This window comes from Brevundimonas lutea (genome assembly GCF_003704105.1).
Taxonomy (GTDB): Bacteria; Pseudomonadota; Alphaproteobacteria; order Caulobacterales; family Caulobacteraceae; genus Brevundimonas; species Brevundimonas lutea.
In genome coordinates this window covers 390,007-447,115 of the sequence record NZ_QUOQ01000004.1, presented here as the reverse complement: position 1 = coordinate 447,115, position 57,109 = coordinate 390,007, and the positions used below count along the sequence as shown (strand labels likewise).

51 protein-coding genes and 1 tRNA gene (2 of these 52 running past the window's edge) are annotated in these 57,109 nt (G+C 68.3%); 34 read left to right on the top strand and 18 right to left on the bottom strand.

What is annotated here, in order from left to right:
- The 4 genes from carA to EES48_RS09430 form a co-directional block, all read left to right on the top strand.
- Positions 1 to 676 carry the 3' portion of a glutamine-hydrolyzing carbamoyl-phosphate synthase small subunit gene (gene carA / locus EES48_RS09440; protein ID WP_122466121.1) on the top strand. It extends 491 nt beyond the left edge of the window, so 676 of the gene's 1,167 nt are visible here — the last part of the coding sequence; its start codon lies off the left edge, out of view; its stop codon occupies positions 674 to 676.
- A 90-nt stretch (positions 677 to 766) separates the two neighbouring features.
- Positions 767 to 1,015, top strand: a complete 249-nt coding sequence (locus EES48_RS09435; protein WP_122466120.1) for a helix-turn-helix domain-containing protein — start codon at positions 767 to 769, stop codon at positions 1,013 to 1,015.
- The gene (locus EES48_RS14855; protein ID WP_162998101.1) at positions 1,015 to 1,152 is read left to right on the top strand and encodes a hypothetical protein; all 138 of its coding nucleotides are present in this window, start codon (positions 1,015 to 1,017) and stop codon (positions 1,150 to 1,152) included. Before EES48_RS09435 ends, EES48_RS14855 begins: the two co-directional genes overlap by 1 nt.
- Complete coding sequence (locus EES48_RS09430; protein ID WP_162998100.1) at positions 1,131 to 1,814, top strand: Pr6Pr family membrane protein; 684 nt, start codon at positions 1,131 to 1,133, stop codon at positions 1,812 to 1,814. Before EES48_RS14855 ends, EES48_RS09430 begins: the two co-directional genes overlap by 22 nt.
- Here the strand turns inward: EES48_RS09430 and lexA are convergent.
- From lexA to EES48_RS09410, 4 genes are all read right to left on the bottom strand, one after another.
- Entirely contained in the window at positions 1,795 to 2,496 is a 702-nt protein-coding gene (lexA, locus tag EES48_RS09425) for a transcriptional repressor LexA (RefSeq protein ID WP_122466118.1), read from the bottom strand. The genes EES48_RS09430 and lexA overlap by 20 nt on opposite strands.
- Positions 2,497 to 2,608: 112 nt before the next feature.
- Positions 2,609 to 3,397: an indole-3-glycerol phosphate synthase TrpC gene (gene trpC / locus EES48_RS09420; protein WP_122466117.1), complete on the bottom strand. Its 789-nt coding sequence runs from the start codon at positions 3,395 to 3,397 to the stop codon at positions 2,609 to 2,611.
- Positions 3,394 to 4,428 (bottom strand): anthranilate phosphoribosyltransferase, encoded by a 1,035-nt coding sequence (trpD, locus tag EES48_RS09415; RefSeq protein ID WP_122466116.1) that lies wholly within the window; start codon positions 4,426 to 4,428, stop codon positions 3,394 to 3,396. Before trpD ends, trpC begins: the two co-directional genes overlap by 4 nt.
- Entirely contained in the window at positions 4,428 to 5,018 is a 591-nt protein-coding gene (locus EES48_RS09410; protein WP_122466115.1) for an anthranilate synthase component II, read from the bottom strand. The genes trpD and EES48_RS09410 overlap by 1 nt, the downstream gene beginning before the upstream one ends.
- A 145-nt stretch (positions 5,019 to 5,163) precedes the next feature.
- Between EES48_RS09410 and EES48_RS09405 the strand changes: the two genes are divergently transcribed.
- From EES48_RS09405 to EES48_RS09390, 4 genes are all read left to right on the top strand, one after another.
- Positions 5,164 to 5,364, top strand: a complete 201-nt coding sequence (locus EES48_RS09405; protein ID WP_122466114.1) for a hypothetical protein — start codon at positions 5,164 to 5,166, stop codon at positions 5,362 to 5,364.
- Positions 5,365 to 5,444: 80 nt separating this feature from the next.
- Positions 5,445 to 6,377: an ABC transporter ATP-binding protein gene (locus tag EES48_RS09400; protein WP_122466233.1), complete on the top strand. Its 933-nt coding sequence runs from the start codon at positions 5,445 to 5,447 to the stop codon at positions 6,375 to 6,377.
- Positions 6,374 to 7,141, top strand: a complete 768-nt coding sequence (locus EES48_RS09395) for an ABC transporter permease (protein ID WP_122466113.1) — start codon at positions 6,374 to 6,376, stop codon at positions 7,139 to 7,141. Before EES48_RS09400 ends, EES48_RS09395 begins: the two co-directional genes overlap by 4 nt.
- 79 nt (positions 7,142 to 7,220) lie before the next feature.
- Positions 7,221 to 8,318 (top strand): hypothetical protein, encoded by a 1,098-nt coding sequence (locus EES48_RS09390; RefSeq protein ID WP_122466112.1) that lies wholly within the window; start codon positions 7,221 to 7,223, stop codon positions 8,316 to 8,318.
- 4 nt (positions 8,319 to 8,322) lie between these two features.
- Here the strand turns inward: EES48_RS09390 and EES48_RS09385 are convergent, their stop codons facing one another.
- Positions 8,323 to 9,105, bottom strand: coding sequence for an SDR family oxidoreductase (locus EES48_RS09385; protein ID WP_122466111.1), 783 nt, complete (start codon positions 9,103 to 9,105; stop codon positions 8,323 to 8,325).
- Between the two features lie 53 nt (positions 9,106 to 9,158).
- On the opposite strand from EES48_RS09385, the gene EES48_RS09380 reads away from it, so the two are divergent.
- Together EES48_RS09380 and EES48_RS09375 are read left to right on the top strand one after the other, a co-directional pair.
- A complete protein-coding gene (locus EES48_RS09380; RefSeq protein ID WP_122466110.1) occupies positions 9,159 to 9,560 on the top strand; it encodes a YkvA family protein in 402 nt (133 codons plus the stop codon).
- Positions 9,561 to 9,659: 99 nt separating this feature from the next.
- A complete protein-coding gene (locus EES48_RS09375; RefSeq protein WP_122466109.1) occupies positions 9,660 to 10,454 on the top strand; it encodes a SapC family protein in 795 nt (264 codons plus the stop codon).
- 14 nt (positions 10,455 to 10,468) lie between these two features.
- On the opposite strand, the gene EES48_RS09370 is transcribed toward EES48_RS09375, so the two are convergent.
- On the bottom strand, positions 10,469 to 10,873 hold the full coding sequence (locus EES48_RS09370) for an acyl dehydratase (protein WP_122466108.1): 405 nt from the start codon (positions 10,871 to 10,873) through the stop codon (positions 10,469 to 10,471).
- Complete coding sequence (locus EES48_RS09365) at positions 10,870 to 11,892, bottom strand: NADP-dependent oxidoreductase (protein WP_122466107.1); 1,023 nt, start codon at positions 11,890 to 11,892, stop codon at positions 10,870 to 10,872. The genes EES48_RS09370 and EES48_RS09365 overlap by 4 nt, the downstream gene beginning before the upstream one ends.
- Positions 11,893 to 12,223: 331 nt before the next feature.
- Here EES48_RS09365 and EES48_RS09360 point away from each other — a divergent pair, with 331 nt between their 5' ends.
- The 4 genes from EES48_RS09360 (at position 12,224) to EES48_RS09345 (ending at position 19,299) form a co-directional block, all read left to right on the top strand.
- Entirely contained in the window at positions 12,224 to 12,580 is a 357-nt protein-coding gene (locus tag EES48_RS09360; RefSeq protein WP_122466106.1) for a hypothetical protein, read from the top strand.
- A 217-nt stretch (positions 12,581 to 12,797) separates the two neighbouring features.
- The gene (locus tag EES48_RS09355; RefSeq protein WP_240623296.1) at positions 12,798 to 15,725 is read left to right on the top strand and encodes a TonB-dependent receptor; all 2,928 of its coding nucleotides are present in this window, start codon (positions 12,798 to 12,800) and stop codon (positions 15,723 to 15,725) included.
- Between the two features lie 92 nt (positions 15,726 to 15,817).
- Positions 15,818 to 17,779, top strand: coding sequence for a glycoside hydrolase family 3 protein (locus tag EES48_RS09350; RefSeq protein ID WP_122466105.1), 1,962 nt, complete (start codon positions 15,818 to 15,820; stop codon positions 17,777 to 17,779).
- 23 nt (positions 17,780 to 17,802) lie between these two features.
- Entirely contained in the window at positions 17,803 to 19,299 is a 1,497-nt protein-coding gene (locus tag EES48_RS09345; protein ID WP_122466104.1) for a tryptophan halogenase family protein, read from the top strand.
- On the opposite strand, the gene EES48_RS09340 is transcribed toward EES48_RS09345, so the two are convergent.
- Positions 19,296 to 20,291, bottom strand: coding sequence for a cupin-like domain-containing protein (locus EES48_RS09340; RefSeq protein ID WP_122466103.1), 996 nt, complete (start codon positions 20,289 to 20,291; stop codon positions 19,296 to 19,298). The two genes, EES48_RS09345 and EES48_RS09340, sit on opposite strands and share 4 nt — an antisense overlap.
- A gap of 182 nt (positions 20,292 to 20,473) precedes the next feature.
- Here EES48_RS09340 and zwf point away from each other — a divergent pair, with 182 nt between their 5' ends.
- The 4 genes from zwf (at position 20,474) to glk (ending at position 25,699) form a co-directional block, all read left to right on the top strand.
- Positions 20,474 to 21,934, top strand: a complete 1,461-nt coding sequence (zwf, locus tag EES48_RS09335; RefSeq protein ID WP_122466102.1) for a glucose-6-phosphate dehydrogenase — start codon at positions 20,474 to 20,476, stop codon at positions 21,932 to 21,934.
- 122 nt (positions 21,935 to 22,056) lie between these two features.
- A complete protein-coding gene (gene pgl / locus EES48_RS09330; RefSeq protein ID WP_240623295.1) occupies positions 22,057 to 22,782 on the top strand; it encodes a 6-phosphogluconolactonase in 726 nt (241 codons plus the stop codon).
- Positions 22,779 to 24,671, top strand: a complete 1,893-nt coding sequence (edd, locus tag EES48_RS09325) for a phosphogluconate dehydratase (protein WP_122466100.1) — start codon at positions 22,779 to 22,781, stop codon at positions 24,669 to 24,671. The genes pgl and edd overlap by 4 nt, the downstream gene beginning before the upstream one ends.
- A 50-nt stretch (positions 24,672 to 24,721) precedes the next feature.
- The gene (glk, locus tag EES48_RS09320; protein ID WP_122466099.1) at positions 24,722 to 25,699 is read left to right on the top strand and encodes a glucokinase; all 978 of its coding nucleotides are present in this window, start codon (positions 24,722 to 24,724) and stop codon (positions 25,697 to 25,699) included.
- Here glk and rimM read toward each other — a convergent pair.
- From rimM to EES48_RS09295, 5 genes are all read right to left on the bottom strand, one after another.
- Positions 25,696 to 26,214, bottom strand: a complete 519-nt coding sequence (rimM, locus tag EES48_RS09315; RefSeq protein ID WP_122466098.1) for a ribosome maturation factor RimM — start codon at positions 26,212 to 26,214, stop codon at positions 25,696 to 25,698. The genes glk and rimM overlap by 4 nt on opposite strands.
- Positions 26,211 to 27,608, bottom strand: a complete 1,398-nt coding sequence (locus tag EES48_RS09310) for a hypothetical protein (RefSeq protein WP_162998099.1) — start codon at positions 27,606 to 27,608, stop codon at positions 26,211 to 26,213. Before EES48_RS09310 ends, rimM begins: the two co-directional genes overlap by 4 nt.
- Before the next feature lie 41 nt (positions 27,609 to 27,649).
- Positions 27,650 to 28,696, bottom strand: coding sequence for a threonine aldolase family protein (locus EES48_RS09305; RefSeq protein WP_122466096.1), 1,047 nt, complete (start codon positions 28,694 to 28,696; stop codon positions 27,650 to 27,652).
- A 4-nt stretch (positions 28,697 to 28,700) separates the two neighbouring features.
- On the bottom strand, positions 28,701 to 29,690 hold the full coding sequence (locus tag EES48_RS09300) for a mechanosensitive ion channel family protein (protein WP_122466095.1): 990 nt from the start codon (positions 29,688 to 29,690) through the stop codon (positions 28,701 to 28,703).
- Between the two features lie 141 nt (positions 29,691 to 29,831).
- Positions 29,832 to 30,338, bottom strand: a complete 507-nt coding sequence (locus tag EES48_RS09295) for an RcnB family protein (RefSeq protein WP_240623294.1) — start codon at positions 30,336 to 30,338, stop codon at positions 29,832 to 29,834.
- Positions 30,339 to 30,620: 282 nt separating this feature from the next.
- Between EES48_RS09295 and EES48_RS09290 the strand changes: the two genes are divergently transcribed.
- The 3 genes from EES48_RS09290 to EES48_RS09280 all read left to right on the top strand — a co-directional run bounded on the left by EES48_RS09290 (position 30,621) and on the right by EES48_RS09280 (position 34,396).
- Positions 30,621 to 33,158, top strand: coding sequence for a glycoside hydrolase family 3 protein (locus EES48_RS09290; RefSeq protein ID WP_122466094.1), 2,538 nt, complete (start codon positions 30,621 to 30,623; stop codon positions 33,156 to 33,158).
- A gap of 72 nt (positions 33,159 to 33,230) precedes the next feature.
- Positions 33,231 to 33,710, top strand: coding sequence for a transcription elongation factor GreA (gene greA, locus EES48_RS09285; RefSeq protein ID WP_122466093.1), 480 nt, complete (start codon positions 33,231 to 33,233; stop codon positions 33,708 to 33,710).
- Between the two features lie 80 nt (positions 33,711 to 33,790).
- Positions 33,791 to 34,396, top strand: coding sequence for a retropepsin-like aspartic protease family protein (locus EES48_RS09280; protein ID WP_205679416.1), 606 nt, complete (start codon positions 33,791 to 33,793; stop codon positions 34,394 to 34,396).
- A 50-nt stretch (positions 34,397 to 34,446) separates the two neighbouring features.
- Here the strand turns inward: EES48_RS09280 and EES48_RS09275 are convergent, their stop codons facing one another.
- Complete coding sequence (locus EES48_RS09275) at positions 34,447 to 35,211, bottom strand: SIMPL domain-containing protein (protein WP_122466092.1); 765 nt, start codon at positions 35,209 to 35,211, stop codon at positions 34,447 to 34,449.
- Between the two features lie 197 nt (positions 35,212 to 35,408).
- On the opposite strand from EES48_RS09275, the gene EES48_RS09270 reads away from it, so the two are divergent.
- Together EES48_RS09270 and EES48_RS09265 are read left to right on the top strand one after the other, a co-directional pair.
- Positions 35,409 to 35,481 (top strand) — tRNA-Ile (locus EES48_RS09270).
- 74 nt (positions 35,482 to 35,555) lie between these two features.
- A complete protein-coding gene (locus EES48_RS09265; protein ID WP_205679415.1) occupies positions 35,556 to 36,287 on the top strand; it encodes a hypothetical protein in 732 nt (243 codons plus the stop codon).
- Between the two features lie 13 nt (positions 36,288 to 36,300).
- Here EES48_RS09265 and EES48_RS09260 read toward each other — a convergent pair whose 3' ends face one another.
- A complete protein-coding gene (locus tag EES48_RS09260) occupies positions 36,301 to 36,969 on the bottom strand; it encodes a J domain-containing protein (protein ID WP_122466090.1) in 669 nt (222 codons plus the stop codon).
- A gap of 44 nt (positions 36,970 to 37,013) precedes the next feature.
- Between EES48_RS09260 and EES48_RS09255 the strand changes: the two genes are divergently transcribed.
- Positions 37,014 to 37,316 carry a BolA family protein gene (locus EES48_RS09255; RefSeq protein ID WP_122466089.1) on the top strand — a complete coding sequence of 101 codons (303 nt, stop codon included), beginning with the start codon at positions 37,014 to 37,016 and terminating at the stop codon, positions 37,314 to 37,316.
- 79 nt (positions 37,317 to 37,395) lie between these two features.
- Complete coding sequence (locus EES48_RS09250) at positions 37,396 to 39,231, top strand: ATP-binding protein (protein ID WP_122466088.1); 1,836 nt, start codon at positions 37,396 to 37,398, stop codon at positions 39,229 to 39,231.
- A 27-nt stretch (positions 39,232 to 39,258) separates the two neighbouring features.
- On the opposite strand, the gene EES48_RS09245 is transcribed toward EES48_RS09250, so the two are convergent.
- Both EES48_RS09245 and EES48_RS09240 read right to left on the bottom strand, forming a co-directional pair.
- Complete coding sequence (locus EES48_RS09245) at positions 39,259 to 41,232, bottom strand: M1 family metallopeptidase (RefSeq protein WP_122466087.1); 1,974 nt, start codon at positions 41,230 to 41,232, stop codon at positions 39,259 to 39,261.
- Positions 41,233 to 41,260: 28 nt separating this feature from the next.
- A complete protein-coding gene (locus tag EES48_RS09240; RefSeq protein ID WP_122466086.1) occupies positions 41,261 to 44,188 on the bottom strand; it encodes a glycosyltransferase in 2,928 nt (975 codons plus the stop codon).
- Positions 44,189 to 44,558: 370 nt separating this feature from the next.
- Between EES48_RS09240 and EES48_RS09235 the strand changes: the two genes are divergently transcribed.
- The 9 genes from EES48_RS09235 to EES48_RS09195 all read left to right on the top strand — a co-directional run bounded on the left by EES48_RS09235 (position 44,559) and on the right by EES48_RS09195 (position 55,980).
- Entirely contained in the window at positions 44,559 to 45,716 is a 1,158-nt protein-coding gene (locus EES48_RS09235; protein ID WP_162998098.1) for a sulfotransferase family protein, read from the top strand.
- A complete protein-coding gene (locus EES48_RS09230; RefSeq protein WP_122466084.1) occupies positions 45,713 to 48,259 on the top strand; it encodes a rhamnan synthesis F family protein in 2,547 nt (848 codons plus the stop codon). The genes EES48_RS09235 and EES48_RS09230 overlap by 4 nt, the downstream gene beginning before the upstream one ends.
- A 356-nt stretch (positions 48,260 to 48,615) precedes the next feature.
- Entirely contained in the window at positions 48,616 to 50,112 is a 1,497-nt protein-coding gene (locus tag EES48_RS09225; RefSeq protein WP_122466083.1) for a hypothetical protein, read from the top strand.
- Positions 50,113 to 50,253: 141 nt separating this feature from the next.
- Positions 50,254 to 52,065 carry a GspE/PulE family protein gene (locus tag EES48_RS09220; RefSeq protein ID WP_122466082.1) on the top strand — a complete coding sequence of 604 codons (1,812 nt, stop codon included), beginning with the start codon at positions 50,254 to 50,256 and terminating at the stop codon, positions 52,063 to 52,065.
- Positions 52,062 to 52,751, top strand: a complete 690-nt coding sequence (locus EES48_RS09215; protein WP_122466081.1) for a class I SAM-dependent methyltransferase — start codon at positions 52,062 to 52,064, stop codon at positions 52,749 to 52,751. The genes EES48_RS09220 and EES48_RS09215 overlap by 4 nt, the downstream gene beginning before the upstream one ends.
- Positions 52,744 to 53,433 carry a sulfotransferase gene (locus tag EES48_RS09210; RefSeq protein WP_122466080.1) on the top strand — a complete coding sequence of 230 codons (690 nt, stop codon included), beginning with the start codon at positions 52,744 to 52,746 and terminating at the stop codon, positions 53,431 to 53,433. Before EES48_RS09215 ends, EES48_RS09210 begins: the two co-directional genes overlap by 8 nt.
- Positions 53,430 to 54,344, top strand: a complete 915-nt coding sequence (locus EES48_RS09205; RefSeq protein WP_122466079.1) for a glycosyltransferase family 2 protein — start codon at positions 53,430 to 53,432, stop codon at positions 54,342 to 54,344. Before EES48_RS09210 ends, EES48_RS09205 begins: the two co-directional genes overlap by 4 nt.
- Positions 54,341 to 55,549: a type II secretion system F family protein gene (locus tag EES48_RS09200; protein WP_122466078.1), complete on the top strand. Its 1,209-nt coding sequence runs from the start codon at positions 54,341 to 54,343 to the stop codon at positions 55,547 to 55,549. The genes EES48_RS09205 and EES48_RS09200 overlap by 4 nt, the downstream gene beginning before the upstream one ends.
- A gap of 11 nt (positions 55,550 to 55,560) precedes the next feature.
- Entirely contained in the window at positions 55,561 to 55,980 is a 420-nt protein-coding gene (locus EES48_RS09195; protein ID WP_162998097.1) for a prepilin-type N-terminal cleavage/methylation domain-containing protein, read from the top strand.
- A 3-nt stretch (positions 55,981 to 55,983) separates the two neighbouring features.
- On the opposite strand, the gene EES48_RS09190 is transcribed toward EES48_RS09195, so the two are convergent.
- Positions 55,984 to 57,109, bottom strand: the final stretch of a protein-coding gene (locus EES48_RS09190; RefSeq protein WP_122466076.1) for a type II secretion system protein D. Its footprint extends 1,145 nt past the window's final position; 1,126 of the gene's 2,271 nt are visible here — the last part of the coding sequence; the start codon falls outside the window, past its right edge — the gene reads right to left on this strand; the stop codon is at positions 55,984 to 55,986.

Below are 57,109 nucleotides of genomic sequence, written 5' to 3'. Positions count from 1 at the left end.
CTGGACCGGCCTGGTCGGGCTCGACCTCGCCCGCGACGCCTCGACGCTCCAGGCCTTCGACTGGGACGAGGGCGTCTGGGACTGGCCCGAGGGCTATCCGCGCGTGGATGCCGCCGGCAAGTCGGTGGTGGTCATCGACTACGGGGTGAAGCGCAACATCCTGCGCGCCCTGGCCTCGACCGGCGCGAAGATCACCGTGGTGCCCGCCTCGACCACGGCGGAGGAGGTCCTGGCCCGCAATCCCGACGGCGTGGTGCTGTCCAACGGGCCGGGCGATCCGGCGGCGACCGGGGAGTACGCCGTGCCGGAAATCAAAAAGCTGGTCGACAGCGGCAAGCCCCTGATGGGCATCTGTTTGGGCCACCAGATGCTGGCCCTGGCGCTGGGGGCGAAGACCGTGAAGATGGATCAGGGCCACCACGGCGCCAATCACCCGGTCAAGGACCTGACCACCGGCAAGGTCGAGATCGTGTCCATGAACCACGGCTTCACCGTCGATCGCGACAGCCTGCCCGACGCCGTTCAGGAGACCCACGTCAGCCTGTTTGACGGCACCAACTGCGGCATCGCGCTGAAAGACCGCCCGGTGTTCAGCGTCCAGCACCACCCCGAGGCCTCGCCCGGCCCGACCGACAGCCTGTATCTGTTTGACCGCTTCCGTCAGTTGATGGGCTGATCCGCCGCGCTTGCCGAGCGCGACGGTTCCTGCCTTCATGCGGACGCGACACGGCGCAACGCCGGCGCGGTCCTTTGAGGGAGGACGGGCATGGGTTCGGTTCTGGGCTTTCCGGGGATTGATCCGGCGGACGCGGCCGTTGGCGCGCGGCTGAAACGCTGGCGCGAAGACCGCGGCATGACCGTCGACAGTCTCGCGCGCATTCTCGACATCAGCCCCGAGGACGTGCGGCGCGCCGAGGCGGGTCGGACTCACCTCGACAGCTGCCAGATCGCCGCCGCCACCGCCGAACTGCATCTGCCGGTGTGGGCGCTGGTGTCCGATAGGAGGGCCTACTGATGTGGCGACGCGACCAGATGGCGCGGGGGTTCCGGGCCGGGTTTCGCGACGGGCGGCATGACGCGACGTCGCTCAAGGCGGGGGCTGCCGCGGGCATCATTGGCGGCCTGATCGCATGCCTGATCCTGGCGCTCTGAGCCCCCCGGGCCCTCGACTCGCACGGCTGTGGCGGCTGGGCTTCGGCCTCCTCGGTCTGGCGGCACTGACGCTGCAGTTCGGGCTGATGCTGTCGAACGCCGACGGCGCGCCGCTGAGCCGCAGCCTGATCAACTTCTTCAGCTATTTCACCATCCTGACCAATCTGCTGGTCGCCTTCGCCCTGCTGGCGCCGGCCATCGATGCACGCGCCGTGCTGGGCCGGTGGATGGCGGGCGAGGGGGTGCGGGCGGCGGTGACGATGTACGCGGTGGTGGTCGGGCTGACCTATCACCTGCTGCTGGCCCGCGTCTGGTCGCCCGAGGGGTGGTGGTGGCTCGCCGACACCCTGCTGCACACCGCCATGCCGCTGGCCATGCTGGTCGACTGGCTGCTGTTTACGCCCAAGGGCCGCTTGCGTTGGTTTGATGCGGTGAAGTGGCTGCTGTTTCCGGCGGTGTTCGGGGCCTGGACCCTGGCGCACGGAGCGCTCAGCGGCTGGTACCCCTACTGGTTCATCGACGTCGGCGAACTGGGGCTGGAGCGGGCGGCGATCAACTTCGCCGGCCTGCTCGCCGTCTTCCTGGTGCTGGGCCTGGCGGTGGTGGCGATCGATCGGGTGATCGGCCGCAAGCGCACACCCGTCAGTGGTAGCGCCGCATGAGGCCGACCAGCTTGCCCTGAACCTCGACCTGGTCGGGTCCGAAGATGCGGGTTTCGTAGTGGCGGTTGGCGGGCTCCAGCGCGATCGAGCCGCCCTTCTTGCGCAGGCGCTTCAGGGTCGCTTCCTCGCCCTCGACCAGGGCCACCACGATCTCGCCCGAGGTCGCCGTGTCGCCCCGGCGGATGATCACCAAGTCGCCGTTCAGGATGCCGGCCTCGATCATCGAGTCGCCCTCGATCTCCAGCACATAGTGCTCGCCCCCGCCCAGCATGGAGGCGGGCACCATCAGCCGGTCCTGCTCGTGCTGGATGGCGGCGATCGGCGTGCCGGCGGCGATCTTGCCCAGCAGCGGCAGTTCGCGGGTGTCGTTGGCGGCCTCGGGATTGACCATGCCGCCGACCGGCCGCCCGCCCTCGATCACACCGGGGGTGAACCCGGCTCGGCCGCGCGGCGCGCCCGCCGTCGCCTGATCCGGCAGTTTCAACACCTCCAGCGCCCGCGCCCGGTGCGCCAGCCGCCGGATGAAGCCCCGCTCCTCCAAAGCCGTGATCAGCCGGTGGATGCCCGACTTGGACGCCAGGTCCAGCGCCTCCTTCATCTCGTCGAAGGACGGAGACACGCCGGTCTCCTTGATCCGCTCGTGGATGAACATCAGCAGCTCGTGCTGCTTCCGGGTGAGCATGGTGCGCCTCCGCTGGCCCGAAGCGGGAATCATCCGCGAACAAGCCGTGAACCGATAGGCGATGTTCTGTAAGTGTTCTTCGCTAATGTCAACTTAACGGCGGAGCTGGGCCTTAGCCCAAAAGCGTCCGCGTCGCCGCCTCGACGTCGTCCTGCCGCATGAGGCTCTCGCCGACGAGGATAGCCTGGGCGTGGGCGGCGGAGACGCGCGCCACGTCATCGGGGGTGAAGATGCCGCTCTCGGCGACCAGCACGGCGCGGACCGGGCTGAGGATGGCCAGGCGCTCGGTGGTCTCCAGATCGACCGCGAACGTCCGCAGCGACCGGTTGTTGATCCCCACCAGGTCGGCGCCCAGCGCGCAGGCGCGGACCATCTCGGCCTCGTCGTGGGTCTCGACCAGGGCGTCCATGCCCCAGCGTTCGGCCTCGGCCATGAGGTCGGCCGCCAAGGCGTCGTCGACCATGGCCAGGATCACCAGGATGCAGTCGGCGCCCAGCGCTCGGCTTTCGGCCACCTGCCAGGGATCGACCAGGAAGTCCTTCCTCAGGCAGGGCAGGGCGGTCGCCGCGCGGGCCTGGCCAAGATAGGCGTCATCGCCCTGGAAACTGGGGCCATCGGTCAGCACCGACAGGCAGGTCGCGCCGCCGCGCTCATAGGCCTTGGCCAGCGCCGGCGGGTCGAAGTCGGGTCGGATCAGGCCCTTGGACGGGCTGGCCTTCTTGATCTCGGCGATCAGGGCCGGGCTGCCGGCGTCCGACGCGTCCAGCAGAGCCTTGCGGAAACCGCGCGGGGCAGAGGCCGCCGTGGCCCGCGTTTCGATTTCTGCCCGAGACGTCGCGGCCTTGCGGGCGGCGACCTCCTCGCGTTTGTAAGCGGCGATGCGCTCGAGGATATCGGTCATTCCGGGGCCGGGTCGGTCGGGGTGTTGGTGGTTTCGACCAGTCGCGCCAGGGCCTGGGCGGCGCGGCCGTCGTCGATGACCGCAGCGGCCAGTTCGGCGCCCTCCTTCAGCGTCTCGACCCGGTCGCCGACGACCAGGGCGGCGGCGGCGTTCAGCAGCACGATGTCGCGATAGGCGCCCGAAGCGCCCGCCAGCAGCGCGGTCAGGGCGGCGGCGTTCTCCTCGACGTCCCCACCCCGCAGGTCCGCGATATCGGCGCGCGGCAGGCCCGCTTCCTCCGGCGTGACCTGGAATCGCCGAACCGCCCCGTCGCGCCATTCGGCCACTTCGGTGTCGCCGGTGGTGGTCAGCTCATCGAGACCTTGGCCATGCACGGTCCAGGCCCGAACGGCGCCCAGTCGTCCCAAAACTTCAGCCAGGGGCTCCAGCAGGCGGGGGTCATAGACGCCCATCACCTGACGCCGCGCCCCCGCCGGATTGGACAGCGGACCCAGCAGGTTGAACACCGTCCGGAACCCGATTTCGGCCCGAACCGGCCCGACATGGCGCATGGCCCCGTGATAGGCGGGGGCGAACAGGAAGGCGATGCCGGCCTCGTCGAGCGCGCGCCGCTGCTGGGTCGGGCTGGCCTGCAGATTGACCCCCAAGGCCGACAGCACGTCCGACGATCCGGACTTGGAGCTCAGCGCCCGGTTGCCGTGCTTGGCGACCTTCAGCCCGGCGCCGGCCAGCACCAGGGCGGCGGCCGTCGAGATGTTGAACGTATGCGCCCCATCGCCGCCCGTGCCGCAGGTGTCGATGGCGTCATAGGGATGGTCCAGAGTCAGGGCCGCCTGACGCATGGCTGTCGCGAATGCGGCGATCTCCTCGACCGTCTCGCCGCGAATACGCAAGGCCGTCACCGCCGCCGCCACCTGGGCGGGGGTCGGCTCGCCCCTCAGACAGGCGGCGAAGAAATCGCGCGCCTCGTCGCCCGACAGCACCCGGCCGTCGACCAGCTTGGCCAGCAGAGGCTTGAACCCGTCGGCCATCAGACCATCGCCGTTCGGCGCACATTGGCCAGATCGAGGAAGTTGCCGATCAGATCGTGGCCGTGCTCGGTGGCGATGGATTCGGGATGGAACTGCACCCCGTGGATCGGCCGCGTTTTGTGGGCCAGCCCCATGATCTCGCCGTCCTCGGTCCAGGCGGTGACCTCGAGCACGTCGGGCAGGGTGTCGCGCCGGACCGCCAGCGAATGATAGCGCGTCGCCGTGAACGGGTTGGGCAGCCCTCGGAACACGCTCTCGCCCGCATGCAGGATCGGCGAGGTCTTGCCGTGCATCAGGGTCTTGGCCCGGATCACCTCGCCGCCGAAGGCCTGGCCCATGGCCTGATGGCCCAGGCAGACGCCGAAGACCGGCATGTCCTCTGGCGCCGTCTCGAGGATCGGCAGGCAGATGCCCGCCTCATTCGGCGAGCACGGCCCGGGCGACAGCAGGACGGCGTCCGGCCGGCTTGCCCAGACCTCGTCCACCGTCAGCTGGTCGTTCCTGACCACGCGCGTCTCGGCCCCCAGCTCGGCCAGATAGTGGACGAGGTTGTAGGTAAAGCTGTCGTAGTTATCGACGACCAGGATCATGGGCGGCTTCTAGGGCGGCCGTCGGCCCTTGTCATCTCGCTCGGTCGAGCAGCGTGCGCCGACGACGCCGCGATGCCGCTGCGCTGAACGTCGTGAACGCGACGTTAACCGTCACGGGTGTTTGCTGGGGACGAGGGAGAGGACCATGACCCACGCGATCGACGGCATTCACAAGGCGCGCAAGCTGCTGGAGACGCCGCATCGATCGGCCAACTGGTGGGCCGGCCTGGGCGCCTCGGCCCTGTGCGCGCTAGGCGCGGTCCTTCTCGCCGGCGCGATCATCATGGGACCGGGCGTCGATGCCACGGTCTCGAACGCCGCCTTCGAGGTCATCGGCGCGGACTGAGCGTCCGCTTTCCGACGCCCGCCTCTGGACACCCGCGACAACCCGCCCCACCTGTGCGGCGAACTGAACCGGGGATGCGCATGACATCGGTGATCGTCGCCGAGGGTCTGGGAAAGACCTACGCCTCGGGCCTCGAGGCCCTGAAGCCCACCGATCTGACCATCAACAAGGGTGAGATTTTCGCTCTCCTGGGGCCCAATGGGGCCGGCAAGACCACTTTCATCTCCCTGGTCTGCGGCATCGTCAGCCCGACGGCGGGCAAGGTCTCGGTCGAGGGCTTCGACATCGTCGCCGACTATCGTCAGGCCCGCAACCGCATCGGCCTGGTGCCCCAGGAGCTGACCACCGACGCCTTCGAGACGGTCTGGGCCACCACCCGCTTCAGCCGCGGTCTGTTCGGCAAGGCCAAGGACGACGCCTACCTTGAGCAGCTGCTCAAGGACCTCAGCCTCTGGGACAAGAAGACCACCAAGATCATGCATCTGTCGGGCGGGATGAAGCGCCGGGTGCTGATCGCCAAGGCCCTGAGCCACGAGCCCGACATCCTGTTCCTCGACGAGCCCACGGCCGGGGTCGATGTCGAACTGCGCCGCGACATGTGGGCGATGGTCAGGAAGCTGCGCGAGCGCGGCGTCACCATCATCCTGACCACCCACTATATCGAGGAGGCCGAGGAGATGGCCGACCGGGTGGGCGTCATCGCCAAGGGTCGGTTGATCCTGGTCGAGGACAAGACCACGCTGATGAAGAAGCTGGGGCGCAAGACCCTGACCCTGAACCTGCAGGAGCCGCTGAGCGCGGTGCCGGCGGACCTGTCCGACTATGACCTGACGCTCAAGGCCGAGGGTCAGGAGCTGGAATATTCCTTCGACGCTAACCGCGAGGAGACGGGCGTGCCCGACCTGCTTCGCCGCCTGTCGGACGCCGGCATCGGCTTCAAGGATCTGAACACCCGCCAGAGCTCGCTCGAGGACATCTTCGTCGGCCTGGTTCACGAGGAGCGCGCGGCGTGATCGGCAACCCCTACGGCATCTGGGCCATCTACCGCTTCGAGATGGCGCGGGCGCTCCGCACTCTGTGGCAGAGCCTGGTCACGCCGGTGATCACCACCTCACTCTATTTCGTGGTGTTCGGCGCCGCTATCGGCTCGGGCATGCAGGAGATCGACGGGGTCGAGTACGGCGCCTTCATCGTGCCCGGCCTGATCATGCTCAGCCTGTTTACCCAGTCGATCTTCAACGCCTCCTTCGGCATCTATTTTCCGAAGTTCACGGGCACCATCTACGAAATCCTTTCCGCCCCGGTCAGCGCCATGGAGATCGTCATCGCCTATGTCGGGGCGGCGGCGACCAAGTCGATCGCCTTGGGGCTGATCATTTTGGCCACGGCGGCCCTGTTCGTGCCGATCCGGATCGAGCATCCCCTGATGATGGCGCTGTTTCTGGTGCTGACGGCGGTGACCTTTTCGCTGTTCGGCTTCATCATCGGCGTCTGGGCCCAGGGGTTCGAACAGCTGCAGTTCATCCCCATGCTGATCGTCACGCCCCTCACCTTCCTGGGCGGCAGTTTCTATTCGATTTCCATGCTGCCCGAGCCGTGGCGGACCATCACCCTGTTCAATCCAGTGGTCTATCTGATCTCCGGATTTCGCTGGAGCTTCTACGGGACCGGGGACGTGGGGGTGGTGTGGAGCCTTTTGGCCACCTTCGGCTTCATGATCACCTGCCTGGTCGCCATCGCCTGGATCTTCCGTACGGGCTACCGGTTGAAGGCCTGATCGGCTAACCCGTCACGCTTTCGCCGACATCGCCGACCACATCGGCGAGACCCCTTTGCTCACGAGTTCGCCGCCCGTCATGTCGACCGAGTCCCAGCGTCCCCAAGGTCCCGATGCGCGCGCCGGCGGCGGCTGGATCCGGCCCACGCCCTGGGGCCGCCAGCCGGTGACCTTCTTCACCGTCGACAACTCCTATCCCGCGCCGGGATCGCAGCGGCCGAAGTCGGTGAGGACGACGCAGCGGCCGGCCGATATGCCGCCTCGCCGACCGGCGCCCGCGCCGCTCGGCTCCGTGCTGACGGGCTCGGTTCTGCCGACGCGCCCGGAGCCGCGCCTGGACCTCGGCGCGCCGGTGACCCGGGCCAGCACGCCGGCGCCCGCCACGAACGCGGGTCGGCCGCGCGATCCGCGGCCGACCGGGGCGATGGACGTGCCGCCCGCGCCCGCGCCGCGCCCCGAACCCGTTGCGCCCCCTTCCGCGCCGACGCCGGAGCCTGAAACGACGGCTCGGGCGCCACAGCCGCAGACGCCGTTCGAGGTTAGCCTGCCCGAAGGCGTCGCCGCCGCGACCCGCGCCCCAACCACGCCCCCGCGCCCGGCCATCGCGCCCAAGCCGCTGCCCGGCGCCGATCCCTCGATGCTGGATCGTGCCTCTGAAGCTCTGGCTCCGGCCGCCTCGGTGCTGACGCGCGCGACGGCTCGCAAGTCCACGCGCCGTCGCCGCACCCTGCTGATCGCCGGCGGAGTGGTCGCGGGCGTGGCCCTGCTGCTGGCCGTGCTGCTGATGACCCGGCCGGGCGGCGAGCCCGAACCGACGGGCATCCTGCCCACGACCCAAGCGCCCCCGCCGGTCGCCGCTCAACCGCTCGACGACGCCGCGACCGCCGACGCGCCGGAAGCGAGTGCGCCTCCTCCCGCTGCACAGACGCCGGTCGCAACGACGCCGTCACGGCCGCAGCCGGCGCCAGCCCGTGTCGAGCCGACGGAGCGTCCGGAACCGTCGCCAGCGCTACCCCCCGCGACCCGACCGTCACAAGGGACGCCGGCCGAGAATCAGCCCGCTCCGGTCGACGCCGCGCCCGAGCCGATCATCATCCCGATCGAGCCTCTGGCCCCGCCGCCTTCGGCGCCGCCGGCCCAGACCGATCCCGACGCTCCGATCGTGACCCGGCCCTGACCCGTTAGCGCGGCGCCAACCGGATGGCGCCGTCCAGGCGGATGCATTCGCCGTTGATGTAGACGTTTTCGGCCAGGTGGACCGCCAGGGCGGCGTAGTCCGCCGGCGTGCCGAGCCGCTTGGGGAAGGGGATCATGGCGGCCAGGGCGTCCTGAACCTTCTGATCCATCCCGGCCATCATCGGCGTCCACATGATCCCGGGCAGGATGGTGTTGACCCGGATGCCCTCACTCATCAGGTCGCGCGCCATCGGCAGGGTCATGGCGTAGACGCCGCCCTTGGAGGCCGAATAGGCCGCCTGGCCGATCTGGCCGTCCTGGGCGGCCACCGAGGCGGTGTTGACGATCAGCCCGCGCTCGCCGTCGCCCATCGGATCCAGGGTCACCATGCCCGCCGCCGACTGGGAGGCGACGCGGAAGCTGCCGAACAGATTGATCGACACGGTGCGCTCGAACTGCGCCATGTCGTGGGCGCGGATCTCGCCGGTGTCCTTCTTGCGACTGACGGTCTTCTGGCCGGTGGCGATGCCGGCGCAGTTGATGGTCAGCCGTTCCTGGCCGTGGGCGGCGCGGGCCTTGGCGAAGGCGGCGGCGACCTCTGCGTCGGATGTCACATTGACCTTGCAGAACACGCCGCCGATCTCGGCCGCGATGGCCTCGCCGGCCTCCTCATTGAGGTCGAACAGGGCCACCTTGACGCCCTTAGCGGCCAGGGCGCGCGCCGTGCCTTCGCCGAGCCCCGAGGCTCCGCCCGTCACCACCGCCGAGATCGAACCGTCGAGTTTCATGCTGCGCGTCCTATATTGAGCGAACCGAAGAGTGTGACGGGGGTTTAGCGACCATGACCGCAAAGGCCAATGCGGCGTCCCCGACGGACGCCATCGATCCCGACAAGGCGCTGGTCCCCGCCGTCCAGCGCGTCAACGAGATGCGGGTACGCAAGGGCTTCTGGCCCAAGCTGGCGCGCACGGCCGCCCGGATTCCGTTCGCCGACCGCCTGCTCAGCGTCTATTTCGCCGCGCGCGATCCCCAGACGCCGACGGCGGCCAAGGGCGTGATGCTGGGCGCCTTGGCCTATTGGGTGCTGCCGGTGGACGCCATTCCCGACGTGTTGATGGGCATCGGCTTCACTGACGATGCGGCGGTGATCGCGGCGGTGGTCGCCACTTTGTCGGCCCACATCAGGCCGCGCCACCGCGACGCGGCGCGCGAGACGCTCAAGGGACTGTCGGAGCGGAACTGAGACGGCGTCGACCGCGCCACAGCGACGTTTGCCCCGGGCCGCGTCTGCCGCTAGAAGGCGCGCCTTCCTTTCCTCGACCTATCCGAGCTCCGCCGCATCATGCAGACCACCCAGCTTCCGACCGACGCCGCCCTGAGCGGCAATGTGCTGTTCTATTCCAAGCCCGAGCCGCTCAGCGTCGAAGCCCACGGCAAGCTGGGCGTCAACGCGCTGGACAACCCCTATGCCTTCGTCGGCCAGACCAACATGGTGCCGCTGACCGTGACGGAGTTCGCGCCGGCCGCGCTGAACTATCCGGTGGTGTTCCTGGGCGATGCGCGTGCGCCGGTGGCCATCATGGGGCTGAACCAGAACACCAACCTGTTTGTGGAGGCCAACGGAGCCTACCGGGCCGACGCCTATCTGCCGGCCTTCGTGCGCCGCTATCCGTTCGTCTTCGCCACCCAGGAAGATCAGGGACGCATGGTGCTGTGCATCGACCGGGAGGCGCCGATGGTGTCCGAGGGCGGCGAAACCGCCCTGTTCGCCGACGGCAAGCCGACGCCCTTCACCGAGAACGCCATGAAGTTCTGCACGGACTTCGAGCAGGAGCGTCGCCGCACCGAGAGCTTCGTCAAGCTGCTGCAGGAGCACAACCTGCTGACGGTGCGCGAGTTCAACTACACGCCGCGGAACGCCGACGGATCGGCCGGCCAGCCCCAGAAGGTGGCCGAGTTCTACGGCGTTTCGGAAGAGAAGCTGAACGCGCTGTCGGCCGACACCTTCAAGACGCTGCGGGACAACGGCGCCTTGGGTCAGATCTATGCGCATCTGATGTCGCTGCAGAACTGGGATCGGCTGATCGTCGCGGCCATGGACCGCGCCCAGCGTGAGCTGCCCGCTGCCAACGCCTGAGGTTCGCGCGGCGGCTAGCGCCGCGCGAACAGCGCTCGGGTCAGGCACGAAAAGACCAACCGCCCGTCCTCGTCCAGCAGATCGTGCTGGGCGATGACGATGCCCTTCTGATCGCCGACCGGGTCCTTGCCCATCACCGTCATCCGCCCGCGGAGCAGCTCGCCCGCGGGCGGATTGCGGTTGAACCTGAGCGCGTCGACGGCGAGCGATTTCGTCTGGGCCAGACCGCCGGCCCTATCCGCCGCCAACCGTTGCCACAGGGCGAAGATCAGCGCGTCGGGCGCGCCGTTCTCGACATCCCAGGCCGGGGCGAACTTCTCGCAAAACAGGGCCAGGGCCGCCGCATCCACGGCGCAGGCGCCCAAAGGCACCACCTGGCCGATGGCCAAATCCTCGAAGTGCAGCCGATCGTCGCTCACGCCGCCGGCTCCTCGGACACCCGGACCAGCAGCTTTCCGTCGTGGTCGCCGGTGAACAGCCGGTTCAGGCTTCCGACGGCGCCCTCCAGGCCCTCGTCGACGTGGACCTTCCACTTGACCCGGCCGTCGGCCAGCCACGGCCCCATCTCGGCCACCATCTCGCGGGCCCGCGCGGCGTAGTCCAGCACCAGAAAGCCCTGAATATTTAGCCGGTGGGTGATGATCCGGCCGAAGTTCGGGGCCGGCGGCATGCGCGTGGCGTTATAGCTCGAGATCAGGCCACAGACGGCCATGCGGCCATGGGTTTTAAGGCGATTGAACACCGCGATCATGATGTCGCCGCCGACATTCTCGAAATTCATCTCGACGCCGTCGGGGGCCAGACGGTCCAGCGCCGCGCCCACGTCCTCGCCCTTGTAGTCGATGGCCGCATCAAACCCGAGTTCGTCGGTCAGCCAGGCGCATTTCTCCGGTCCGCCGGCGATGCCAAGCACGCGCGCGCCCTTCTGCTTGGCTACTTGCCCGGCGATCGAGCCGACGGCGCCCGCCGCCGCCGAGATCACCAGAGTTTCGCCCGCCTGGGGCTTCAGCACGTCGGTCACGCCGAAATAGGCGGTCAGCCCGGTCATGCCGAGCACGCTCAGATTGGCCGTCAGGGGCAGGCCCGGCGCGCGGTGCACGGGCCGCAGACCCTCGGCGGGAACAACGGCGTAATCCGCCCATCCGCCCGATAGGGGCGTGACCACGTCGCCGACCTTGAACCGGTCGGACCGGCTCTCCTCCACCACGCCCAGGGTCAGGCCGCGCATCACCTCGCCCAGGCCCACCGGCGGGAGATAGCCCTCGGCGTCGTTCATCCACGTCCGGTTGGTGGGGTCCAGCGACAGATAGACGGTGCGGACCAGCACCTCGTTCTCGGCCAGATCCGGGACGGGGCTCTCGACCAGTTCCAGATCGCCGTCCTGTATCATGCCTTTGGGCCGCTGCCGCAGCACCCATTGCCGGTTGGTCCTGGCCATGATCGCCTCCCGTCCGTCCTGATGGTGAACGCACTCACTCTTGGGGGACAGTCACCGCCCTGTCGAGCCCGGGGTCACAGCCGAAAAGAAACGGCGGCGGGCCTGAAGGCTCCGCCGCCGAAGGGGCATCGTCGAGAATGATTGCGAAGGCGAGGGGATCGGGGATACCGATCCGCGAGTCGGGGGGGGCGTCGCCGCCTTCGCTTTCCCACAACGGCGGTTGTCGACACCGGTTCCCGCGCCAGGCGAATTAGTTGGTCGGGGAACGGCCAAGCTCGACCAGCGTTGACGAGGCTCGATCCCATCGCCCAGTTCAGGACCGCTCCCGCGCATGACCCACGACGACCCCCACTCCCGCGCCACCGATCCCGTGCATCAGGGCCAGCCCGTCGAGGCCCAGTACGTTCGCGGCGGGCGCAAGGGCAATCGCATCCTGATCCTGCTCGTTGTCTCGGTGGCCTTGGCGGCCGCCGTCCTGCTCGGCTTCTGGGCGCTGACCCAGGGAGAGATCGCCGAGACAGACAACACCCCGGCCGGTCAGGCCCAAGTGGCGGCCGAGTTTGAAGGCGACGCCATGTCGCCGCCCTCGGCCGATGCGCCGACCACAGCGGAAGGCCAGCCGACAAATCCTCCGACCGGTGAGGCGCCGAATGTGAACGCCCCGATGGAGACGCCGCCCGCCGCCTGAGCCTCTTGAAGTCCGGCCTTTTGCGCCCGGCGTCTGCGACGTCGGGCGTTTTGCTGATCCTGCTGCTCGCGTTTTGTCGATTGCGCGAAGGTCCAAGGTGAGTTAGCCATTGGAAGCGCTTCCAGCCCGGGTCGGGAGAGCGGGATCGGGCGGCGTTCAAAAGTGGACGAGTGGACGATGATCCACTCGCCGGGGAAACATTCGGGGGAGGGACCTCATGCGTCGACCAGTTCTGGATCGCGCCGTGCTTAACGGTCGGGGGGCGCGGACCGCCACCCTGTGCTCGACGGTGTCGGCGATGGCCATCGTGGCGGCTCTGCCGGCCGCAGCCATCGCTCAGGAAGCGGCCGTCCCGCCGCCGGGCGATGAGGAAGAAGCCACCGAACTTGAAGAGATCGTGGTCACCGGCATCCGACGGGGCCTGGCCGATTCGATCAGCCTGAAGCGCAACGAGACCTCGATCGTCGAAGCCGTCTCGGCCGAGGACATCGGCAAGTTGCCCGACGTCTCCATCGCCGAGTCCATCGCGCGGCTGCCGGGCCTGGCGGCTCAGCGGGTCAACGGTCGCGCCCAGGTCATCTCGATCCGCGGCCTGGCCCCCGACTTCACCACCACTCTCCTCAACGGCCGCCAGCAGGCCTCGTCCGGCGACAATCGTGCGGTGGAGTTCGACCAGTATCCGTCCGAACTGCTCAGCGGCGTGGTGATCTACAAGACTCCCGACGCCGAATTGTCGGGGTTCGGCCTGTCGGGCACGGCGGATCTGCGAACCGTGCGCCCCCTGACGTTCAGCGAACGCGTCATCGCCGTGAACGCGCGCACCGAATTCCTCGAAGACGGCGGCCTGAATGACGATGTCCGCAGCTACGGCGGACGCTTCTCGATCAGTTACATCGACCAGTTCCTCGACGGCACGGTCGGGTTGGCGCTCGGTTATGCGCACCTGGACAGCCCGTCGCAGAACCGGCACTTCAAGGCGTACGGATACGAAACCTTCGGCGGCGTCTGTGAGCCGACGCCCGAGAACCCCTGCTCTCCGGAATCGGTGACCCCCGACACCGCCGACAACGCCCTTTTGATGAACGGCCAGGAGATTTTCGCTACCTCTCGGCTGAATACGCGCGACGCCTTTATCGGCATCCTCGAGTGGCGCCCCAATGACCGTCTCAGCACCGTCCTGGATCTGTACTATTCCAAGTTCGACCAGGAAGAGACCATGCGGGGCGTGCAGTGGTTCTCCAACGCCTGGGCGGATTCAGGTAATTTCCGTGGCGTGAATGTCGTTGATCGCGGCGGCTCTCCCTTTGGAGAGAGCGGGACGTTCAACAACGCGGTGCCGATCATCCGCAACGACTACAACACCCGCGAAGACGAGCTGTTCTCGGCCGGCCTAAACACCGAGTACGAACTCGACGATCGGACGCGCCTGATCGCCGACCTGTCCTACTCGTCCAACGAGCGTCGCGAGGCGATCGCGGAAACCTATTCCGGCCACGGCCTGGGGGTGGGCGGCGTCGGCACGACGGGAGCGGACATCGGGCGCGATCGCGACAGTATCGACTTCGATCACTCCAGCGCCGGCGACGACTTCCCCATCTATTCCGAGGGGCTCGACTACGCTGACGCCTCTCAGGTTTCCCTGGGCGACCGCGCGCCATGGGGCGGCTGGGGCCACGACGGCTCGATCCGTTTTCCGGACGTGGAAGAGAGTATCTATTCGGTCGATCTGAAGGGTCAGCGCGACTTTGACGGGGTCCTCAATCGGGTGACCGTAGGCGTCAATCTGGCCAATCGAAACAAGACCAAGCGCGTCGATGATTTCGACCTGTTCCTCCTCAACGGCCGCCAGCAGATTCTGGTCGCGCCGGAATACCTCGTTGATCCGACGTCTCTTGATTTCGCAGGGTTCGGCGACGTTCTCAGCTATGACCTGTCGCGCGCTCTTGATGTCTATTGGCGACAGGCGCCGATACTGGACGCCAACTTCTTCGACAAGAATTGGGATATCGAAGAAGAGGTTGTGACCTACTTCGGCAAGGCCGAATTCGAATGGGGGCGCTGGAGAGGCAACGTCGGCCTGCAGATCGTCGATCAGTCGCAGGAGTCCAGCGGCGTCGTTATCAACGCGCTTGAACCGGGCACACCGGTCGTTCCCACAGCGATCACCGACGGCGCCGACTACACCGACGTGCTCCCCAGCCTGAACCTGATCTACGATCTAGGAGGAGGGCACCGGGTGCGGTTCGCGGCGTCCAAGACGATGGCGCGCCCACGCATGGATGAGATGCGCGCCAATGTGACGCCTGGGTTCAATGGTCTGGTTTGCTCCGACAGCGACGGCTGCTCGCCGGGCGAGGTGGTCAATCCCTGGTCCGCCTCCGGCGGGAACCCTCAACTGGAGCCGTGGCGGGCGGATGCGTTCGATCTGGCGTACGAATGGTACGTGGACGCCACGACCTATCTGTCGATCGCGGGCTTCTACAAGGATCTGGATACCTACATTTACACCCAGACGCGTGAGTTCGATTTCTCGGGCATCCCGCTGCCGGTCATCGGCCAGAACCTGGTCGATGAGCAGGGGGTCGTCATCGATCCGATCGGCTCGATCAGCCTGCCCGCCAACGGCAACGGGGGCACGGTCAAGGGTATCGAACTGTCCGGCGCGATCGACCTGGGAAATCTCTGGGAGCCGCTGACGGGCCTCGGCTTCATCGGCTCGGCGTCCTGGACCGAGAGCGATCTGAACGCCAGCGCCGACGAGCAGGCGCCGGTTCGCATCCCGGGTCTGTCAGGCTTCGTCTACAACGCCACGGCCTACTACGAGCGAAACGGCTTCCAGGCCCGCATCTCCAAGCGCTTCCGCGAGGCGTTCAAGGGAGAGGTGGTTCAGCTGTTCACCAATCGCGGGTTCACTGAAATCCTCGACGATGAACAGGTCGACGCCCAGATCGGCTATACCTTCCAGGACGGGCCGGCGGAGGGATTGGGGATTCTGTTCCAAATCAACAATCTGACCAACTCGCCTTATCGGACCCGGCTGGGGCTCGATGCCGGGGGCACCACGACGGCCGACGGCGCGGTTCTGCCCGAGACCTACGAAGAATACGGTCGCCAGTTCCTGATCGGCGTCAATTACCGCTTCTGACGCGGCGCGAGCTGTGACGACCCTCCGACGCCGGTGTTCGCGCCTGTCCCTGACGCCTGTCTGTTCGACCAGAGCCTGAGAAAGACCGCCCCATGACCCTGCGCAAGATGAAGCTGTTCATCCCGATGCTGGCCCTGGTGGCGGCCTGCGCGGGCGCGCCGCACGGCGACACCGGCCGCTACGCCGATCTGGACGGCTCGGACTGGCCCGCCCTGACCTCACCGATGCCGCTCGATCCGGCGATGGAAGCGCGGATCGGTCAGATCGTGGCGGGCATGACCCTGGCCCAGAAGGTCGGTCAGATGACCCAGCCGGATGTGCGCAACATCACGCCGGATCAGGTCCGCGAATTCTACATCGGCTCGGTGCTGAACGGCGGGGGCGCCTGGCCGAACATGAAGAAGGACGCCTCGGTCGCCGAATGGGCGGCGCTGTCGGCGCAGTTCCACGACGCCGCCTTGCGCACCGACATGACGGTGAAGATCCCGCTGATCTGGGGCACCGACGCCGTGCACGGCCACAACAATGTGCGCGGCGCCACCATGTTTCCGCACAACATCGGCCTGGGCGCGGCCGACGATGTGGAGATGATGGAGCGTATCGGCCGGGCCACCGCCCAGCAGGTCCGCGCCACCGGCATCAGCTGGGTCTTCGCCCCCACCGTGGCGGTCGGTCAGGACCGTCGCTGGGGCCGGACCTACGAAAGCTATTCCTCCGATCCCCAGCTGGTCGCCCGTTATGGCGCGGCCGTGGTCCGGGGACTTCAGGGCGAGCTGACCGGCGACGGGGACGTGGTCGCCACCGCCAAACACTATCTGGGCGACGGCGGCACCTTCCAGGGCGTGGATCAGGGCGAGAACCGCGCCACCCGCGCCGAAATGATCACCACCCACGGCGCCGGCTATTACACGGCGCTGGACGCGGGCGTTCAGACCGTCATGGCCACCTACAACAGCTGGAACGACGTGGCCGCCGGCGAGAACCACGGCAAACTGCATGGCGACCGCTATGTCCTGACGGACGTGCTCAAGGACCGGCTCGACTTCACCGGCTTCGTGGTCTCGGACTGGAACGGCATCGAGCAGGTCCAGGGCTGCGACAAGACCCGCTGCGCCCAGGCCATCAACGCCGGCATCGACATGATCATGGTGCCCGAGGACTGGCGCGCCTTCATCACCAACACCATCGCCGACGTCGAGGCGGGCCGCATCCCGATGGCCCGCATCGACGACGCCGTCACCCGCATCCTGCGCGTCAAGATGCGCGCCGGCCTGTTCGACCGCGCCGTGGCCGACAGCCGCTTCAACGGCCAGGCCTCGGCCATCGACGTCAGCGCCCTGGCGCGCGAGGCGGTGCGCAAGTCTGTGGTGCTGCTCAAGAACGAGAACGCCGTCCTGCCGCTGCGGGCCGACGCCCGGGTGCTGGTCGTGGGCGCCAGCGCGGACTCGATGTCCAACCAGACCGGCGGCTGGTCGCTGACCTGGCAGGGGACGGAAAACACCAACGCCGACTTCGCCACCGGCCAGACCCTGCTAGCGGCCCTGAAGGAACAGCTGGGCGACGCCGACGTGACCTATTCCGCCGACGCCGCAGGCGTTGACGTGGCCGGCTATGACGCCGTCATCGCCGTGCTGGGCGAGACGCCGTATGCCGAATACAACGGCGACGTCCGCTTCCCCGCGCCGGTGCAGCACAGCCTGCTGCACCCCACCGACCTGCGCGTGCTGCGGGCGGTCGCCGACAAGGGCGTGCCGGTGGTGACGGTGCTGTATTCCGGTCGCCCGGCCTACGCCAACGACCTGATAAACCTGTCCGACGCCTTCGTCGCCGCCTTCCTGCCGGGCACCGAGGCCGGCGGCCTGGCCGATGTGATGATCGGGACGCATCACGACTTCACCGGCCGTCTGTCCTTCGTCTGGCCCGGCTCGGCCTGCTCGACGGGCGAGCATGCGGGCGACGTAGTCCAGTTCGCGCGCGGCTATGGCCTGTCCTATGGCGACCGTCGTCCCGTCGGCGTCCTGCCCTTGCCCGCGACCCCCGCACGCTGCGACTAAGGGATCGCACGCGAGGGCCCGTCATGCGCCAGCTTCAGTCCATCCTGATTGTCGGCGGCGGCACGGCCGGTTGGATGACGGCGGCCCTGCTGTCCAAGCTGTTCAAGGGCCGCTACGCCATCACCCTGGTCGAGTCCGAGGCCATCGGCACGGTCGGGGTCGGCGAGGCCACCATCCCGGCCATCAAGAAGTTCAACGAGCTGCTTGAGCTCGACGAAAACGACTTCATGCGCCGCACCCAGGGCAGCTTCAAACTGGGCATCCAGTTCGTCGACTGGTGGAAGAAGGGCGACAGCTACATCCACGGCTTCGGCGTCATTGGTCGCAATCTGGAATGGCTGCGGTGCCACCAGTTCTGGCTCAAGGCCCGGGCCGAGGGACGGGCCTCCGACTTCGCCGCCTATTCGATCAACACCGCCGCCGCGCTGGAAAACCGCTTCATGCGGGCCGATCCGAAGATGAAGGATTCGCCGCTCGGCCACATCGGCTACGCCTTCCATTTCGACGCCGGCCTCTATGCCAAGTTCCTGCGCGGCTTCGCCGAGGACCGCGGCGTGGTCCGCCGCGAGGGCAAGGTCGCCGATGTCGCCCTGGACGGGGAAACCGGCTTCGTCCGATCGGTCACGCTGGAGGACGGCCAGACCCTGGAGGCCGACCTGTTCATCGACTGCTCGGGCTTTCGCGGCCTGATCATCGAACAGGCGATGAAGACGGGCTACGAGGACTGGACCCACTGGCTGCCCTGCGACAGGGCCATGGCCGTGCCCTGCGCCCGCACCGAGCCCTTCACCCCCTACACCCGCGCCACGGCGCGCGAGGCCGGCTGGCAGTGGCGCATCCCGTTGCAGCATCGCACCGGCAACGGCCACGTCTATTCCAGCCGCTTCACCGACGACGCGACGGCCGAGGCGACCCTGCTGGCCAATCTGGATGGCGAGCAGCTGGCCGAGCCCAACCGCCTGCGTTTCGTCACCGGCAAGCGGAAGCAGATCTGGAACAAGAACTGCGTCGCCGTCGGTCTGGCCTCGGGCTTCCTCGAGCCGCTGGAATCGACCTCGATCCACCTGATCCAGTCGTCGATCATCCGGCTGGTGAGGCTGTTGCCCGACGCCGGCTTCGACCCTGCCAACATCGCCGAGTTCAACCGTCAGAGCGATTTCGAGTACGAGCGCATCCGCGACTTCATCATCCTGCACTACAAGGCGACTGAGCGTGACGACACGCCCTTCTGGGACTATGTCCGCACAATGGACGTGCCCGACACCCTGGAGCGCAAGATTGAGCTGTTCCAGGCCAACGGCCGCATCTTCCGCGAGGACGAAGAGCTGTTCGCCGAGGAGAGCTGGATTCAGGTGCTGCTCGGTCAGGGCGTCGTTCCGCGCGGCTACGACCCCCTGGTCGACGTCAAGACACCGGCGCAGATCGACGAATACCTCGGCAACGTCGAGGCGGTGATCCGCAAGTGCGTGGCGGTGATGCCCAGCCACGCCGACTTTGTCGCGCGGGTCTGCCCGGCCTAATCCTTCGACAGGGCTGCGATCAGCGCCCGACGCATCGCGGCCAGGCTCTGCGGCGTGGGCGAGGTGAGGGCGCCGCGTGCCGCCTCAGGGATATGCTCTGCCGGATCCCCGTCCAGCCTGAACACATAGTGGTCGAACATGGCGCGCCAGGCGCGCCGCTGATCCGGCGGCAGGGTGCTGAGGCTCATCAGGCCGTGCAGCATGGCGTCCGACGCCGACCCCAGCCCGCGCGGCGCGGCGTCCCACCAGTAGTTGACCAGCACATTGACCGCATCCAGCGCCTCAACGTGGTGATACCACTGAAACGGAATGTAGAGGGCGTCGCCGGGCTCCAGTTCGGCCTCCAGCCCGACTGCGAGCGCCTGCGCGAACCGGGGATAACGCTCCAGATCCGGCTGGGTCAGGTGGACCAGGCTGACCTGAACCCCCGCCGGGGTGTCGTGAAACGGCCCCATGTAGAGGTCGCCGACGGCCTCGGGCGGAAACAGGGTGAACCGCCGGCGGCCCGCCGCCACCACCGCGACGTTCTCGGCCGGATCGTGATGGATGGCCACCTTGGCCCGATTGCCGATCCACAGCCGCGGCGGGATCCGGGGCGGCAGGATGTTCAGCCGGTGCGTCTCGGCGAACCGGGGCACGCGTTCCGACGCCGGCATCCCCTGCAGCGCCAGGGCGTCGGGCCGCTCACGCACCTCCTCCGCCTCCAGCGCATCCAGATAGGCAGCCAGGGGCGCGCTTTCCTGGCTGAAGTTCCGACCTTCGACCGCCTCGCCGTAGTGCAGCCGTCCCTCGACTTCGGACGGGGCCCGCATGAAGGGCACGGGATCAGCGGTGGCGTGGCTCCGCAGCCAGTCCGGGGCCCGCCCTTGCCGCGCCGCTTCGACCAGCGGCCAGTCGCGCGCCAGCCTTCGCATAACTACCGGCTCGCCCGCGCGACGAATGGCGGCGAAGTCCTCCGGAGCAGTGGCGTCGCGTTCGGCGATGGGGTGCATCGGCGTCTCCTCGCGGCGTCAGCCTAGCAGCGCTGCGGTCCCGCCACACGCCGGAACCCCGATCGGAGCCACGGATTAGCCAACCGCGGCCATAACATGGTGTTTCAGCGCGGGGTGGGGGTGCTGGCCCCCCGCCGCCGGGCGGCCTAACACCGAACCAGGCGCGGGTGGAAAGGAAACGCATGGCGGCCTTGGTGCTCTTCGGCGGCGGCGGCGATCTGGCGATGCGCATGCTGTTGCCGTCGCTCTACTTCCTCGAACAGGACGGCCTGCTGCCGGACGGGCTGAAGATCGTCGGCGCGGCGCGCAGCGATGACGGCCGCGATGGCTATGTTGCGCTGGTGCGAAAGGCTGTTTCCAGCCGCGCCGCCCAGGATGACCTCTGGGACGAGGCCGTCTTCGCCCGGTTCGAAAAGCGTCTGGATTACCTCGCGCTGGACGCCACCAAGCCTGACGGCGCCGAAAGCCTCAAGGCCCGGGTCGGCTCAGACGACCTGACCTATTTTCTCGCCGTCTCGCCCTCGCTCTACGCCCCGATCGTTCAGGCCCTGCACGCCGCCGGAATGACCGGCGACAGCACCCGCATCGTGCTTGAGAAGCCGGTCGGCCGCGACCTCGTCAGTTTCCTGGAGATCGACGAGGCGGTACGCGAGGCTTTCGACGAGAGCCAGGTTTTCCGCATCGACCACTACCTCGGCAAGGAGACGGTCCAGAACCTGATCGCTCTGCGCTTCGGCAACGTGATTTTCGAGCCGCTGTGGAACAACCTGTCGATCGACCACGTCCAGATCACCGTGGCCGAAACCGTCGGCATCGGGGACCGCTGGCCGTATTATGATGAGTACGGCGCGCTGCGCGACATGCTCCAGAACCACATGCTGCAGCTGCTGTGTTTGGTGGCCATGGAGCCGCCCTCGGACCTCGATCCGGACTCGGTGCGCAATGAAAAGGTGAAGGTCCTGCGCTCCCTGCGGCGTATCACGTTGGAGGAGGCGGAGCGCGTCACGGTGCGCGGACAGTACGGGCCGGGACAATCGGAAGGCCAGTCGGTCAAGAGCTATGAGCAGGAGCGTGGTCAGCCTTCGGAGACCGAGACCTTCGTCGCCGTGCGGGCCGACATCGACAACTGGCGCTGGGCCGGCGTTCCCTTCTTCCTGCGCACCGGCAAGCGCCTGCCGGAAAAGCGCACCGAGATCGTCATCCAGTTCAAGGGCGTGCCCCACTCGATCTTCGATCAGGGCGACCGGGGCGAACTGGTCGACAACCGGCTGGTCATCGAGCTCCAGCCCGAGGAGGACATCTCCCTCACCGTCATGAACAAGCGGCCGGGGCTGGACGCCCAGATGCAGCTCCAGTCGATCCGCATGAGCCTGTCTTGGGGTGTGGACGGCAAGGGCTCCAAGCCGCCGCGTCGCCGCATCGCCTATGAACGGCTGCTGCTGGATGCGCTGAACGGAGATTCCACCCTATTCGTCCGCCGCGACGAGGCCGAACAGGCCTGGAAATGGGTGGACGAGGTGGCCGAGGCCTGGGGCGACGCCGATCTAAAGCCCCAACCCTACGACCCCGGCACCTGGGGGCCCGACGAGGCCGACCTGCTGCTTTCGCGCACCGGGAGGCGTTGGCATGTTGCGGGGGAGTAGGGCCATGAAAACTCCGCGTCCCCGGCGAAGGCCGGGGCCCAGGGCCGCGCATGCCAGCCCCTTGTCAGCATCTCACACAAGCCCCCCTGGACCCCGGCCTTCGCCGGGGAGACGGTGATAAAGTGCCTCCCGAAATCCAGACCTTCCCCGCGCGCGACTCCTGGGCGGAAGCCTGCGCCAACCGCCTGTCGGATGCCCTGTCCGCCGGTCTGGCCGAAAACGGCGCCGCCCTGTTCGCCGGGGCCGGCGGCTCGACTCCGTCGCCAATCTACGCGCGCCTGTCCCAAGCCGACCTCGACTGGTCGAAAGTCACCGCCACCCTGGTCGATGAGCGCCACGTCCCCGAGACCTCGGCGGATTCCAATGCTGCGCTGATGAAGCAAACGCTGATCACCGGCCCCGCCGCCAAGGCGCGCTTCCTGCCGCTGCACCACGCCGCCGTCACCGTGGACCGCGCCGCCGCCCTGGCCGCCCATGAACTGCGCGCCGCCGCCGGCTGGACGGGCGGACGGATCGACGCGGTCCTTCTCGGCATGGGGGAGGATGGCCATATCTGTTCCATGTTCCCTGAAAGCCCGACCCTGAAGACCCTGCTCCATCCCGACATCCCGCCGACCGTCCTCGGTGTGCCGCCCGGCCGCGACGGCATGGCCCCGCCCCAGGAGCGGATCAGCCTCAACCTCGCCTGGCTGGCCGGCGCCCGCCGCGTCGTCCTGGCCCTGACCGGCGAGACCAAACGCCGCGTGTTCGAGCAGATGGCCGGGGGCGATCCCGCCGTCACCCCCATCGCCGCCCTGATCGGCTCGGGCGCCCCGCTCGAGGTGCTGTGGACAGAGGCCGCCAAATGACCGCGCTCAACCCCATCGTCGCCGAGGTCACCCAGCGGATCATCGACAAGAGCCGCGACACCCGCGCCGACTATCTGCGCCGCATGGACGCCGCCGCCTCGTCAAAGCCGGGCCGGGCCAAGCTGTCCTGCGCCAACTGGGCCCACGCCTTCGCCGGCGCGCCGGTGCGCGACAAGCTGACCGCCATGTCGGGCGCCCAGCCCAACCTCGGCGTGGTCACCGCCTACAACGACATGCTCTCGGCCCACCAGCCGTTCGAGCGCTTCCCCGAGATCGTCCGCGCCGCGGTGCGCGAGGTCGACGCCACGGCCCAGGTCGCGGGCGGCGTGCCCGCCATGTGTGACGGCGTGACCCAGGGGCGGCCGGGCATGGAGCTCAGCCTGTTCAGCCGCGACGTCATCGCCCTGTCGACCGGCATCGCCCTGACCCATGACGCCTTCGACGCTGCCCTGTGCCTCGGTGTCTGCGACAAGATCGTGCCCGGCCTGTTCATGGGATCGCTGGCCTTCGGCCATCTGCCGGTGGTGTTCGCCCCGGCCGGCCCCATGCCCTCGGGCATCCCCAACGCCGAAAAGGCCCGCGTCCGCGCCGAATACGCGCAAGGCCAGGTCGATCGCCAGACCCTTCTGGAAAGCGAGATCGGCAGCTATCATTCGCCTGGCACCTGCACCTTCTACGGCACCGCCAACTCCAATCAGATGATGATGGAGCTGATCGGCCTGCACATGCCCTCGACCGCCTTCGTCCACCCGGAGACCGGCCTGCGCGACGCCCTGACCGCCGCCGCCGCCCAGCATGCGGTCAGGCTGGCGCGCGAGGGCCGCGGTCGCATGGCCGACGTCGTGGACGAGAAGTCCATCGTCAACGCCATCGTGGCCCTGCTCGCCACCGGCGGCTCGACCAACCACGCCATCCATCTGGTCGCCATGGCGCGCTCGGCGGGCGTGCTGATCGACTGGACCGACATGGACCAACTATCGTCGGCGACGCCTTTGCTGGCTCGCGTCTATCCCAATGGCTCGGCCGATGTGAACGCCTTCCAGGCCGCCGGCGGCGTCGCCTTCGTGGCGCGCGAGCTGGCCGAGAACGGCCACATCCACCGCGACGTTCAGACCATCATGGGCCACGGCATCGACGCCTATTTCCAGGAGCCGATGCTCGAGAATGGCGAACTGGTCTGGAAGGACGGCGTCTCCGAAAGTCTCGACCTCGACATCCTGCGCCCCGCCTCCGACCCGTTCCAGAAGGACGGTGGCCTGCGCCTGGTGCAGGGCGACCTCGGCCGGGCCGTCATCAAGGTCTCGGCGGTCAAGCCCGAGAACCGCATGGTCGAGGCCCCCGCCGCCGTGTTCGAGAGCCAGGAAGAGGCGCTGCAGGCCTTCAAGGACGGCAAGCTGGATCGCGACGTCGTGGTGGTGCTGCGCTTCCAGGGGCCCAAGGCCAACGGCATGCCCGAACTGCACAGCCTTTCGCCGGCGCTCAGCGTCATTCAGGACCGCGGCTTCAAGGTCGCCTTCGTCACCGACGGCCGCATGTCGGGCGCCTCGGGCAAGACGCCGGCGGCCATTCATGTGTCGCCCGAGGCCCTGGCCGGCGGGCCGCTGGCGCATGTGAAGGACGGCGACATCATCCGGCTGGATCCCGATGCCGGGGTCCTGACCACGGTCGGCGTCGCGGACCTGACGGGCCGCCCGGCCGCCGCCCGTAGCCGCGAGCATGCGGAGGGTTCGGCCTGGGGCTATGGCCGCGAGCTGTACGGCGCCTTCCGTCAGGTCGTGGGCGTGGCGGAGGAGGGAGCCTCGATCTGTTTCGCCCAGCCGCCCGGCCAGCACCCGCACACCGACACCCCGCCGGACCCCAACCTCGTCGACCGGGCCGTGGACGCCTGAGATCGACCAAGCACAGAAGGCCGCTCGGCGGCCCGCGATAGGGAAGTGAGATGAGCGTGACCTGGGACAAGACCCTGCTGGTGGGCGATGTGGGCGGCACCAACGCCCGCTTCGCCATCGCCCACATGTTGGATGGCAAGCCGGTGCTTGAGCACCACGAGAGCTTTCCCGCCGAGCGCTATCCGACCTTTCTGGAGGGAGTGAAGGCTTTCATCGACGGCTGCGAGGTCAAGCCGACCTCGGGCGTTATCGCCGTGGCCGGTCCGGTCACCGACGGCGAGATCGACCTGACCAATTCGCCGTGGCGTGTCTCCGAACGCGAACTGGAGACGCTGGGTCTCAAGCCCGCGCGCCTGATCAACGACTTCGAGGCTTTGGCCTGGGGCGCGCCGGTGGTGCCCGAGGATCAGCTGGCCTCGCTGGGCGGGCCTGACCAAGGCGACGACGATTCCGCCATCGCCGTCCTTGGGCCCGGCACGGGGTTCGGCGTGTCGGCCCTGGCGCGTGACGGACAGGGCAATGAAATGGCCCTGCCTTCGGAAGGCGGCCACGCCTGTTTTGCGCCGGGCGACGCGGTCGAGGACGAGATCCTGCGCATCCTGCGCCGCCGCTATGACCGCGTCTCGATCGAGCGGCTGATCTGCGGCCCGGGCCTGCTCAACATGCACCGGGCCTTGGCCGAGATCGACGGGCGTGAAACCCACATCGACGATCCGGCTCAGATCACCCAGGAGGCGCTGGACGATCCGCGGGGCCATTGCGGCCAGACCCTGGCGCGGTTCTGCGCCATCCTGGGCGCCGTGGCCGGCGATGTCGCCCTGACCATGGGCGCCCGGGGTGGGGTCTATATCGCGGGTGGCATCGCGCCCCGCATCCTGCCCTTCCTCAAGGCCAGCCCCTTCCGCGAGCGGTTCGAGCGAAAGGGCCGGTTCCAGGACTATATGCAGGCCATCCCGACCAAGGTGATCCTGCACAAGCACGCCGCCCTGCTGGGGGCCGCGCGGGTGGCGTTCCGCGAGGCCGGCTAGTCGCGCTCGTCGACTTCGGCCGGTCGCACGGCGCGCAGCCAGCCATCGTTGATTCTCACCTCGGGCACGGCCTCGCGGGTGAAGGGCAGGTACCAGGTCGGGCCACCCGCCGTGGGCGCGAGTTCCAGCATGTCCGAGGCGCCGAAGTTCTGCACGGACTTCACGCGCCCGATCACTGTATCCTGGGCGTCTCGCGCCTCTAGTCCCACCAGGTCGGTCAGATAGAATTCGTCTTCGTCATCAGGCTCCGGCAACCGGTCGCGCGGCACGAACAGACGAAGGCCCCGGAGCGCGTCCGCCGCTTCCTTGGTGTCAATCTCCCGGGCTTTCGCCACGACCCCGTCCTTGGCCGCGCGCGCCGAGATCAGGGTCAGGCCCGGCGAACCATCCTCGCGCAACAGCGGACCATAGGCCTTCAGCGATAGCGGGTCGGCCGTATAGGCGGTGATCCGCACCTCGCCCTTGACGCCGAACGCGCCGGCGACGCGTGCGACCAGCACCATGGTCTGGGTCATGGCGGCGTCGCCGGGCCGTCGCGCCAGGTCTTTTCGAAGATGGTTCTCACCTTGTCCTGATGCAGCGGGCGGGGCGTGTCGTAAAGGTCCAGCACATTGACCCCTGACGCCTCTTCCAGCGCGAAGGCCAGGGCGTTCTGGTCCAGGGTCCAGGACGGATCCTCGACGAGTCCTGCGGTGACGTAGTCCCGAACGCGTTTCAGGATGCCGCGGCTGGCTTCCGTCGCCGCGAAATAGCCGGTGCCCGCCATGTTGCGCCGCCAGGGCCACATGAGCGCCAACCCCCGTGATTGCGGGATCGCAATGTCGGCGTCCTTGAGCTTTTTCAGGAACGGGACGAGTGGATCGCGCAGGGTCTGGTCGACATCGGCGATCAGGATCGGCTTGCCCGTCGCCTCCAGGATCGGCAGCGCGGCCAGATAGCGCGCCGAAGCGTAGTAGGTCTTTGTCTCGCCGACCCAGGATGGAACCTCGACCTCGACGAAGGTGACGGCGTCGGCATAGGCGTCGGCGTCCGGCAGATTCCGAAAGCGCGCGGATCGCGCGATCAGATCACGCGCTTCGTCGATGGCCAGGCCTCGCGGGCCCTGTGGCCCGGCCACCACCATGATCATGCCGATACCTTCGTTCAGCAGGTACGGCGCGATATTGAACCACATGGGGCCGTAGATGCGCAGAAAGCCCGGATCGACGGACCAGACCAGATTGATCCACGCCCGGTCATAGGGTGGCCGCCGACGCGCCAAAGCCTGGCGCACCGCTTCGCTGGGCAACGCCTCTTCCGGATTGCGCCGCCGCGACCACACCTCCGGTCCGCTCAGATAGGTGTGGGCGCCCAGATCGAAGATGGAGGACGCCATGCCGTTCCAGCCTTCCTCAAGAGCCTCTGCATAGAGGCTCCGAGCCGCGGATCGGTCATCCAGGCTGACGAGACCGGCCTTGAGAATCTTGAGGGCGCGCGTCCCGGGCAGCCAGCGATCAACCCTGCCCACCACATCCCTCAGCGCCGGGACATGCGGGCGGAAAAACGTTTCCGATCCCCGGGTCATCTCCGCCGACATGTAGCGACGTATGGCGCGAATTCCGGCGAGATAGGCGATCATGTCACGCGCCAGCCCTGAATCCTGGGGGTTGGGTCGCACGACCTCGACCAGCGGAGTGAGCGCGTCCCAATGCACCTTTCCCCGGCCCAGGGTGGCGGCGAGAACATGGCCGACGACCCGCCCGCTCTCGGTGGCGGCGCGCTCGCGCAGCGGATCGGGCATGTGACCGACCCGAGCCAGCCGCTCTAGCGTTGCGGGTGACGGCGGTTGGTTCTTGAGAAGAGCCGCTTCGACCTCTTCGTAGGTCGCTTTAAGCCGTCGCAGATTCCAGTGAGTGACGGGCTTGAGCATGCCTCACCCCTCTGGCGTGCCCTCGCCGCGGCGTCAAACACCTAATGGTGGACGGGCGTTTCGCCGGGCGTGTCGCCCACAGCTCCGATGGCGGCGATCAACTCATCGACTGTCGCCTCGGTTGTCGACCAGCTGCAGACGAACCGTACAGAGCCGTCGTCGAAGCGATAGCAGGCCCAGCCGGCGCCGCGCAGCGCCGCGTGCGCCTCCTCGGGCATGCGCACGAAAACAATGTTGGCGTCGACCGGATGGGCCAGGACGAACCGCGTGGCGCCCTCGATCCCGTCGGCCAGTCGTTGGGCCATCAGATTGGCGTGCGCGGCCCGGTCATCCCAGGCCCCGCTCTCCAGTAGCCCCAGCATCGGCGCGGACAGCATGCGGGTCTTGGACGACATCTGGCCGGCCTGTTTCAACCGATTGTCCAGCCGCGGAGCCAGGCTCTTGTCGAACAGGACCAGAGCCTCCACGCATCCCGCGCCCGCCTTGGCCCCGCCCAGCACCAGGACATCGACGCCGATGCGAGCGATCTGGCCCAAGTCGAACCCCGCCGCCGCGGCATTGGCCAGGCGCGCCCCGTCCAGATGAACCCCCAGACCCCGCGCCTTGGCCGGTTCGATCAGTTTGCGGAGCTCGTCGACCGTGTAGACCGCGCCGTACTCCGTGGCCTGGGTCAGGCTGAGCGCGGCCAGCGGCTGGCGATGCCCGACTTCAGGCTCTTCGAGGATGGCCTCCAGCCCGACCAGGTCGATCTTGCCCGACAGGCCGGGCAGGCCAACCAAGCCGACGCCCTGGCCGAAGAACCCCGGCGCGCCGGTCTCGTCGGTGCAGACATGGGCGGCATGGTGCGCCGCCACCGCCTCGAATGACCGGGCCAGCATCGACAGGGCGATGGCGTTCGCGGCCGTGCCGGAGAAGACGAACCGCACCTCGGCGTCCGCGTCCAGCCGCGCCCGCACCGCGTCGGCGGCGCGGGCGGTGACGGCGTCGGTCCCATAGGCCGAGACATGCCCGGCGTTCGCCTCGGCCAGGGCTTCCATCGCCTCGGGCGCCATGCCGGCGGTGTTGTCGGATCCGAAATCGTAGCGCACGGCGTCAGGCCTCCGGGTCAGTGGCGTTCGGACGCGGCTGGGCGTCCGCCGGCTCGCTGCGCGTCAGCCGCGGCGCGTCGGGCCCCCCGCGCACCACGACCACGGCCTCGCTCTCGGCGTCGCCATAGGGAACCGCGACCTGGTGCGGGAAGGGGATTTCGATGCCGGCGGCGTCCAACGCCTCCTTGCCCGACTGGAACAGGTCGGCCTGGGTCTGCCACCAGTCGCCGGAGTTGACCCAAGCGTGCAGAGTGATCTGCACCGCGCTGTCCAGCAGGCCGGTGACCCCGCCCCACGGTGGCGGATCGCCGAGCACCAGCTCATGCGCCGTCGCCACCCCGACCAGCACCTCGCGCGCCTGGCTCAGGTTTTCGCCATAGCCGACGGTGAAATTGATCTCGATGCGCCGGGTCTGCTGACCCGACAGATTGATGATGACGTCGCTCAGCACCTGGGAATTGGGCACCACGATCTTGTGGTTGTTGGCGTTGCCCATCTGGGTGACGAACAGATCCAGCCGCTGCACCGAGCCGGTCACCTCGCCGATGGTCACCACGTCGCCGACCCGATAGGGCCGCAGCACCAGCAGCATCACCCCCGCCGCTACGTTGGACAGCGTCCCCTGCAGCGCCAGGCCCACCGCCAGAGAGGCGGCGCCCAGGACGGCGATGATCGAGGTGGTCTGCACGCCCAGCCGCTGCAGCACCATGATCAGGCCGACGATCAGCACCACCACTCGCACCACCTGGGTGGCGAAGCTCAACACCGTGGGATCGTGGCGGAAACCTCGGACACGGCCCAGAACGCGCCTGGCGGAATGCGCCGCCCAGCGCGAGGCGATGATCGTGCCGATCAGAATGACCAGGGCGACGGTCAGGTTGACGGCCAGATCGCCGGCCATCTCGGTCAGCTTGGCGATCATGGCGGCGTCGAAGGCCAGTGTGCGTTGGCCCTCCACCGCCGCCTGTTCGATGGGATTGATGGGGGAGGTCATGCCCCGGTCCTAACGTCCTCGCCGACGATTGGAACCCCGCCGAGCCAATCTCCACGCACGAAAACGCCCCGGAAGCGGACTTCCGGGGCGTTCGTCACTCACGTCTCAGGCTAGGCGAGACGCGGTCGCTGGGACCTCTGCTTAATTGAACAGGCCGGCGATCACTGCGGTGATCAGGCCACCGGCGACGGCGGCGAGGACCACATCATTGCCCGAGCGGACGTACTGGTAGCCGCGGGGCGGGGCGCGCAGGCCGTAGCGGTTGTAGTCGTGAACCACATACTGGCGACCCATATAGGCCGAAGGCAGGCGCTGACCGTAGGACCAGCTGCGGGTCTGGTAACCGCGCGGCGCGTAGTAGCGCGGGGCGCTGTAGCGACGCTGGGCCTGCTGCCAACGTTGGTACTGGCGCACATCCTGACGATATTCGCGCCGGTCCTCGCGACGGTCCTGACGGTATTCGCGACGGTCCTCGCGGCGATCCTGGCGGAACTCGCGACGGTCACGGCGATCCTCGCGACGCTCCCAGTTACCGCGCGGTTGCGCTTCGGCGGCGACGGTGGCGGCCGAGGCCGCGCTGGCGCCGAGGGCGGTGACACCCATGATCGCGGCCATGGCCGCGGCGGCGATCTTCATTTGGGTCTTCATGGCGGCGATTCCTTTCGACTGAACCCCTGATGAGGGTTGTTCTAAAGGGTCGCGGTGGAACCGCGTCTGAACGGCGATGGTCAGGTCGCGTTCATGTAAGCCGATCGCCCCGGGAGCGGAAATCCCCCATTCGTGGCGTTGACAGCGTTATCATTGTCGGGTCAGTTTCGTGGTAACGAGCCTGCGGACGATGATCCGCCGCCGAGGAAACGCCGGACGGACCCCGCAAGCGCCGGGACCCCGATCACGACGTTCGCGGGCCATGCAGTCACCGGGGGCGTCATGATCCATCTGCTTTCTCACACGGCCAGCCGCCATGCCCTGGCCGTGGCGTTCGCGCTCAGCATCGGTGGTGCGGCCGTGGCGCAGCCAGTCGTCCACGTGTCAAATGAAGACAGCATCGTCACCGAGGCGTCGCGCGCCAACCCCGCCGATTGGCCCCAGGCGAGCTCGCCAGACGCGATGAGCGATCCGGCCACCGAAGCCTTCGTCGAGGATCTGCTGGGTCGCCTGACGCTGGAGGAGAAGGTCGGCCAGATGATCCAGGCCGACATCGCCGCCATTACGCCCGAGGACCTGCTGACCTATCCGCTGGGCTCGATCCTGGCGGGGGGCAACTCGTCGCCCGGCGGCGACGAGCGGGCCGAAGCCGCCAGATGGGTCGAACTGGCCCAGGCGTTTCGCGCCGCCAACGCCCGCCGCGGCGGCACGGTGGTGCCGCTGATCTATGGCATCGACGCCGTGCACGGGCACAACAATGTCGTCGGCGCCACCGTCTTTCCCCACAACATCGGCCTGGGCGCGGCGCGCGACCCCGACCTGATCCGTCGCATCGGCGAGGCGACGGCCGTCGAGGTGGCGGTGACCGGGGCCGACTGGACGTTCGGCCCGACCCTGGCCGTGCCGCGCGACGACCGCTGGGGCCGGACCTATGAGGGCTATGCCGAGGATCCCGAGGTGGGTCAGGCCTATGCCGGCCCCATGACCCTGGGTCTGCAGGGCGAGATCCCCACCGAGGGTCATATCGCGCCCGGCCGCATCGCCGGATCGGCCAAGCACTTCCTGGCCGACGGCGGCACCACCAACGGCACCGACCAGGGCGATTTCGCGGGTACGGAACGCGAGCTGATCGACATCCACCTGGGCGGCTACACCCAAGCGATCGACGCCGGCGTGCTGTCCATCATGGCCAGCTTCTCCAGCTGGAACGGTGTCAAACACTCCGGCAACGAGACCATCCTGACCGAGGTGCTGCGCGGCCCGCTGGGCTTTGACGGTTTCGTCGTCTCGGACTGGAACGCCCACGGCCAGCTGCCGGGCTGCTCCAACGAGAGCTGCGCCCTGGCGGTCAACGCCGGGATCGACATGCTGATGGCCCCCGACAGCTGGAAGCCGCTCTACGCCAGCACCCTGGCCCAGGCCCAATCGGGCGAGATCCCGATGGCGCGGATCGACGAGGCGGTGCGCCGCATCCTGCGCGCCAAGGTCAAGACGGGTCTGTTCGAGGACCAACGTCCCTATGAAGGTCGCCTGGAGCTGCTGGGCTCGGCCGAGCACCGCGCCCTGGCGCGCGAGGCGGTCCGCAAGTCTCTGGTGCTGCTCAAGAACAACGGCGGCGTGCTGCCGATCCGTGCCGGCGCGCGGGTGCTGGTCGCGGGCGCGGCGGCCGACGACATCGGCCAGGCCTCGGGCGGCTGGACCCTGACTTGGCAGGGGACGGGCAATTCCAACGACGACTTCCCCAATGGCCAGTCGATTTGGGCTGGAATCGAGGAGGCGGTGACGGCGGCCGGCGGCGCAGCGACCTATGACGCCGGCGGCCAATTCAGCGAGCGCCCGGACGTGGCCATCGTCGTCTTCGGCGAGACGCCCTACGCCGAGTTTCAGGGCGACGTGGAGACCCTGGACTTCCTCCCCGAAGAGCCTCTGGAGACCCTGCGGCGGCTGAAGGCGGCGGGGGTGCCGACCGTCTCGGTGTTCCTGTCCGGCAGACCGATGTGGACCAATCCCGAGATCAACCAGTCCGACGCCTTCGTGGCGGCCTGGCTGCCGGGCGCGGAGGGCGGCGGCGTGGCCGATGTGCTGGTCGGGGACACCGAAGGCGCGCCGCGTCATGACTTCACGGGCAAGCTCAGCTTCAGCTGGCCCAAGGGCGCGGCGGGCGCGCCCCTGAACCGCGGCCAGGATGGCTATGATCCCCAGTTCGCCTATGGGTACGGGCTTAGCTATGCGGCGCCCGCCGAGGTCGCCGCCCTGTCCGAGGTCAGCGGCGTCGAGAGCTCCGGCTCGGCCGTGGACCGCTATTTCGTCGATGGCCGCTTCGTGGCCCCCTGGTCGCTGATGCTGCGCGACGGCGGCGGCGAACTGAAACTGGGCGAGGAGGCCGTGGGCCGATCGCCGCGCGGCGGGGTCTCGGCGCGCCCGGTCGATGGAACGGGCCAGGAAACGGCCGTGGCCCTGAGTTTCGCCGGCGACGGTCCGGCGCGCGTGGCCATCGCCTCGGCGCCGATCGACCTGACCCGTCAGACCAACGGCGAGATGGCGTTGTCTTTCCGCTATCGCGTTGATCAGGCGCCCACGGATGCGGTCCGCCTGGGTGTCGGCGCCGGTGTCATCGACATCACGCCGCGTCTGAGCGGCGCCCCGGCCGGGGAGTGGGGCGAACTGAAGGTGCGGCTGTCGTGCTTCCGCGACGCCGGGGCCGATGTCTCGGCCATCGATACGCCCTTCCTGCTGGAGACAGAGGGAGCCCTGGGCCTCTCGATCGAGGACGTGCGCCTGGCGTCCAACGAGGGCGACGCCGCCTGCCCGACGGACTGAACCGGCGCCGCCCAGCGGATCATCCGGACGCGGAGGGCGTTGCCCTGACATGACTACGTCCGGACCCCGATCATGAGCGTCGCCTTCACCCGGGAAGAGGACCTGGAGGCGACGGCGGCCGATCTCCCGGATCGGCCGATCTCGTCGCACCCGAACCTGGTCACCCCCGCAGGGCTGGCCGCCATGGACGCGGCCCTGGCCGCGGCGCGCGCCGCCTATGCGACCGCTCAGGCCAAGGGCGACATCGAGGCCGATCGGACCGCCATGGCGCGCGCCACCCGCGACCTGCGCTACTGGTCCGCGCGCCGCGCCTCGGCCCAACTCATCGAACCGACGCAGCCGGACGGGCGGGTCCGCTTCGGGGGAGGGGCCACCATCGAGCGTGACGACGGGCGGGTCGAGACCTGGCGCATCGTCGGTGAAGATGAGGCGGATCCCAAGGCCGGCACCGTCAGCCATGTCTCTCCGCTCGCCCGAGCTCTGATCGGCCGGGAGGTCGGCGACGAGATCAGCATCAATGGCCAGGCCGCCGAGATCACCGCCGTCGATTGACGTGGTTGCGGCGTGATGTCCCGGCGGCGAAGCTGGGCATGTCGCGTTAGAAGTCGTCTTCCACGAACGCCAGGGACCGCATGCCGCCGCTGCTGACCGACAGTCCCGAATGGATGACCCTGGCCCTCTATGCGGCGGGCGCGGCCCTGATCCTGCTGCTGCTGTTTCGCCTGCCCTATGTGGGCAAGGCGTTGAGGGCGATCCTGTCCTATGGGCTGCTGGCCTTTTTCCTTTTCATGCTGCTGCAGCAGGCCCAGTTCGACCCGACCCTGTCCCGCTTCGCGGACCGGCTGGGGATGAGCCGGCAACAGGTGGTCGGAGACGAGGTGCGCATCCCGCTCTCGCCCGATGGCCACTTCTGGGTCGAGGCCTCGATCAACGGCGTGGAGCGGCGCATGTTGGTGGATACCGGCGCCACCCTGACCGCCCTGACGCTCGAGACCGCGGAGGCCGCGGGGATCGAACGTGGCGACAGCCTGGTGCCGGTGGTCGTGCGTACCGCCAACGGCGTGGTTCGGGCCGAAACCGGAACCGTCGAAACGCTTCAGCTGGGCGGGATAGAGGCGCGCGACATCCGGGTCATGGTGTCTCCAGCCTTCGGCGGCATCGAGGTGCTGGGCATGAACGTGCTGTCAGAGCTGGGCTCGTGGCGAGTCGAGGAACGCACCCTGATCCTGTCGCCCTGATCCTGGTGGGCGCCGGCTCCTTCCGATCGGGGAAAGGAGCCGGCGCAAGCTTAACGCGCCAGGTCGTAGACGCCGGTGATGTCGATCCGGACGCTCAGTTCCCCGGAGGAGACAGGCGTGGAGGCGGCGTCGGCGGAAGACTGGAGCGCCATGCGGTACATCGGCATGGGCGGCTGGGGCTGATAGCCGCCGGCCTCGGTCAGGCTGCGCAGCCCGGCCAGACGCAGGCCGGTAGCCTGGGCATAGACCTCGGCCTTGTTCTGAAGCGCGCGGACGGCCAGCTGGCGGGCCTGGTTTTCGGCCTCGGTGGGGTCGATCAGGCCGAAGGTGATGCCGTCGATCTGATTGACCCCGGCGGCGACGACGGCGTCAGCGGTGGTGCCGACGGCCTCGACGTCACGCACCAGCACCGTCACGCGGTTGGTGGCCTGATAGCCGCGCAGGCGGGGCGGCTGATCCTGGACATAATCGTACTGGGCCTGGAGGTTGAGGCCCGAGGTCTGGATGTCCCGCTCGGCGATGCCTGCGCCGGTCAGGGCGCGCATCACCCGGGTCATGCGCTCGGCGTTCTGGGCCATGGCTTCGGCGGCGGTCGGGGCCTCGGTCACCACGCCGAAATTGATATCAGCCTTGTCAGGCGCGATCTTGACCTCACCGTGGGCGGCCAGGTTGAGGGCGGGATATTGGGCCATGATCTGAACCTGCTGGGCCGGAGCGGCCGGCTGCGATTGAGCCAGGGCGGGCGCGGCGCCGGCGACCAGGGCCAAGGCGGCGGCGGAGGCGGCCAGGGGGCCGGCGAGACGGATGCGGGGCATTGAGAGAGACTCCTCTTGCGCGCCGGCGGGGACCGGCGTCGTGACGCGGCCGGTCTAGCCGCGTTCATCTGAATGAACGGGAGGGCGGCCGGTCAGTTTCGGTTCATCGGCGTGACAAAAGCGAAAGGCGGCGGGCGACGGGTCGGGTCTTTGCCGCCGCCGCGCCGCCTGCTAGGCGAGACGGCCGCCCCGCGGACGGGCCCGTAGCTCAATGGTTAGAGCCGACCGCTCATAACGGTCTGGTTGCAGGTTCGAGTCCTGCCGGGCCTACCGACGCCATTGATTGCCAGTCAACCAGGCAGGTGCTTCGATGGGCCAGCAAGCCACATCCTTTTGAGACTGCGATGTCGAAGCTCGGACGCCGAATGCCCGTCACGCTGGGGGTCGCTCTTGTGGTCGGCGCCATCATCGCTGTCTTTTCCACGGCTCAGACCACGATGTGGGCGCCGTTGCAGCAAGAGTGGTCATACGGCTGGGCTGGAGTGATCGGCACTTTTGCGGCCTTCTGGGGCGCGCTGGCCGCCGGATTTGTCCATTACCGGCACGAACGCCGGGTGGCCGCTGCGGATCGCATGACCGCCATCTATCTGGTGGCTCGATCCGCCACCAAGGAGATCACCGAGCTGGATCGGTTTGTTCGTCGCGCGGCCACAAACGCCGAGCGGCTGGCGGCTGACGAGGATGATCTAAAATGGTTTCAGACCGTGTGGTCGGCGTGGGCGCCGGATCGATATTCCGCCCTTATCGCCATGATGGAAGCCTATCCGGCCACGGGACAAGAGCACGCCAAGTTCATGACCCACATCCTCACAATCTCCATTCGGCTCAAGTGGCTTCATCGCGTCGCCGGCGGCGAAGTCGCACAGGGCAAGGTCAAACCGGAGACCAGGGCGTTGTTGCAACAGGCCGCCGAACACAGCATCTCAGCGCTGTGTTCAATGCGTGATGAACTCGACCTCATCAGAAGATCAGCGGGAGTCGGGGCGCTGGCTGCCGGCGGACTGACGCCCGCCCATCCTCCGGCGTCCTCGTCCGAGCATCGCCAGCGTCAGTGGTCCCGACTTACCGAACTTTGAGGAGGAGAGGCTATCACGCCATCCCCGCCTTTCTCAGCGTCTTCCAGGCCTTAATGACGCGCTGGAGCTTTTCCTCGGCGGCGCGGTCGCCGCCGTTGGTGTCGGGGTGGAAGCGTTTCAGCAGCAGGTGATAGCGGGCCTTGATGGCGGCCTTGTCGGCGCCGGCCTCGAGATCAAGGTCGGCCAAGGCGGCGCGTTCGAGGCGGCCGATGCGCAGGCCCTCGGTCTCGCCGGGCGCGGCTTCGCGGGTGCGCCGGCCGAACAGGCCGAAGCTGTCGCGCCACGAGCCCTGACCGGTGGTGTTGGCCGTGCCCATCTTGGAGGCGAAGGCGGCCGCCTCTCGCGACATCTTGCCGGCCTTCATCTCCCAGGTCGGGCGGCCGCCGGTCATGGCCTCGTTCTCCTGAGCGGCGCGGACCTCGCCCTCGCTCATGCCGGCGTAGAAATTCCAGCTCTTGTTGTACTCGCCGGCGTGGGCCTGACAGAAGTCATAGAAGTCGGCCAGCCGCTCGCGGGACTTGGGCGCGCGGGCGGTGGCGGCGCGCGAACAGTCGGGCCACTGACAGGGCTTTTCCCCAGGCTTTAGCTTCAGAACGTCGGCCTCGGCCTCGGCCTCGCCCTCCTTGGGCGGCCGGATGCGCATGTCCTTGAAGCGGGGCTTGTATTGAAAGGCTGTGGCCATCACCCGAAGTGTAGGGTCGATTGGGACGTTCTCAAGGACAAGACATGACTGAAGGCCCGATTGCGACGATCATCCGCAAAAAACTTATCCAGGCCCTGGCGCCCGAACGGCTCGTGATCGAGGACGACAGCGCCCGCCACGCCGGCCATCACCACGAAGGCGGCATGGACGCCAGGCCGGGTGGCGAGAGCCATTTCAACCTTGAGGTCGTGTCCGCCGCCTTCGAGGGCGTGGGACGGTTGGAGCGGCAGAAGACCATCAATCGCCTGCTGGCCGAAGAACTGGCAGGGCCGGTCCACGCCCTGTCGATCAAGGCCCGGGCAATATCGGAAACCGACGGTACATAACCACCTTGGCGTTCATTTCCCCTTAGGTCATCCATGACTAGCCTTCCGCCGGGTTTGGGACAGGCACGATGGGGACGGTATGACGGACCAGGTGGTCGACAGGATCGCGGCCGGCGCTGACAAGGCTGCCGCTAGACCCAAGGCCAAGGTTCGCGCCCCGGCCGAGGCGGCCCAGGTGCTACAGTCCATCCTCGAAACCGGCAATCTCCGCTACTGGATCATCTTCAGCTGGGCCGTGGCCTTGGCCACCGCCGTCGGGCCCTGGCTGGCGGCCGGCTGGTTCGCCCTCACCATGGCCGCCGGCTATGTGCGCGGTCAGGTCGAGAAGCACGTCGTGGCCCGCACGGGCTCCAAATATGCGCCCATCTTCGTCTGGGTCGCCTTCCTGACAACCTTCGCCTGGGCGACGGCGCCGCTGCTGGCCTGGTTCCGGGGCGGGCCGATGGGTCCGGCCCTCGCGGTGGCCTTGCTGTGCTCCGGCTATGTGATGGTCTTCACCCAGATGCGGACGGCGCCGCGCGAGGCCTTCGTCATCTCCGCGCCCTACACCCTGACCGCGCTGGTTCTCGCCTCCAGTCTCTGGGGCGAGGCGGGGTTCTGGACCCTGCTGGCCGTGGCGCCGGTGTTGGGATCATCGCTGCTGGTCAAGATCATCATCACCATGATGAAGGAGGCCAAAATTCAGAGCTTCCAGGACTATCAGGCCCATCTGATCGATGAACTGGAGAGCGCGCGTGATCGCGCCGACGCTGCCAGCGAGGCCAAGTCAAACTTCCTGGGCGTCATCTCGCACGAGCTGCGCACGCCGATGAACGGCGTCCTTGGCGCCGCGCAGCTGATGAGCGCGACGCGGCTCGACAACACCCAGCGCGACTATCTGTCGATCATCCGCAACTCCGGCGACAACCTGCTGGGTCTGCTCAACGACATCCTCGACATGACCAAGATCGAGGCCGGCAAGATGACGTTCGAAGCGGTCGAGGTGGATATGCAGGATCTGCATCGTCGCATCACCGGCCCCTTCACCGCCCAGGCCGAGGCCAAGGGGCTGGACCTTGTCACCACCTTCGATGGGGAAATCCCGGCGGTGGTTCGCGGCGACCCCTTGAGGGTCTGTCAGGTGGTGCAGAACCTGCTCTCGAACGCCGTGAAATTCACCCAGGAAGGACAGGTCCGCTATCGTCTGTCGGGCCGCCGGGTCGCCGACGACCGGGTCGCCTTCGATTTCACCATCGTCGATTCCGGACCGGGCATTTCGGCGGAGGACCTGGATCGTCTGTTCCAGCCCTTCACCCAGCTGGACGCGTCGTCCACACGCAAGTTCGGCGGCACGGGCCTGGGCCTGACCATCGCGCGGCGCATGGCCAACATCATGGGCGGCGACATCACCGTGACCTCAAGAGAGGGCAAGGGCTCGACCTTCGTGTTCTCGGTCGAAGCCGAGGTATTGGAGTGGCGGGTGGCGGCGGAGGTTAAGCCGCTGGTGGCCGACTGCGGCGAGGGCCGCTGCCTTTCGGTGCTGGTGGTCGAGGATCACCCCGTCAACCGCATGATCCTGGAGGCTTGGCTCGGCTCTTCTGGCCACATCGCAGTGACGGCGGAGAATGGCCAACTGGCGCTGGACGCCTGTGCCGATCAGCGGTTCGACCTCATCGTCATGGACGTCAACATGCCGGTCATGGACGGCCTGACGGCCACCCGCCGGCTGCGCGAGGACGGAGGGCCCAATGCGGAGACGCCCGTGGTGGTGCTGTCGGCATCGGCGCGCACGGAGGATCACCATGCCGGCCTGGCGGCCGGCGCCGACGCCTACCTCAACAAGCCCATCGACTTCGCAGCCCTGGCGGAGGTCGTCGGGCGCGTGCACGGCGGGCGCGCCGCGGTCCGCGCCTTGGCGGAACCGCTGGCGGCCTGACGGTCCTGGCAAATCAGGCCGGCGCGTTCAGCGGCCGGTCCATCCGACAACTTCATCGACCGAATTCGCCGTGACCGAGTGATAACCCGGGCGGGCCTCGGCATACACGCGCGTAGCGATCGGCCGACCCCAGTCGCCCTGAGCCCAGAGGCTCTGGAACAGCGGCAAGACGAACTTGCGGCGGCCCTGATTTTTCAGGAAGGCCTCGATAGCCGGAACCGCCGGCTCGTAGCGGTGGGCGACGGCGACCTGGAACCACGCGTATTCGACCTCGGAGTTGCCGGCGTCTGACAGCCCCAACGTTCCGTCCAGATCGGCCAGCTGCCCCTGCGACAGCCAGCCACTGTTGTCGGCCTGGCCCTCGGGCCGCCAGCCGAGGAACCGCTGACGCTGCTGGGTCGTCCAGCCGCTCCACGGAATGGCGGAAGCCGGTCCGCCGCTCGCAAAGGCCAAGGCAGCCTGATCAACGTTGGCAAAGGCGTCCGACACCGGCGGCTGGAAGTTCGAGGGCATCCCGGGCTGGTAGATCCACTGGTCCAGCATCAGCTGCTGTTCTAGCCGGGTGTCACCGGCGATAAGGTGGGTCCGGATGTCTTCGAGGAACCGCTCGGTGGTCATCGGCCGGAAGGCGTTGCGTTCGAAATAGCCGCGCATCCAGGCGTCGAAGCGCTCGCGACCGACGATTCGCTCGATGGTGCGCAGCAGGGCGGCGCCCTTGTCGTAGGCGATGGTCGACATGCCCTCGTCAGGGTCGCGGCCAGCGAGGTCGAGATGAAGCCTCTGATCGGCGGCCGGCAGTTCAGCCAACTCGGCCTGCAAGCCATCCCAGGCCAGGACCTGCTCCTGAACCGCCCGGTCACGGTCATAGACAGCCTCCATGATCCGGTTCTCGAAATAGGAGGTGAACCCCTCGTTGAGCCAGAAGTCGGCCCAGGTGGCGTTGGTCACCAGATTGCCCGACCAGCTGTGGGCCAATTCGTGCGCGACCAGACTGACCAGCGACCGGTCGCCGGCGATGATCGTCGGCGTGGCGAAGGTAAGGCGGGGGTTCTCCATACCACCGAACGGAAAGCTGGGCGGCAGTACCAGCAGGTCGTAGCGGCCCCACAGATAGGGGCCGTACAGCCCCTCGGCCGCCTCAACCATGGCCTCGACTTCGGGGAATTCGGCGCGGGCGGCGGCCAGTTCCGACGGCTCGGTCCAGACGCCCGTGCGCGGTCCCAGCGAGGCAAACTCCAGATCGCCGACCCCGATGGCGATCAGATAGGGCGGGATCGGATTGGTCATGCGGAAACGCCAGGCCTTGCGGCTTGCATCGCCAGACACGGCCTCGCCCTGTGGCGTCAGCATCTCGGCGCTCATGACGGCGGTCAGCTCGGCCGGGGCGGTGATCCGGGCCGTGTAGGTCTGGCGGATGCCGGGGCTGTCCTGGGTGGGGATCCAGGTGCGCGTCAGGATGGCCTGGCCCTGGCTGAACAGGTAGGGCAGCTCGCCGCCCGCTGTCTGGGCAGGGGTCAACCACTGCAGGGCCGCCGCATTCGGCCGCGTCGCATAGTCGATGGAGATCTTGCCGGTCCCGCCCGCAGCCCCGTTCGGCAGCTGGATGGTCAGGGGACGACCGATGAAGGCTTGCTCCTCGCCGACCGTGAAACGCAGGTCGCTCCCCGTGGCGGCGTCGCGCACCCGGCTGATGTCGAGGTCGCGAACGTCAAGGATGATCTCCTGCGCGCCCGGCTCGGCCGAGACGTCCAGGGTCGCCGTGCCCGACAGGACGTTGCGCTGGAAATCGGCCGCCAGGTCCAGATCGACATGGGTCACCCGCGCCACCTCGGGCCGGGCGTAGGAGTGGACGTCGCGCACATAGTCGACTGCGGCGGTCGCGGCGGGCGGCGGCGGCATGTCACCCGACAGCACAGGCCCGCCCGGCGCGGTGGCGCAAGCGGCGAGACCGGACGCCAGCAGGGCGGTGGCGAGAAGGGCGGCGCGGCAGGTCAAGGTCATGAGGCGAGCCTTTCGGGCTTTATCTTGATCAGTCAGCGCGCTCGCGCCGGTTCGGTTCTGCGGCCAGTCGGGCCAGCTCGCGCCGGGCGACGGCGACGATCTCGCGCGCCCGGGCGGCGAAGGAATGGACCGCCATCACTTCTTGGGCAAGGGCGCGACGTCGGGCGCGCGCCTCGGCATCCTCCGTCACCGCGGCGTGAACCAGCGGGGCGAGCGCCTGTCTGGACCGCCAGGTGTCGACCAGTCCCTGGAAGGTTTCATCCAGGCCTGCGACATCATCGGAGATCACCGGCGCTCCACAGGCAGCGGCGTCGAACAGGCGGTTGGACAGGATGCCGTTCGCCCGCATGTCGGCCCAGTGATCGTTCAACACGACTGAGCGACGGTACAGGTCGGCGACCTCGGCGTTGGCCATACCCGGGCCGCGAACCAGGGCGTTCGCTGCGAACCGGTCCCACTGGCGGCCATGGATTTCGACGGGGAGACGCTCCTCGACGGCCTGATGGGCGATGCGGCGCTCGACCCCCCGGGAGTTCGCCACGAAGACCACGCCGCGCGACGGAGGGTCCGTCTCGGGCGGATGAAACAGCGCCGGGTCCGTGCATTGGAGCAGGGGCGACACACGCGCCTGGTCCGACGGATCGAACCGCGCCACTCCCGCCGCAAGTCGTTCGGCCAAGGGCGCCGATGCGGCGAAGACGTGATCGTAGCCCAGAACCTCGCGCGGTCGCACGGCGTCCGGATGGCTGATCAGCCACATCAGGTTCAGATGCCTCGGGGACGGCCGATAACGCCATCGTCCCCTCAGCATCAGGACGACGTCGTCGATCTCGGGGGAGCCATACCAGTCCAGGGCTCCGTCGATCCGCACCCGACACGTCTCCGCGCGGAGGGCCTCGGCCAGGGAGCGGGCGAAATGCCAGTCTCCGGAATTGGCCTCGGGTTCGTTGGCGAAACAGACCTTGAGCGCGATCTTGAGGGGCGATGAATCCCGTGCCGCCTCGCCGAATCCTATGCGGAACGGCACGCGCGAGACAGCCGGCGTGAGTTCACCCCATCGCGCGCTGAACCGGCTCTCCGCCTCGACATTGACGGCGAGAGACAATGCGCGCTCGCTGGCGACCTCGGCGACCGACGCCTCGACCAGGTCGAAGCCGCGGTCGGTGTGCGCGGTCAATCGCAGGGTCAGATCGGCCGCCATCGGACCGTCCGTCAGAAGCGCGTCGAACCCTTTAACGGCGCGGAAATCGGTCGCGCGTGTGGCGATCACCTCTTCCGTGGAGGCGACGACGACGCCAGCGTCGGAGGCCAGTCCGCGCGAACGCTCCAGGCCATCGGGTGACAGCAGCACAGGCTGCACGCTGGAGTGTCCATCCAGGGCTTCGACCAGCGGCTCCAGCCAGCCGGGGCGCGGCCGAAGGCCCGGCGCGACGAAGACCAGAACCTCGCCATGGGCCGCAAGCGCCCCGAGATTGGCGCCGACAGCGGCCCGAATCGGTTGAGGCGCCCGCACCAGCCGCACTGGGTCGAACCGTCTGGTCCAGTCGATAACCAATGGCAGATCCCGCTCGGTTACGCCGTTGTCGACGAGAACGATCTCGTAACCGACGCTCGCCGACGTGGTCAGCAGAGCCGCCAGCGTCTCCTGCGCCAGGGTGAAACGGCCCTGAAGCACCATCACCAGACTGACGGGCGGCGCCAACTGTTTGGGATCGTCTGGGGACCAGTCCAGGCGGCGATTGATTTCGGCCAGTCGGTGATCCTGGCCGGGATCGGCCGGCTGGTGTCGCTCCAGAGTGCTGACAGGGGACCACGCGGGCGGGCCCAGAACCGCCGCCAGGTCGCGACCATAGCGCCAGTCCATCGCCAGCCCGGCGTCGCCGTCGAACCGGACCGACGATGGCCGATGTAGCCAGGCGCTGAGCGGCAGCATATCCTGGAGGGCGTGCGCATCGGCGTCGTAGGGCTGTCCCAGCCATCGTTCACGGCCGCTCGGCTCGATCCGCTTCCATGAAGCGAAGACCGCATCGCCGCCACCGGACTGCAGCCGCCCCGCCAGCCGCGCCAGATGATCCGGACGCCAGTCGCTGTCGCTGTCCAGAAACGCCACGGCGTCGCTCGTCACCGCGTCAAGCGCGGCGTTCAGGGCTCCGGCGCGATCCTCGCCGACATCGACAATGGCCAGGTCGGTTGGAGCATGGGTCTGGGCCGCGATGACGGCGCTGAGCCGCTCGCCCGCCTCTGGCGTAGCGGCCAGGCCCAGTACGGTGATGCGAAGGTCGGATGGGCGGGGAGGGGCGGTCGCGACCGTGGCGTCCTCCACCAGGTGCGGCGCGTGATAGCTGATCCGATGCGGCCTCAGGCCTTCCGGACGTTCGATGGGCGCGGGATCGCCCGGCCCGACATCGGCGGCGATCAGGGCCGCCAGACTGGCCGCGCGGTCCTGTCGGGACAGAAAGTCATCCAACGGCGCGACGCCGTCCGAACATTCGTAATGGCGCGCGTACCACTCGGCGTCGAACAGCGGATGCGGCCTGACCGGCTCGCGCGGCGCGCGCTCGGCGTAGTCCAGCAGGGCCGGCCCCCCGCGACCGCCTGGGGTCATATAGGTATCGCGATACCAGGTGGGGTCGAACCAGGAATGCGGGCTCAGTCCGCCTGCCTCCCCCTCGGCCAGATAGTGGGCCACGGGGTCGTCCGCCGCCCGGTCCAGCTGCGCGGCGTAGTGTTCGGGATCGAACGGCATGGCCGCAGCGGGATGACCTCGCGCGGCCTGATCGACCAACACCGGATCAATTCGCAGCCAGAGCTTGTCGATTCGTCCCGCGCCCGCGAGATCCAGGGAGACCTGCACGGTGCTGGGCCAGTCCGGCGCTGTGACGTCACAGCCCCCGGCCGCGATCGGAAGTCGCAGCTGCTCCAGTTCCGCCCCGTCGAGACCGCGAAACGTGAGCACGATCCGGCCGCGCTCATCGGCCTGTCCCCTTAGCCCGACCGCGATCTCCAGGCGCTCGCCCGGGTAAGCGAAGGCGTGGCGGCCATCGCCCGCCGCCTCGACCGTCAGATTACGCGCGTCACGCCATTCGAATCCCTTGCCGCCGCGAGGCGCGGCGAACGCCAGGTTCGATTTCAGGCCCCGCGAGGACAGGGCGACAAGCGGACGGGGCGACGGCGGAGCGGACGACAGCGGCGTCTCCTGAAGCGGGCGCCCGGCGGCGCTCCTCCGCTATAGCCGAGGCCGCGACCGTCGCGCGAGAGCGTCCTTGCGCCTTGGCGCCGCTGGGCGGGCGCGGGATAAGGCTGATGAGCGACGGGGGGAGAACGGCGTGGCGAGATCGGCGGTTGTGGTCCTGGGCATGCATCGCAGCGGCACGTCGGCCGTCGCGGGGCTGCTTGTCGAACTGGGACTGACCGCGCCGTCCGATCCGCTGCCGCCGCATCCGGACAATCCGAAGGGGTATTTCGAGCCTCTGTCAGCGGTGCAGGCCAACGAGGCGATGCTGGCGGAGGCCCGCAGCAGCTGGTTCGATCTCGAAAATGTCGACGCCGCCATGGACGACCCGGAGACGCGACGCGGGTGGGTAGAGCGGGCCAGGGCGTCGCTGCGCACCAGTTTCGGCGACGCCGACGCCATCGTTCTGAAGGAGCCGCGCATCAATCGGCTCTGGCCGATCTGGCGACAGGCGCTGGAGACCGAGGGCTTCGACATCGCCTGTGTGGTGGTGATCCGCGACCCCGAGGAGACGGCGCGTTCTTTAAACACGCGGGACGGCTGCTCCCTGGCCTACGGCCGGGCGTTGTGGCTGCGCCATGTCGCCGCCGCCGAGGCGGCGGCGCGGGCCCACGGGCGTGTGACGATCGACTACGGCGCGTTGCTCAGCGAACCCGTGGAGGTGTCACGCCGCCTGGCCGACCTGGTTGCGAGCGGCGCGGAGGTCCGGTCCGTGGCCCGCTTCATCGACCCGGGTCTTCGCCGCGAGGCGGTCGATGCGGACGCGGCTGGGGACGGTCCCTTCGCCGCGGTCTATGAGGCCGGGCGCGCACTCGTGGAGCGGGACGACGTCGCGAACCGCGAAAGGTTCGATCAGGCCGTGGCGGTAGCGGAACGAACCATCGACGCCGCCGCTCTGGCGCGTCTCGAGATGCTGGCGCTGTGGGAAGACGCCCGCTTGGCGCGCAAGAAGGCCCGCGGCTGGAAGCGGCGCGCCCAGAAGGCCGAAAAGGCGCTCGCCGCTGGTGAAGGTTCGGCCGCCGCTGCGGACATCTACGGCGCCGTGCCGGAGGCGGTGGTGACCCGGGTGCGCGACAGCGGCCTGTTCGATTCCGACTGGTATCTATCCCGCTATCCGGACGTCGCAGCATCCGGCGTCGATCCGATCCGACACTATCTGGCCGTGGGCGCGGCGCTCGGCCACGATCCCGGCCCGCTGTTCGAGACGGACCTCTATGTGCGCCAGATGGCGGCCGATGAGCCCAAGCCGTGACGCCCGTGCGCGGCGCCTTCGTGCTGCATCTTCATTATGAGGATCTGGCGCTCGACCTGATCCGGCGGGTATCGCGCATCAACAACGGGTTCGAGGTCTGGGCGACCGGAGATGCGGCGGCCGCCGACGCGGTGCGGCGCGCGCTGGGGGCCCTGAACCGCCCCGTGACGGTGATCGACACACCCAACGCCGGACGCGACATCGGCGCCTTCTGCTTCATCCTGCCGATCCTGGCCGACTGCGGCTTCGACGTCATCGCCAAGCTGCACACCAAGGGTGGCGGCTCCGGCTATGGGCGGGAGTGGCGCGATCACATGCTGGATCGGCTGGCGACACCGGACGCCGCCGAGACCATTCAGGCCGCCCTCGCTGCCGACCCGCGCCTGGGTCTGATCGGCCCGGACCGGCTGCTGAAACCGGTGTCCGGCCACATGTTCCGCAATCGGAGCCTCCTGTCGGGCTTGACCGCGCAGCTCTGGCCGGACGTCGGCGCTCCCGCCGACTGGTCGTTCTTCGCCGGGTCCATGATGTGGATCCGCATGGCGGTGCTGGAGCCGTTGGTCCGCGAGGCCGAGCGCCTGGCCTTCGAGCCCGAGGGCGGCGTCCATGACGGCCGGCTGGAGCATGCTGTAGAGCGGGTGCTGGGCCTGACGCCTTTGATGGCCGGGCGGACGCTCGGCGTGGTGACGCGCGAGAGCGGCCAGGTCGCGACCGTCGAGACACCCTCCGCCGACCGCGAGCCTCTGATCGAAACCCTCGCGCGACTTCGCCAGGCGCGTATCGAGACGCTGGCCGCGCGTCCCGCCGCCCCCGCCGAGATGGCGCTGGCGCTGAGGCGCAATCCGTTGATCGACTATCTCGATGGCGGCGCCCACGACCCCAACCGTCTGACGCATGAAGCCTGGCGACGCGACCGGCGAGCGCAACCGACGCCCTCTTTGCTCGACTGGCCAAAGGGGCCGCCGGCCAGTCCGATCACGGATGGTCGCGGCGTCGGGCCAGGCTCGCTCGTCACGATACTGCGAGGAGATGAGACCTCGCACCGACAGCCGCGCTGGCTGCGCGCCACCGCGTCGGGCGCCACCGGTGCGGCGTCTGTCGCTGTCGTCATAGCGCCTGGGGCGGAGGCGCGCGGCGAGGTCGTGGCGCGTTCCCTGATCCGGCTGGGGTACGAGTCGAGTGCGACGACCGATCTGGAGAACGACGTCGACCTGAATCTGGTCGTCGGCGGTCATTCGGCGCTGCGGCCCGCGCCGGGCCCCACGCACGCGATCCTGCCGCTGGAGCGATCGCGCCAGGCGGCCTACGCCGAGCTGGACCGCTATGACGTCGCCCTGCTCGACCCGGGTCTGGCCGATCTCTGGAACGGCATCGTCAAGCCGTCGGTCGGCCGCCTGCCCCGCGCCTTGGGCGAGACGGACGCCGATATCGACCGGTGGCTCGCGGCCGTTCTCGCGGAGATATCGGACAGGCTGGGGCGCCAGACGCGCCGCGGCGCGCGTATCCGCATCATCGCGCGAACCGGCGCAGGCGGATGGCCGCGCAGTTCCGCCTATCTGCGTCTGCTGGCGCCGCTGTCGCTGAACACGGACGCGCACCCCTTCTTCGCGCCTCCCGAGGCGCCGATCTCGCGGGGCGAGGTCGTCATCGTGCAGCGGGACGCCCTGCCGGACGTGGCGGCGGCCGACGATCTTCTCAGCCGTGTCGAGGACGCCGGGGCGAGCCTGATCTTCGACGTGGACGACGCCCTGCACCTCATCGATGCGACGCACCCCGACCACGCCGCCTTCGCGCCGAGGCTGGCCGCGATGGACCGTGTGGCCCGATCGGCCGGGGCGATCTGGTGCGCCACGGGACCGCTGGCCGACCATTACCGTGGCTTTACTCCGACGGTCCAAGTGATCGAGAACCGCCTCGACGCTCGCCTGTGGCGCGCCGCCCTGGCGAGACGCCCGGCCGATTCCGTCAGGGAGGGGCCGATCCGCCTGCTCTATATGGGCACCGCGACGCACGACGCCGATTTGGCGCCCCTGTTCGCGGCGCTGGACGCGGCCGAGCGCGCGCGGCCCGGCCGCTTCGCCCTGACGCTGGTGGGCGGACAGCGGGAGACCGAGCCTCGCCCTTGGCTGCGCGTCCTCAACCCTCCGCCGTCCCAGCGCGCCTATCCGCGGTTCGTGCGTTGGCTGGGGCGTCAGGTCGCGGCGGACGGCGAGCCCTTCGAGGCCGGACTGGCGCCGCTCGCCGACACCCCGTTCAACGCCGGCAAGTCGGACCTCAAAATTCTCGACTATGCCGCCTTGGGCCTGGCGCCCGTGGTCGAGGCGGTCGGCCCTTATCGAGTCCATGCCGACGCCGGCCATGTGGCGCCAATCCCGGCCGGAGACTGGTCAGTTGGCCTGGAGCAACTTTGGGAAGAGCGGGCGCGACTCACCTCGATTGCGATCGCGGCCCGTGCCTGGCTGCAGCGATGTCGCCTGACACAACCGTTGTCGGCCGACCCAGATTTGGGCGCCGAGAAGGCCGGAAATGTGACGGGCGCATGAGCGCGGCGGCGACTTGAGTTTGGAATGAGGCGCTCGCGCCGTCACGCTCCAGCTGACCAATCTGTGGAGCGTAAAAGCGTGAAAAATGTAGCCTCAACAACGCACTAGTCGACGGTTTAACCAAACGAAGCGCGAAACCGGCCACACAACTCAGCCGAACCGCTCTGCTCAACCATCGCTCGCAGAATCCCGGTCGGAAGGAATGGGGCGCGAAAGCGACTTTCGATTGACGGGGCGCGGTTTTCCTTTAAACGTGCCGACAGGGTGCCCAAGCCGTGCACGCATGCGGTTTGGCTGCAACCTGCGGGTCGAACCGTGTGGGCGCCCGTTTTTAATGGATAGAGGGGACCTCTCTAATGACTAAAAAGCTGCTGCTCGCGGGCATCGCCCTGGGCGCTCTCACTTTCGCCGGCGCCGCCTCGGCGCACGACCTGTCGTACCGCGCCACTGGCCCGGCCGGCGCCATCACCTCGGCTGACACCAACCAGATCGACCGCGCCGACGACGCCACCAACTACGGCCGTTCGCTGCTCGACCTGTACCTGGTGGCCGAAGAAGCCGTCGGTCTGGCTCAAGGCACCCTGGCCCTGCAAGACCGCCTGAGCGCCGGTTCGCTGCCCTCGGGCAACACCGTCCTCGAGGTCGCCCTGTCGAACGCCGACTTCGGCGCTCCCTTCGTGGCCACCGACATCGTCGGCGCGCCTGACTGCGACGCCAGCTTCACGGTCGTCCGTTCGACCGGCGGCACCGCCGGCGACGACACCGCTCGCTTCGTCATCTCCAACTCGGACTCGACCTGCAGCGGCTTCGACCTGAACGTTCCGGTCGCCCCGTCCTCGGTCGGCACCGTGACCGTCCGCACCTCGCTGCGCACCGAAGGCAACAACCCGATCGACGGCGGCGACGCCTTCCTGGCCGCCATCTTCGCGGTCAACGCCTTCCAGCCGACCTTCAACGGCAACGTCGGCAACGCGGCCGGCGCCGAGGGTGATGACTTCGCCCTGCTGAACCCGACCCCGACCTACACCAGCCTGTCGGACAACGGCATCCTCGGCAAGCTCGCCATCTACGTCGACGAGCGCGCCCAGCGTGACCTGACCCCGGGCAACTTCGTCGCGACCACCGACGTCACCGACGCCGTGGTCCGCGTGACCTCGTCCGCCTCGAACGGCTTCTCGGCCTTCGACGGCGCCGCTGGCTGCCCGGGCAACCCGACCCTGGAAGGCCGCGCGGCCGACTCGGTCACCGGCAACCAGGTGGTGTTCACCGGCTCGACCTGCGCCGGCGACGCTCCGGAAGACTACATCGTCGAACTGCTGTCCTCGAAGCCGAACGGCTCGCCGTTCCAGGTGTTCGAAGACGGTGGCGTGATCGCCTCGTCCTCGTACGACGCCTTCATCGCCTACGATCTGGACCCGACCTTCTACAACCCGGACGAAGAGTCGGAAGCCACGGGCGACTTCGAGTCGATCCGTCGCGAAGGCACCAACGTGATCGCCCGCATGCTGACCTCCGCTCCGGTCAACGGCACCACCAACATCGTCCGCATGGGTAACCTGAGCGGCAACGACGCGGCGGTTTCGGTTGCCCTGCGTAACAGCACCGACGGTTCGACCGCCGGCATCACGCAAATCGGCGAAATCGACGCCTTCGGCGAGATCGTCGTGACCCCGGCGATGCTGGCCTCGGCCCTCGGCGACTTCGGCCGCGGCGATGTCGAGTTCATCGTCGAAGCCGCTCCGGCCGACATCACCGCTCAGCGCTTCCACGTGACGCCGAACGGTGTGGCCTCGGTCGAGTGGGGCACCGTCGCCACCACCCAGACCCCGGACGACACCGCCGACGTGCCGTAAGACACGCTCGGTCGTTCGAAACGACTGTGGGGAGGGGAGGCTTCGGCCTCCCCTTCTTGCGTTTGGGCCTGTCGTCCGCATGTCGCCGTTTTGGCGCCGCGATTCCATGGGTTAGAAGATGGGCATGGCGGGGACTCATCCATGAGACAGCGGATCGGCGAACGGCTGGTCGAACGCGGCCTGATCACCGAGCGTGATCTGGCCAACGGCCTGGGCCTGCAGGCCGACGTCGGTGGCCTGCTGGGCCTCATCCTGGTGCGCCTCGGCGCCCTCTCCGAGACCCAGCTGCTCGAGGTTCTCAGCGAACAGCTGGACATCCCTATTCTTCAGCCCGAGGACATGCCGCCGCTGGAGGTGATCTCCGGCTTTGTCGGCGAAACCGGCTCTCCGCTCGGCTGGTGGGCCAACCGTCAGGCCGTGATCTGGCGCGTGCCCGACGCCGCGCCGGGCGAGGCGCCGCTGGGCGACCTCGAAACGCCTCCGGAGGCTGACACCGGCGCGCCCGACCCGATCGAGCCAGATGACGACGACACGCCCCTGGCCGGCGCCGTGGTCTGCGCCGCCGTCCATCCGCTCGATCCCGCCCTTCAGCAACGCCTGACGCAGCGCTTTCCGGAAGGGGTCGCCCTCCGCCTGGCGCCTCGCGCCGTCGTCACCGCCCTGCACGACGATCTCGAGCACGGCGCCCGTCGCGAGGTCGCGGTCGGCGCCGGTCCCATGGATGCCGCCCGCCTGCGCGAACTGGCGCAGGAGACGCCGGTTATCGATTTCGTCAACGGCGTCTTCGCCGAGGCTCTGACCCGTCGCGCCTCGGACGTCCATGTGGAACCGTTCGAAGATCAGTTCTTCGTCCGCATGCGCGTCGATGGCGTGCTGATCACCGCCCGCACCGCCGCCCGCAGCCAGTTCGACGCCGTCTGTTCCCGCATCAAATTGCTCAGCGGCATGGATATTGGCGAACGCCGCCTGCCTCAGGACGGCCGACAATCGATCCGCGTCTCGGGTGTCGAGGTCGACTTGCGCGTCTCCAGTCTGCCCTCGACCTGGGGCGAATCTCTGGTGCTGCGTCTGCTCGGCAAGACCAACCGCCTGCCGACCCTGACCGAGCTCGGCGTCAGCGACGACCAGACCCGGCTGTTCCACCAGCTGGTCGAGAAGCCCAATGGCGTGATGCTGATCACCGGCCCGACCGGCTCGGGCAAGACCACCACCATCTACCGCCTACTGACTCACCTGAACGACGGCGACCGCAAGATCATCACCGTCGAGGATCCGGTCGAGCTCGACCTGCCGGGCGTGGTCCAGGTGCCGGTCAAGGCCGACATCGGCCTGACCTTCGCCGCCGGCCTGCGCTCCATCCTGCGCCAGGACCCGGACGTCATCATGGTCGGCGAGATCCGCGACCCGGAGACGGCCCGGATCGCCGTCCAGTCGGCCCTGACCGGCCACCTGGTCATTTCGACCGTCCACACCAATTCCGCTCTCGCCGCCGTGTCGCGCCTGCTCGACCTTGGGATCGAGGACTATCTGCTGGCCGACGTGCTGCGCGGCCTGGCCGGTCAGCGCCTGGTCCGGCGCCTGTGCCCGCACTGCGCCCGGCCCAGCGAGCCGCACGAGGTGGAGGCCCACGAGGCCGCCCGCCCCAACATCCTCGGCCCCCGGCGCGGCAAGGCCGACTGGAAGGAGCCGGTCGGCTGTGCCCGCTGCGCCCGCACCGGCTTTCTCGGCCGCGTCGGCATCTATGAGATCGCGCCCATCAGCCCAGCCTTCGAGACCGGCGTGCGTCAGCGCCACAGCGAGGAGAGCCTGGTCGAGACGGCCCGCGAGAGCGGCTTCCGCACCATGTTCGAGGACGGCTACCTCAAGGCCCGGCGCGGCGAGACCACCCTGTCCGAGGTCTATCGCGTCGCCGGCGGCCAGGCCGTCTCCGACCTCGACGAGGTCGCGGCGTGAGCTTCAACAAATACTATTCCGACGAGACACTTCAGGATGCCGTCGACGCGGGCCGTCACCGGCAGGTAGTCGGCGGTCTGTGGGACGAGATGGGCGCGCTCCAGCTCAACTTCCTCAAGGACCAGGGCATGGCGCCGCGCGACGTGCTGCTCGACATCGGCTGCGGCACGCTGCGCCTTGGCCGACTGGCCGTCGACTATCTCGATCCCGGCAACTATTGGGGCGCCGACCGCTCGGCCCTATTGCTCGACACCGGCCATGAGCGCGAGCTGACCGACGATGGTCGCGACCGGCTGCCGCGCGCGCAGCTGATCGAGACCGACAGTTTCGACTTCTCCGCCGTCACCGCCCGCGTCACCTACGCCATGGCCCAGTCGGTCTTTAGCCACCTGCCGCTGAACCATCTCAGACGCTGCCTGATCAAGCTGGCCGAGGTCATGCCGCCGACCGGCCGGTTCTGCGTCACCTACTTCGAGTGCCCGGACGCATGGCCGGTGACTGAGCCGATCCAGCACGGTCGAAAGAAGGGCGAGATCGTCTCCTACGACTACAAGGACCCGTTCCATTACCGCCCCACCGATCTGCTGTGGGCGGCCGGGCACGGACCCTGGCGGCTGGAGCGCGTCGGCGACTGGGGTCATCCGCGAGGCCAGCACATGGCCGTCTTCGTGCGCGGCCGTGACTGAGTCTTCCGCGCCCGTCGCCGTCATCGGCATGCACCGCTCGGGCACCTCGTGTCTGGCCGGGTGCCTGGAGGACCTGGGCCTGACGCTCGGTCCGGTGAACACCCGCGCGCCGCACAATCTGAAGGGCAACCGGGAAAATCCGCGCTTCTGGCCGGTTCATGACGCCGTGCTCGCCCGCGTGGGCGCCGCCTGGGATCGCCCGCCGACCGAGCCGGTAGCCTGGACCGCCGGAGAGATTGCGGCCCTGCGCGCCGTGGTCGATGAGGACTATGCCGACCTGCCCCGTCCCTGGGGCTTCAAGGACCCGCGCGCCACCCTCCTGCTCGACGGTTGGTTCGAGGTGTTCCCGGACCTGCGGCTGGTCGCCTCGATCCGCCATCCCGCCGCCGTCGCCGGCTCGCTGAAGGCCCGAAACCGGTTCGAAACCGACCGGTCGCTAGCGATTTGGGCCGGTTACAATCAAGCCCTGCTCGGCTGGCGTGACCGCATTCCCTTCCCGGTGATCGACTATGACGACCCCGCGTATGAGGGCAGGGTTCGGTCGGTCGCGGAGGACTTCGGCCTGGACGCCGCTGCGCCCATGCCGTTTCGATCCCAGGAGCTGAACCACCAGCCCCCGGAAGGTGAGGTCCCAGTCGATGCACGCGCGCTCTGGGACCGGCTGAGGGCTCTGACGACATGAGCGCGCCGCGCCTGTCCATCGTGGTCGTCGGATACGACATGGCGCGCGAGCTGCCGCGCACGATCCAGTCGCTGTCTCCGCCCTATCAGCAGGGCGTCGAAGCCGGCGACATCGAGATCATCGTCGCCGACAACGGCTCCCCCACGCCGGTGAGGACCGAGGATTTCGACATCACGGCGCCCGTCACGGTGATCCGCGTCGAGGACGGCGGCGCCTCGCCGTGCGTCGCCATCAACCGGGCGGCGGCGATGGCGCGCGGCGATCTGATCGCCGTCATGATCGACGGCGCCCGCATGGCCAGTCCCGGCCTGATCGGCCGCGCACTCGAAGCCATGCGGCTGGACCCCCGCGCCTTCGTCGCCACCGTCGGCTTCCACCTGGGCCCAGATCTCCAGCAGCGCTCGGTCCTCGCCGGCTACGACCGCGCGGTCGAGGACCGGCTGTTGGCCGATATCGGCTGGCCTGGCGACGGCTACCGTCTGTTCGAAATTTCCACCCTGGCCGGCAGCTATCGCGACGGCGCGGGCGGCCCGCCGATGGAGACCACCTTCTTCGTCATGGGCCGCGACCGGTTCCTGGCCCTCGGCGGCTTCGACGAACGCTTCGAACAGCCCGGCGGCGGCCTGGCCAATTTCGACTTCTTCGCGCGCGCCCTGGCCGACCGGACGACGCCCTTCCTGATGCTGGTGGGCGAGGGGACGTTCCATCAGCTTCATCACGGCGCCTCCACCCAGGCCGGAGGCGTCCGCCGCAAGGTCTCGCCCGGCGGCCCGCGTCTGGCCCAGCTGTTCGCCGACGAGTATCGTCGCCTGACTGGCGCGGATCACGAAAAGCCAACCCGCGCTCCGACCCTGTACGGCCGCATCACCCACCCCAGGGTGCCGGCCCTGTTCTTTCCCGGCGCGCAATGACCGACGTCCGCTCGTACCGCTATGAGGCCCTGGCCCGCGACGGCTCGCGGACCCGCGCCGTGGTTTCGGCCCCGGACGAGAAATCGGCCTTTCGCCGTCTCCAGAGCGAGGGCCTGACCGTCCTCAAGCTGGCCGAGGTGGAGATCAAGCATGTCTCCCTGTCGAAGCGGAATCTTAAGCCCGCAGAACGCGTACTGGTCATCCGTCAGCTGGCCCTGATGCTGGAGGCAGGCGTCGGCCTGCTGGAGGCGCTCGAAACCGTCGCTGCCGGCATCGAGGCCGAGAAGGGGCGGGAGCAGTTCCGCGCCGTGGTCGCCGCCCTGCGCCAGGGCGACCCGCTTGGCAAGGCGATGACGGAGCACGCCCCCGGCTTTCCCTTCTACCTTTATTCCATGATCGGCATCGGCGAGGCCGCCGGCCGTATCGCCGACGTGCTGAAGGACGCGGCCGACCAGATGGCCTACGAGGAGCAGTTGCGCCGCGACTTCGTTAATGCCCTGACCTATCCGGCCTTTTTGCTGTCGGCGGGGGTGCTGGCGGTGCTGTTCATCTTCACCCAGGTGGTGCCGCGCTTCGCCACCATGATCGGCGACGACCGCTCCAACATGCCGGCCATTTCGCGCCTGGTGCTGGGTGTCGGCACGGCGGCCAGCGAGAACATCCTGCTGGTGCTGATCGGCCTGGGCGGCCTGATCGCCGGCGGCATCCTGGTCGCATCAAACCCGGCCGCGCGCACCTGGGCCTATGGGGTGGCGCACGGGACGCCTGTTCTGGGCGGCGTGCTCAAGGCGCGCGAAATCACCGCCTGGTCACGCCTGACCGCCTTCGCCCTGGGCAACGGTGTGCCCCTGCTCCAGGCCGCGACCCTGTCGCGCGAGGCCGCCCCCGAGGGCGAGTTTCGTCGCTCGCTGGGCTCGCTCGAGACCGACCTGCGCGCCGGTGTCGCCATCGACGCCTCCCTGGCGCAGCACACCCGGTTGACGCCGATGGACATCAGCCTGATCCGCACCGGCGCCCGCACCGGAGCCCTGGCCCGCATGTTCGGCTTCCTGGCGGACAGCTACGACGCCAAGCTGCGCGACCAGATCAAGCGGTTCACCTCTCTGATGGAGCCGGTCGCCATCGGTCTGATCTCGGTCATTGTCGGCGTGGTCGCCCTGTCGCTCGTCCTCGCCCTGTCGAGCGTCTACGATCAGGTGCTGTGATGTGCCGACCGATGAGGCGTCGGGACGGCTTCAGCCTGGTCGAGGCCCTGGTCGCCCTGGCCATCGCGGCGCTGGCATTCACCGCCATTTTCGCCCTGCAGGATCAGATGACGGTCGGCCAGATGCGGCTTCAGCGCACGCTGGACACCGCGGCCGTCCAGCGCAACGGACTGGAGCTCCTGGCCGACATCAATCCGATGGAAGAGCCGTCGGGCCAGCGGAACATGACCGGGGGGCGGATCATCTCATGGACGGCCGAGCCCGTCACCGAAACCCGTCGCAATGCGGGCTTTCCGTCTGGCGAGGGCGTGTTCGACGTCGCCCTCTATCAGGTGGACGCCGTGATCACGACCGCCGGCGGACGTGAACTGGGTCGCCTCCAGTTCCGCCGCCTCGGCTGGCGTCGCGCCTTCGGGGACTTCACCCTCTGAGGATCAATCCACGCCCGGTGCGATCCGCTCAGTCTCCGGACGCTGGGTCGGCGGCGACTGCCGGGGCAGGTTGATCCCAACTCCTCGTCCGCCGGAGAACGGCGTCAGGGTGTAGGACCAGCCGCGACCGACGCGGAAGGCGTTGTTCATCTCGGCGGCGTATTGGGCCGCGAATAGCTCCATGTCTTCCGGATTGCGCATGATGAAGGGCGTCACCAGGATCACCAGAATGGTCTGATCGCCCCGGATCGTGTCCACGCGGAAGGCGCTGCCCAGCAGCGGAATGTCCTTCAGGAAGGGAACGCCGCTGTTGCCCTTGGAATAGGTATTGTCGATCAAACCGCCGAGCACGCCAGTGGAGCCCTCGTTCAGAGAGATCTGGGTCGTCAGGCTGCGGTTGCCGATGATCGGGCTGGCGATGGCCGAGCCGGATCCGCCGTCCGCCACGGTCGAAACCTCCTGGCTGATGATCAGATCGACGCGGTTGTCGCCATAGACCACCGGCTGGACGTCCAGGATGACGCCGGTCTGCCGGTATTGAACGGTCTGCAGAATGTCGGTGTCGCCGTTGGACTGGCTGTCGGCGGCGCGCTGCGAGGTGATGATCGGTACGTCGTTGCCGACCTGAATTCGCGCCTGGCCCCCGCTGCGGGCGAAAATGCGCGGGGTCGACAGGATGTTGACCTTGTTGTTCGAGGCGAAGGCGTTGAACGCGGCCCTGAGGTCGATGCCGGTGAAGTCGAGATTGAACCCGGTTCCGCCCAGTTCCAGCCCGGGGTTGGTCCCGCCGGTTCCGCCGGTGAGCGTTCCGTCCGAGCCCGACTCGGTGAAGAAGAAGTTCAGCCCCGCGCGGGTCTGGTCGTTCAGGGTGACCTCGGCGACCGTGACCTCGATCAGCACCTGCTTGGCGGGCACATCGAGCGTGGTCAGCAGGGTGCGAAGCTGGGCGTAGTCGTTGGCCGTGCCGGTGAACAGGATGCGGTTGCCGACCGGGTCGATGAGCAGCCGCCCGCCGAGAAACTGCTGGCCGCCTGGAATGAAGTTTTGCTGGCCGCCGCCTTCACCCTGATTGCCGGCGGCGCGGAATGCGGTCAGGGCCGCGAGGTTGGCCAGAGACGTATCGCGAGGC

Excerpts from the sequence above, each read along its gene's own strand:
- EES48_RS09435 (WP_122466120.1), top strand. The coding sequence starts at position 767 with ATGGGTTCGGTTCTGGGCTTTCCGGGGATTGATCCGGCGGACGCGGCC.
- EES48_RS14855 (WP_162998101.1), top strand. The coding sequence starts at position 1,015 with ATGTGGCGACGCGACCAGATGGCGCGGGGGTTCCGGGCCGGGTTTCGC.
- EES48_RS09430 (WP_162998100.1), top strand. The coding sequence starts at position 1,131 with ATGCCTGATCCTGGCGCTCTGAGCCCCCCGGGCCCTCGACTCGCACGG.
- lexA (WP_122466118.1), bottom strand. The coding sequence starts at position 2,496 with ATGCTCACCCGGAAGCAGCACGAGCTGCTGATGTTCATCCACGAGCGG.
- trpC (WP_122466117.1), bottom strand. The coding sequence starts at position 3,397 with ATGACCGATATCCTCGAGCGCATCGCCGCTTACAAACGCGAGGAGGTC.
- trpD (WP_122466116.1), bottom strand. The coding sequence starts at position 4,428 with ATGGCCGACGGGTTCAAGCCTCTGCTGGCCAAGCTGGTCGACGGCCGG.
- EES48_RS09410 (WP_122466115.1), bottom strand. The coding sequence starts at position 5,018 with ATGATCCTGGTCGTCGATAACTACGACAGCTTTACCTACAACCTCGTC.
- EES48_RS09405 (WP_122466114.1), top strand. The coding sequence starts at position 5,164 with ATGACCCACGCGATCGACGGCATTCACAAGGCGCGCAAGCTGCTGGAG.
- EES48_RS09400 (WP_122466233.1), top strand. The coding sequence starts at position 5,445 with ATGACATCGGTGATCGTCGCCGAGGGTCTGGGAAAGACCTACGCCTCG.
- EES48_RS09390 (WP_122466112.1), top strand. The coding sequence starts at position 7,221 with ATGTCGACCGAGTCCCAGCGTCCCCAAGGTCCCGATGCGCGCGCCGGC.
- EES48_RS09385 (WP_122466111.1), bottom strand. The coding sequence starts at position 9,105 with ATGAAACTCGACGGTTCGATCTCGGCGGTGGTGACGGGCGGAGCCTCG.
- EES48_RS09380 (WP_122466110.1), top strand. The coding sequence starts at position 9,159 with ATGACCGCAAAGGCCAATGCGGCGTCCCCGACGGACGCCATCGATCCC.
- EES48_RS09375 (WP_122466109.1), top strand. The coding sequence starts at position 9,660 with ATGCAGACCACCCAGCTTCCGACCGACGCCGCCCTGAGCGGCAATGTG.
- EES48_RS09365 (WP_122466107.1), bottom strand. The coding sequence starts at position 11,892 with ATGGCCAGGACCAACCGGCAATGGGTGCTGCGGCAGCGGCCCAAAGGC.
- EES48_RS09360 (WP_122466106.1), top strand. The coding sequence starts at position 12,224 with ATGACCCACGACGACCCCCACTCCCGCGCCACCGATCCCGTGCATCAG.
- EES48_RS09355 (WP_240623296.1), top strand. The coding sequence starts at position 12,798 with ATGCGTCGACCAGTTCTGGATCGCGCCGTGCTTAACGGTCGGGGGGCG.
- EES48_RS09350 (WP_122466105.1), top strand. The coding sequence starts at position 15,818 with ATGACCCTGCGCAAGATGAAGCTGTTCATCCCGATGCTGGCCCTGGTG.
- EES48_RS09345 (WP_122466104.1), top strand. The coding sequence starts at position 17,803 with ATGCGCCAGCTTCAGTCCATCCTGATTGTCGGCGGCGGCACGGCCGGT.
- EES48_RS09340 (WP_122466103.1), bottom strand. The coding sequence starts at position 20,291 with ATGCACCCCATCGCCGAACGCGACGCCACTGCTCCGGAGGACTTCGCC.
- zwf (WP_122466102.1), top strand. The coding sequence starts at position 20,474 with ATGGCGGCCTTGGTGCTCTTCGGCGGCGGCGGCGATCTGGCGATGCGC.
- edd (WP_122466100.1), top strand. The coding sequence starts at position 22,779 with ATGACCGCGCTCAACCCCATCGTCGCCGAGGTCACCCAGCGGATCATC.
- glk (WP_122466099.1), top strand. The coding sequence starts at position 24,722 with ATGAGCGTGACCTGGGACAAGACCCTGCTGGTGGGCGATGTGGGCGGC.
- rimM (WP_122466098.1), bottom strand. The coding sequence starts at position 26,214 with ATGACCCAGACCATGGTGCTGGTCGCACGCGTCGCCGGCGCGTTCGGC.
- EES48_RS09310 (WP_162998099.1), bottom strand. The coding sequence starts at position 27,608 with ATGCTCAAGCCCGTCACTCACTGGAATCTGCGACGGCTTAAAGCGACC.
- EES48_RS09300 (WP_122466095.1), bottom strand. The coding sequence starts at position 29,690 with ATGACCTCCCCCATCAATCCCATCGAACAGGCGGCGGTGGAGGGCCAA.
- EES48_RS09295 (WP_240623294.1), bottom strand. The coding sequence starts at position 30,338 with ATGAAGACCCAAATGAAGATCGCCGCCGCGGCCATGGCCGCGATCATG.
- EES48_RS09290 (WP_122466094.1), top strand. The coding sequence starts at position 30,621 with ATGATCCATCTGCTTTCTCACACGGCCAGCCGCCATGCCCTGGCCGTG.
- greA (WP_122466093.1), top strand. The coding sequence starts at position 33,231 with ATGAGCGTCGCCTTCACCCGGGAAGAGGACCTGGAGGCGACGGCGGCC.
- EES48_RS09280 (WP_205679416.1), top strand. The coding sequence starts at position 33,791 with ATGCCGCCGCTGCTGACCGACAGTCCCGAATGGATGACCCTGGCCCTC.
- EES48_RS09275 (WP_122466092.1), bottom strand. The coding sequence starts at position 35,211 with ATGCCCCGCATCCGTCTCGCCGGCCCCCTGGCCGCCTCCGCCGCCGCC.
- EES48_RS09265 (WP_205679415.1), top strand. The coding sequence starts at position 35,556 with ATGTCGAAGCTCGGACGCCGAATGCCCGTCACGCTGGGGGTCGCTCTT.
- EES48_RS09260 (WP_122466090.1), bottom strand. The coding sequence starts at position 36,969 with ATGGCCACAGCCTTTCAATACAAGCCCCGCTTCAAGGACATGCGCATC.
- EES48_RS09255 (WP_122466089.1), top strand. The coding sequence starts at position 37,014 with ATGACTGAAGGCCCGATTGCGACGATCATCCGCAAAAAACTTATCCAG.
- EES48_RS09250 (WP_122466088.1), top strand. The coding sequence starts at position 37,396 with ATGACGGACCAGGTGGTCGACAGGATCGCGGCCGGCGCTGACAAGGCT.
- EES48_RS09245 (WP_122466087.1), bottom strand. The coding sequence starts at position 41,232 with ATGACCTTGACCTGCCGCGCCGCCCTTCTCGCCACCGCCCTGCTGGCG.
- EES48_RS09225 (WP_122466083.1), top strand. The coding sequence starts at position 48,616 with ATGACTAAAAAGCTGCTGCTCGCGGGCATCGCCCTGGGCGCTCTCACT.
- EES48_RS09220 (WP_122466082.1), top strand. The coding sequence starts at position 50,254 with ATGAGACAGCGGATCGGCGAACGGCTGGTCGAACGCGGCCTGATCACC.
- EES48_RS09205 (WP_122466079.1), top strand. The coding sequence starts at position 53,430 with ATGAGCGCGCCGCGCCTGTCCATCGTGGTCGTCGGATACGACATGGCG.
- EES48_RS09200 (WP_122466078.1), top strand. The coding sequence starts at position 54,341 with ATGACCGACGTCCGCTCGTACCGCTATGAGGCCCTGGCCCGCGACGGC.
- EES48_RS09195 (WP_162998097.1), top strand. The coding sequence starts at position 55,561 with ATGAGGCGTCGGGACGGCTTCAGCCTGGTCGAGGCCCTGGTCGCCCTG.